Genomic DNA, 57,671 nt, shown 5'->3' with positions numbered 1-57,671 from the left:
AGCATTACAAAGGCTGGATTGAAAGCCGTGCGATTGTTCAGGAAATGGTGGTATGGGATTAATTTCCCAGAGAACTGCCTTGGCTTTTGGTCAAGGCAGTGTGTGGCAGATTTTACAGTTTCAACAACTGGCCTTTCATACTCTCAGGTACTTGATCAATAGTAACAACCTGCAGCTGGGGATTATCAGTGTTCCCTGCAATATTTTGATTCAACTGTGCAGAGGCAGATTCTGGCAGTTTCCACATCGCTCCCGTTACAGGGTCTACGATAAGCATCCCGATGATGCCGCCAATCAGAAGGTTGCCCCAGTACCAGCCATCAATTTGTGAATCTACAGTAATGACAGTCGGTTCATGACCGGGCTTCTCAAAAGTGATTGTGTATTTGGCCCCAGAAAAGAACCCACTACCGCTGTTTAAGAAAACTGTGGCAGGTGTTTGCCCACTATGTACAACGACTCCATTATCAGCAGTAACAGAAAATGTGGCGTTGGATGGTGTACTTTTCAGAGAAACCGGGTAGTTGCTTTCACTAACAATAGAGGCACAGCCAGTAATAAAGAGAGTAGAAGCAATAGCAGAAGCTAAAAACAGCTTTTTCATTGAAACATCCGTTTTGATTTTTATCAGGTGCGTTTGAGCGCCCGTGAACGGTAGCAAACTTGGTTATGGTGTTGAAGCTGCTTTACCGTTCACAAGCTGTCTGTCAACGTTTCAATATATGTTTTTTATTTCAATGAAAGCATTTTTGCAGGTTTAATCCTCATATTGCACACAGCGATCCAGCAAATAAGCCACAGAGTGATAGGGCACACCGCTGTGGTGACTTAAGCCAATCTCACAGGTACGGTTGGAAGAAACACCTTCACGACAATTCTCGGGTACCTGATCGTTGAGAGGTGCCAAGGCGCTCGCATTCAGTTCTGGCGTGGTAAATCCTTTATCCCCAGCGAAGCCGCAGCAGGTGATGTCTGTTGGTATAACCATTTGTGACGTACAGCGGCTGACAATGGCTTTGATTTTCTCTGCCCCCCCCAGCTTCTGGAGGCTGCAGGGAATATGAACCATCACAGGTTCATCACACTGCTGAATGTTCAACTCACCCAAAAGGTGTTCGTATGCAAACTCAACAATGTCATAAACTTGTAAACCTCTGGCACCGTCTTCGTTTCGTTGCTGTCCAGTGCAGCTGCTGGTGTCGGAGATAACCGGCCACTCACCATGTCTGCTGGCCTCCCAGAGTATCTGGTGTAATTCGTCAGCTTTACTTCTTGCTGCATCTGGCTGTCCTTTGGAAGCAAAAGGCTGACCACAGCAAAGACTGGAAACAGACTTTGGTATAACAACCCTGTAGCCAGCTTTTTCCAGTAAACGTTTTACGACTTTGGCCTGTGGTTCCTGTTCAAAGTCCATCCGGGAAGGTGCCATATTACGACTGGCGCAACTGGGAAAATAGACAACTGTCTTTTGCCCTTGAACTTCAGGCAAAGAATCTTCTTTCAATGGTGCCTGACTGGCTGCTTTCGGCATAGCATCGTTCCACAGTGGAATACGTTGCCCAGACAGCTTATGCACAGTGCTGCATATTCCAGCCATAGCATTTGTTCCAAGAAGGCTGTGAGCTGTATCAGCAACTCTCAGTGCTGTGCGAACGCCAGCAGTCGTTCCACCAAAATGTCCCCCCACCCATTGGGCTGTGCTGTTGAAGCCTTTGTTCTTGTCTGCTCTCAGCTTGAGGGTAAGCTTTCCGGTATTGATTCCTACTGGGCAGCGGGTGGAACACAGACCGCACGCTGCACAGGTATCGATGCCTTGCCAAGCGTATTCGCTTTCCAGTTCCTGTAAGCGCTGAAGTTCCTCCGGAGAGTGCCCTTCTCGTTTAAGTCTGCTGATTTCGCGCCACAATACGATACGTTTTCTGGGAGTCAGTGTTAAAGCCTGAGATGGGCAAACAGGTTCGCAGAAACCGCATTCGATACACTTATCTATAAGTTCATCGGCTGCCGGCAAAGGCTTTAAGTTGGTGACATGAGCGTTCTCATCGTCATTAAGAATAACACCGGGGTTCAGAAGGTTTTTTTGGTCAAACAGCTGCTTGACAGATTTCATTAACTGATAGGCGTCACTGCCCCATTCCAGCTCAACATACGGCGCCATATTACGACCGGTACCATGTTCTGCTTTCAGAGAGCCACCAAACTCCACGGCAACCAGTTTGGCAACGTCATCCATAAATTGGCGATAGCGTTCAACCTCCTCCGTAGAATTAAATGCCTGGGTAAATACAAAGTGGAGGTTGCCCTCCAGAGCATGGCCAAAGATAAGGGCTTCACTGTAATGGTACTTATCGAACAGTTGCTGAAGACGAATAACCCCTTCAGTCAGTTGTTCAACGGGAAAAGCAACATCCTCAATAATAACGGTGGTGCCTGTCTGACGTACTGCACCAACAGCGGGGAATAACCCTTTACGAATAGCCCACAATGCTGAGTATTCAGCCTCCACCTCTGTAAATGCCACACGCTCCAAAACCTCGAAGCCTGCGATGATATGCTCAATGGCCGTAACCTGCTCCTGCAGAGTGCTCTGGTTTTCGGCACGGGTTTCTACTAGCAAAGCACACGCATTAGTGCCTAATTGACAGTTGATAAACTCCGGCAATCCAGGTTTGCCTTCGACCGAGGCCATAGCTCTTCTGTCCATCAGTTCAACAGAGGATACCGGTGCAGGTTTCAGTGCTGTAACGGCCCGGCAACAGGTTGCGACATCGGGGAAAACAACCAGAGACGATGCTTTGTGTGCATGATCCGGAACCGTGTTGTAGGTTACTGAAGAAATAAAGCCAAGGGTTCCCTCAGAGCCCACCATCAGATGGGCAAGAATATCCACGGGGTCTCTGAAATCCACAAGGGCGTTGATGCTCAGCCCCGTAGTATTTTTCAGGCGGTATTTATGTCTGATTTTTTCTGTCAGTGCTGTGTTGTTTCGAACCCCTTCGGCCAGTTTGGTGAGATCTTCCAGCAGCGCTGCATGACTGTTGCGAAATGCCTCAACGTTATCGGCATTGCCCGTATCCAGTAGGGTGCCGTCGGCCATGATCATACGAATGCTGTCTAATGTATGGTAAGTGTTTTGAGCCACACCACAGCACATACCACTGGCATTGTTGGCTGCTATTCCCCCTATCCGGCATGTGTTGATAGAGGCTGGGTCCGGACCAATCTTTTTTCCCAATGGGGCGAGAATGGCGTTCGCCTCCGAACCAATGACCCCGGCCTGTAGAGTGATTTTGTTGCCACCATTTACAAGCTGATGTCCTGTCCATCCCTTACTGGCAATAACCAGCACTGAGTCTGTAATGGCCTGTCCTGATAAACTTGTACCAGCTGCCCGAAAAGTAACTGGCACCTGTCGTTGATCTGCTTCAGAAAGAATTAACTGAATGTCCTGCTCGTTCTCGGCAAGAACAACCAGCTGTGGAATAAGCCGATAAAAAGAGGCATCCGTGCCAAATGCCAGTAACCGAGACGCATCAGTTAGCAGGCGCTCCTCTGGAATCGAGTTTTTGACAGCGTTATAAAAGCCGGTGACAGCGGTGTTCATTTTTTGTTCTCTCTTCTACCTGAGCAGCAGGGCAGCAAGTTGCTTACTCGACCAGTAGGACAATGAGTTCACGTGGACCATGAGCGCCATAGGCGAGAATCCGGGCAATATCTGCAGTTTTGGATGGTCCGGAAATCAGTAAAGCATTTGTGGGCATGCCTATGGCCCAGCCTTCCTGCCTGATGACATCGGCAAGGGTATTGTAAATATCTTTTGCTTTTAGCAGGACAAAGTGGACAGGTGGAACCAATGACATGGCTCTGGGCTCATGCTCATCAGGCCAGAGAACCAGGCTTCCAGTTTCCGCAATTGCACTGCGGCAGGTGGTCAGTGTTGCCGGGATATCAAAGAACAGTTTGTCCTTTAGGCCTGGTGGGTTATCTGGCACGGTTTGCAGGGTTAACCCGGATTCAACAATGAACTCCTGAGTTGCCATGCGTTTACCGGTTTCTCTTTTGGAAGATACCAGCAGACAGTTGATGTCTTTCTCTAACAGTATCTTCACAAGAAGCTCTGGCCAAAGTTCTTCAGTTGTGCGGTGAATCTCTGTTTTTACCGCAGCCATCGCAGTAATAAAGTTCTCAGTGCGCTGGTTTTTGTCCCAATCGTAATGAGCTGTTTGTCCATAATCATCAGACAGAGAAAGACTTGGATCTTTACCTAATCCCTTGCGCAGACGATTTAAAATATTGGTTCTGGAATCAATACCTGTGCTCACAGCTCAGCACCTCCCTGCTGTTTTCTGTATTGCTTTACCAGACTGTGCAGGCTTTTCTTGGACGGTTTGGGAGATGTTCGAAAGTCAGTCCAGCCTTTCATCTTTGATGGGGTCAGGCCGCGGAAAAGTGTGGCTGACAATGCAAAGCTTCGATAAAGGGCAGGCGAGCTATACAGTTTGCTCCAGCTGAGCCAGGCAGCTTTTTCCGTATGGGTGTATTTGGTACCGTGGCCGCGAATAACCGCCTCTTCACCCTTCTTGAGTTTACGAATGCCTTCATGGCGTAGACGTCTGAGTAAATCGGGTATTGGAATACGTACCGGGCAAACTTCTGAGCAGGCACCGCACAGAGTTGAAGCACTGGGTAAGTCTTTGGTTTCTTCCAGACCCAGCAAGTGAGGAGAAAGTATGGAACCTATCGGGCCTGGGTAAGTAGTGCCATAGGCATGGCCCCCCAGGCGCGTGTAAACCGGGCAGTGATTCATGCAGGCTGCACAACGAATACACTGCAGGGTTTGACGCATTTCCTGATCGGCATAAGGGATGGTGCGACCGTTATCCAGCAGAACCAGATGCACCTCTTCCGGCCCGTCTTCGCTCCCTTTACGAGGAGAAGAAATCATATTGACATAGGTGGTTATGGGCTGACCGGTTGCTGAGTTGGTAAGCAGTGTCAGCAAGGGCGGCAGGTCATCCAGATATTCAATAACCTTTTCGATACCGGTCATGGCAACATGAACTTTTGGCACAGTGGTGGCCATGCGACCATTACCTTCATTCTCCACCAGTACCAGTGTGCCGGTTTCAGCCACCATGAAATTTACGCCGGTAAGTCCAATATCTGCTCCGTGAAAAACCTTTCGAAGTTCTTGACGGGCAGCCTGAATCAGCTCATCAACATCCTCTGTGTATTCGCACTCATCCAGATTTTTCTCGAACAGGCGGGCAATGTCTTCTTTCGTTTTGTGAATAGCAGGCATCACAATATGAGAAGGTTTGTCTTCAGCCAGCTGAAGGATATATTCCCCCATATCGGCTTCTACCGGGTTGATACCTTCCTGTTCAAGAAACGCGTTGAGTTCAGTTTCCTCGCTGACCATGGATTTGCCTTTGATCATGGTTTTAACACCATGATGTTGGGCTATATCCAGAACGATCTGGTTCGCTTGCTCGGGGGTTTCAGCCCAGTGCACACGAATACCATTTTCACGTAACTTCACTTCCATCTGCTCAAGTAAGTCCGGAAGTTTGGATAGTGCTCTTTTGCGAATGCTTGCACCAAGGTTACGCAGATCTTGTAGCTGCTGATCATCAGTAAAGCGGCTACTGCGTTTATCCATTAGGAAGTCCATAGCTTCCCGGAAGTTTGTCCGAAGTAGAGGATTATTCAGATCACGTTCAACCCGCTCATCAAAGCTCAAGTTCTGCGCTGGAATACGTTCGCTCACAAATCGTCACCTCCGATGCGCTCCCAGAGATAAGAGGCCAGATGTGTTCCTCTCATTTCTTTTTCCTGGAACTCAAAGGCACCGTTTATATTCATCAGGCAACCAAAATCCGCACTCACCAGACGATTGGCTCCGGTATCGCTAATCGCTTTTACTTTGTCGTTTACCATGGCGCCGGAAATATCCGGGTAACGTACACAGAAGGAGCCACCAAACCCACAGCACTCGAACTCGTGATCCTGGGTAATGCGGGTAACGCTGCTGAGGCTGTCAATCAAAGCCCAGCTGGTCTGATGAACATTCATTTCTCTACGTGCGGCACAGGACGTATGTACTGCTACAGTTTCCGGCTTACCTTTATCTTCCGGCTGGTAGCCCAGTACATGTACAAGAAATTCGGTGAATTCAAACACTCTGTCTGCAAACTTGAGAGCTTGCTTTTCTTCAGGGTGGCCGGCAAATAGTTTGGGGTAATGATGATGCATCATGCCACCACAGGAACCCGATAGAATCACAACAGGCCAGTCCTCTGGCATGATATTCATCTGTAAACGGGCAACCCCACGGGCTTCGTCATCATATCCTGAGGTATAGGCAGGTTGGCCGCAGCAGGTTTGCTGTTCTGCGAACTCAACCCTGATACCCTCTCTCTCTAACAGTTTTATAGCGTCAAGGCCTGCTTCGGGCTGCAACAGATCAACAAGGCAAGTCCCGTATAAATACACTGCTTCAGGCCGTGAAGGATAGGCTCTTTTTTTCTGAAGGCTGGGCGTGGGTTGCTGGTTGTTGTCGCCCATGGCGTTTACGAAAAGTTCTGACATACAGAAAACCTCGACAACCGGAGCCAGTAGGCTGGCTCCGGATTTTTGATCAGCTGGTCAGAGGGTCAGTAATGCCGAAAACAGTCAGGGCTAATGTGCCCAGAATACCGGCAAATATCACATAGTAGATAGTAGGCAGGATGGTCATTCTCAGAGTTGCGCCTTCACGCCCCAGCAAACCGACTGTAGCGGAGGCCGCCACTACATTGTGAATGGCAATCATATTGCCTGCTGCAGCTCCCACGGCCTGCATTGCAACCATCATGGCACCAGAAATACTCAAGGCTTCAGCTATACCAAACTGGAACTGAGACAGCATCATATTACTCACTGTATTGGACCCTGCGATGAAGGCGCCCAGTGCACCAACAGCCGGAGCAAATACTGTGTAAGCGCTGCCAAAGGTATCAGCCACAAAACTCGCCATAGCCACCGGCATACTACTGAGGTCTGCACCGTTCACACCAGAGTTAATCAATATACGAACCATGGGAATGGTGAACATCAGTACAAAGCCAGCTCCTAACAGCGTACGGGTAGATTCCCCGAGAGCCGATCCCATATCTTTTAGAGAAACACGGTGCAGGAAAACTGTAGCTAAAACCACTGCTACCAATATCCCTCCGGGCAGATAGAAAGGTTGAATGCTGGCACTGATGCCCGCTTCTCCCAGAATATTGCTGAAGCTGAGGGAAACAGATTTAGTGAAGGCTTTTACAGTGTCACTGGTTCGACTGAGAACCAGAAGGACTGCAACCAGTACATAAGGTATCCAGGCTTTGAATAGAGACATTTCTTTACCGGCACTTAAGCTGTCCAGCTTAATTTCCAGTTTCCCTGTCCACTCAACAGGCCACTTCTCAGCAGGGGCAAACTGCCACACTTTTTTTGGCATCAGGAACCCGGCTTTAGCTGCAGTGGTGACTACTGCCAGCCCCACCAGACCACCGAGCAGAGACGGGAACTCCGGACCAAGGAAAACGCCGGTGAACGCATAGGGAATGGTGAATGCGAGACCGGCAAAAAGGGCAAATGGCAGAACCTGTAGTCCATCTTTCCAGGATTTATTCTGACCGAAGAAACGAGTCATCATCATGACCATGAACAGTGGCATCAAAGTACCGACAACGGCATGGATGATGGCGACTTCGCTGGTAATCAGCTGCAGGAATGCGTCCCAGCTGGAACCATGAGCCACCAGCTGTTCACCAATAGTTTGTGTATCCAGACCTTTGTTTACACCGATAATGATTGGTGTACCTACAGCACCAAACGACACTGGAGTGCTCTGAATCATCATGCCAACCATAACGGCGGCCAGTGCTGGAAACCCTATAGCAACCAGAAGAGGTGCTGCGATAGCCGCTGGGGTGCCAAATCCAGATGCACCTTCGATAAAGGAGCCAAACAGCCAGGCCACGATAATGGCTTGAATGCGTTGATCCGGTGTGATGCCTACGAAGCCAGCTTTGATTGCTGTTATCGCACCGGAATGTTTAAGTGTATTCAGCAGGAAAATAGCGCCAAAAATTATCCACAGTACGGCAATTGTGATGACAAGCCCCTGCAGGGAAGACGCCATGACACGGTTGAATGAAACATCCCAGGCAAAAACTGCAATACCTGCGGTGAGGAGAAAGACTGCAGGCATTGCAGTTCTTGCTGGAAGGCGGAAACCAAGCAGCAGAACAGCAGTGACAAGAATGGGTGCAAAAGCCAGTAAGGCCTGAATGCCAGGACTCATGATGTGTTACCTCTCTTATTCTTATTTTGCGGCCAACAAAACACTTATTGAAATAATTGGTCTTACCAATTGACCAATTTTGCTGCAGGGTAATAACTCTGTATAAGTATTGTCAACGAATAAATGTTTATTTTTGTTCGATTGAACGCAGGGCTTGCATCCACTAACCGAGGCGGTTCCAATACCGGCAGGGGCTAAGAGAGAGAATAAGAAGTGCAACAACAAACCCTGGCAGACCGTATTACCGCAAAGCTGGAAACCATGATTGTGGAGGGTGTTTACAAGCCAGGAGATCGCCTGCCGCCAGAAAGAAAGCTGGCTGAGCAGCTGGAAGTTTCCCGCCCATCATTGCGCACAGCTCTTCAGACGCTGGCGGCTAAAGGAATCCTCCGATCTCGTCAGGGCGGTGGACATTACGTAACAGATACTTTGACACGTTCAGTTGCTGATCCTTTGGTAGAAATGTTGAGCAAGCACCCGGAAACTCAGGATGATGTACTGGAGTTTCGGGTGCTGCTGGAAGGCACCTGTGCATTCTATGCTGCCCAAAGAGCGACAGAAGAAGACAGGAAAAGCCTGCAGGAAGCCTTCACACTTCTGGAAGAGAGTATGGGGACTGATCAGGAAAGTCAGGCTGACCTTACATTTCACCTGACTATTGCAGAGGCTTCACACAACATTATCCTTCTGCATACCATGCGCGCTATTTTCAGTCTTCTGAAACATAATATTGCCTCTAATATCGGCGGCATTTATAACAATCAGGAAACCAGTACTCAGCTACTTCATCAGCACAGACATATCATGGAAACCATACTGGCCGGTCAGCCTGAACAAGCTCGTCTGGCAGCAGAAGAACATATGGTTTACGTGCGAGAAACCTTGTCAGGTGAAGACAGAAAGCAGATAAGACAGCTTCGAGCCAAACGGCGTACAGGTCTATTGGAGGCTATCTGATTTTCAACTGTATCAAGGGCACAGGTTATTAGTTATCTCTGTATTGCCGCCAATAGGAATCGTTGTGGATAACTGGAGCTGGATCTACGACTTGCAGGCAACATGAGCGTGTTTGTTTTTACGTAATTCAGGAATATTAATTTTCCTTTTAATTAAGGGATAGGGCAGTGAAACAATAGCAGTAATTTCTGTTTATTTATCACAATGCAAGTGCTTATCGATCTACGGTTACAACGTTATGATCGCAAGTAATGGTCTTTCCCAACTTTTTCAAGCTGTTCGTCATTATCTTTTCTAGGGGACATTCTGTCGTACCGTCTTGAGCAATGCTCACATAGTGAGTTCCTTATACGTCCCCATTCTCGAGTATGAGAATGAACTTCGCACATAATCAAATGTGATAACTGACAGACTCCCCCCAAGCTGGCAAACTTGTTACCAATAAAGTTTATATACTCTGAAGTTTTCCTTTTACGGATACCCTGATGACGGACCAGATCGTGATCGGCGACGATGGTGTCGAACGCCAGTCGCTTAAGGCCTACACAGAAATGGCCTACCTGAATTATTCCATGTACGTCATTCTGGACCGGGCACTCCCACATATTGGTGATGGTCTCAAGCCGGTTCAGCGACGCATTATTTACGCCATGAGCGAACTTGGTCTTAAGAACAGCGCCAAGCACAAGAAATCTGCCCGTACTGTGGGTGACGTGCTGGGTAAATATCATCCCCATGGTGATAGCGCCTGTTACGAAGCCATGGTGTTAATGGCCCAGCCGTTTTCTTATCGCTACCCGCTGGTGGATGGCCAGGGTAACTGGGGTTCTCCTGATGATCCCAAATCTTTTGCTGCTATGCGTTATACCGAAGCGCGCCTGGGTAAATATGCCGATGTGCTGCTGGGTGAACTTGGTCAGGGAACTGTGGAATGGACGCCAAACTTTGATGGCACTCTGGATGAACCGGTTACACTGCCAGCCCGTTTACCAAACCTGCTGCTGAACGGTACCACCGGTATTGCCGTTGGTATGGCGACGGATGTTCCGCCCCATAACCTGAAAGAGGTGGCAGCAGCCTGTGTTCACCTGCTGGAACATCCCAAGGCAACGCTGGAAGACATTTGCAGTCATATTAAGGGGCCTGATTTCCCGACAGATGCGGAGATTATTACTCCAGTTGCTGATATTCAGAAGATGTATAGCACTGGCCGTGGCAGCCTGCGAATGCGTGCAGTTTACGTCAAAGAGCAGGGCGACATTGTCATTACAGCTCTGCCCCATCAGGTGTCTGGTGCCAAGGTTCTGGAACAGATCGCGGATCAGATGCAGAAGAAAAAGCTGCCAATGGTTGCTGATCTGCGCGATGAATCGGATCACGAAAACCCAACCCGTCTGGTTATCACTCCTCGCTCCAACCGTGTAGATGTTGAACAGCTGATGAATCACCTGTTTGCCACTACCGACCTGGAGCGTACTTATCGTGTCAATATGAATATGATTGGCACCGATGGGCGTCCACAGGTGAAAGCTTTGGATGTGATGCTTAAAGAGTGGCTCACTTATCGCCAGGCAACTGTTACTCGTCGTCTTGAATTCCGCCTTGAGAAAGTTCTTGGTCGCCTGCATCTGCTGGAAGGTTTGATTACCGCATTCCTGAATATTGATGAGGTTATTGAGATTATCCGCCACGAGGATAACCCTAAAGCCGAACTGATAAATCGTTTCAGTCTCAGTGACAGACAGGCTGAAGCTGTTCTCGAACTGAAGTTGCGCCACTTGGCCCGACTGGAAGAAGAGAAACTGCGTGCAGAGCAGGATGAGCTGAACAAAGAGCGTGAGTACCTGGAGCTGACACTAAGCTCTGATCGTCGTATGAAGACGTTGATCAAGAAAGAGATTATTGCCGACGCTGAGAAGTATGGTGATGATCGCCGTTCAGCCATTACAGTTCGTCAGGAAGCACAGGCCCTCTCTGAAACAGAATTGATGACGGCTGATCCTGTGACTGTTGTTATGTCTGCCAAAGGTTGGGTTCGTGCCGCTAAAGGCCACGATATTGATCCGAACAAGCTCAGTTATAAATCTGGTGACAGCCTTGGCTTTACCGTGAAAGGGCGAAGTAATCAGCCAACTATATTTGTCGACTCCACAGGGCGAACTTATACGATTGCTACCCATACATTGCCGTCTGCACGAAGTCAGGGTGAACCGTTAACAGGTCGGGTTAATCCGCCAGCGGGTGCCACTTTCGAAGCGGCAGTTATTGATGATGAGTGCGCGCATTACCTGCTGGCCAGTGATGCGGGTTATGGATTTGTAGTGAAATTCAGTGATCTGGTTTCCCGTAATAAAGCCGGTAAAACAACACTGACTCTGCCCAAGTTCACACGGGTCATGCAACCGGTGAAGGTAGAAGATCTGGAAAATCAGGTGGTAGCGGCTATCAGTAATGAAGGCCGAATGTTGCTGTTCCCACTGAAAGACCTGCCAATGCTGGCTCGAGGTAAGGGTAACAAATTGATAAACATTCCGGCAGCTAGAGCTTCCAGCCGTGAAGAGTTTATGGTGGCGATGACAGTATTGGGTGAGCATCAGAGTCTGACAGTTTATGCCGGTAAACGGCATCTAACTCTGAAAACCACCGACCTGGATTATTACCGTGGAGAGCGTGGTCGTCGAGGTAACAAACTACCGCGTGGATTCCAGAAAGTTGATCGTGTTGAGGTAGGTTGAAACTCGTTATTGTATAGAACTAAGGGCAAGTGAATTGCCCTTGGGGGGCGTTCTCAATTAGGCATCCAACTCAGCCCACTGAGTCGTATGCTTAATTGAGGCAGGTGGAGCATCATTGGAAAGAGTCAGATCTGGTTGCCAGTTAATGGATACGTCCTTCATAGACAGATCTTCCTGTTGAAAGATCGTTGTCAGGAAATCAACATGGGGGCCATAAGCCTGCAGAGAAATAGTTTCCCTTTCAGCTGACGGGTTTTCATAATGCCTTTCTTGGCAACAAGGCCATCACCACCCTTCGACCAGGTCATTTGATAAATAACAACAGGTTTGGAGCGAGGATTCTGGGAGAGGAACTCAACAGCCTGATTACACATACCAACTGTGCAGCGCAGAAAAGGCGTTTCACCAGAAATGTATTCGCGCAGTTGCTGTTTGAAATCATCTTGGCGAATCAGATCGATTTTCAGTCCTGCCTGATCGAAGATGCGGTGAGAACTCAATGGCTGTAGTTCAGGTTGCTTGTATTTACTGCCACCAAACGGATGGTACTGTGAATGATGAAATATCCGGGCTAGTGATTTACCCGACGCAGTGTTTGTGAAGGCAACTCATTGAACAGTCTGGCATACACACCAGAAAACCGGCCGAGCTCAAAAAAACCCCAGTGCATGGCGACATCCGCCACTTTCATGGCAGCATGTCCGTGATACAAATCCCTGTGTGCACCGTTCAGCCGTACAAGATTCAGATACCGAACAGGTGTGACCCCGAATTGCTCTCGAAAACCATATTCCAGGCTGCGTTCACTTAATTGTGCGACTGAACACAACTCAGGAATACTGGGCAGTTCTCTGGCATAAGCTGTCAGATACTCGACAACACGCCGAACCCCCTTCTGCCGCCTGGTTGGTGGCGAGAGTGGCTGATAATTCTTTGAAGTCGACATCAACAGAGTCACAGCCTGATGAATAACATCCGCACTGAGCCGTCGTCGCACTTTTGTGTTGTCCAGTAACTCAGGGGATTGCTTAACCTTTCGGAATATCTGGCTCATCCACTGTTTATGGGGGTTCAATACAGCAGGATTAATGGGTTTGGAGCGACTGACAAACCATTCCGGGTCTGTATCGTGGGCTGTTAACTGCTTCGTAAATCGAGCGAGAACGGACTTATCGATAATGCAGGCGGCATAATCAATGTTTTCATGACAATACAAATCCCACTCTCCCCCCGTTGCCTGCAAAAGTGCATTTTCCTGGAATTCCCGCCCGCAAAAACGCATGTTGTTCTGTGGGCCAAGAAGGGTTCCCAGAGGCACAAAGTGCGCCGGAGGGCCGGCTTCAATGTGAAGACTGGCATTGAGCTGTTCACGTACCAGAATCACACCATCCAGTTTGATTTCTGTGAGCTGGCCTTTCAATAAACCGGGTTGAACCTGCAGGTAACGTCGATGCCTGCCAACCTCAGAGGTGGATAGCTGCTCAATATCAGTGGCTTGAATGGTGCGATAACGAAACTCCGACGTTTGCGGAAAATGCATATCGTCGTCTTCGGGAGGCTGATAATTTTCTGTACCAGAAAAACAATCAAGCGCAGACCTGAGCACGTCATCCATGAGCGTAGACATTTGTTATTTTTTTTGGGGAAATTATCCGAGTATTTTACTCGGGTAGTTCTGTATTGGTAACCCCCCCCGATAAACGCCTGGCTATTTCAACGCCACATCACGAGCAGACCCCACTCGAAGGACGCGAGAAGACCCATGAGCAATCCCGGTAATAACAAGCTCGGCAAGAACAAGCCCGGCAAGAACAAGCCTGGCAGTAAGAAGCCCAACATTCTGATGTTCATGGTTGATCAGATGCAGCTCCCTCGCTACACCGACGGAGGGTTTAATAAAGGCATCAGTGACATTTTGGGTTTCAAGCCCATTACCACCAGAGAGAGCAATCCTTATCTGGATAAATTCCCCGGCTTTATGGCGCTCCGTGAAAACGCCGTTGTCCTGGCCAATCATCGCATTGCTACGGCCGCCTGTGTTCCCAGCCGCACAGCCTTGTTTACTGGCCAGTACGGGACAAAAACGGGGTCTACCCAGACGGATGGGCTCTTCAAAAGTGGTACTGACAAAAACTTTCCATGGCTGGACCCCAAGAGTATGCCCACCATTGGCAGCTACCTGCGTAAAGGCGGCTATACAACACACTTTATGGGAAAATGGCATGTCTCAGGCGAGGGCACAACGGACCTTGAAGATTACGGCTTTTCCGATTGGGAACTGAGCTACCCGGACCCACACGGCTACCTGCCCAACAACCTTGGTTTTTATCGTGATGTGCAGTGCCGCGACACAACCACCAGCTTCCTTCGTCGGCAAGGTTTAGGACAGCCTTACAATATTGCCCACGCTCAACATAATGCGCACCTTAAAGGCGCAGAAGAGCCCAGTATTGAACCGGCACCCTGGTTCACCGTGTGCTCGTTTGCCAACCCACACGATATTGCCAGCTATCCGGGTATCCCAAGCATGGTGTGTGATCAGCGCGTACAAGACGAAAGTGGCGAAGATTGCTTATATACCCTCGCAGTCCCCCAGAAAAAAGGCAAACTCAATCGACCGGCCTACAGCAAGCCACCGGTTTCCGGCACCATGAGACTCAGCCTGAACCAGGCGGGAATGCCACAGGAAAATGCTGAGGCGGCACCGACCTGGGAGGAAAACTTACTGATCAGTAACAAGCCGGACTGTCAGCTCGATTACACCTACAAAATGGGGTTAGCCCTGGTGGCAGCCGGGGGGTTGATGAAAGCGAATGCAGAGGCGAGTGAGTCCCCGGCGGTGATGTCCCGCAAACAAAAGCTGGCCAAAGCGATCGCCTACACTCTGGACACCAGCACAATGGGTGTACCACTCCCTCTGGCACCGGATACAGAAATCGCCTGCAAGGCCTTTATGCAGTATTACGCCTACTTACTGAGTGAAGTCGACAAGCATATTCTTGCCGTGCTGGAGGCGCTGGAAGAGTCTGGTCAGGCAGACAATACCATTGTCGTATTCTGTCCGGACCATGGCGAGTACGCCGGGGCTCATTCCATGATGACCGAGAAATGGCACTCAGGCTACGACGAGGTCTTGCATGTACCGGCCGTGGTACGATTCCCTGAAGGAATGGATGTGCAATCGGATGAGACGGGTTCTGACATTCGTCGAATCACTGAGCTCACCAGTCATATCGACCTGCTGCCGACTATTCTCGGGCTGGCTGGGCTCGATGCTGATGAAATGTATACCCAAACCAAAGAAGAAGGCACTTACACCAACATTCAGAAACCCGTCGGAACCAATCTTAGTCAACTGATCAAAGAAGGTTGCACCCAATGTGTTGAAAACCGCGAGGGTATTCTGTTTATCTGCCACGACACCATTACCGAACCCCTGAATGTTGAAGAGTCTCTCGACAGTATCGGTTGCGGGGCGGTGACGTCTTTCGAAGTGTATATGGGCGCAGTAGAACAGCTGAAAGCGGCCGCAGAGGATGCAGAGGATGCAGAGGATGCAGAGGGTGCAGAGGGTGCAGAGGGTGCAGAGGGTACGGTTAATGGTCTAACGCTGACAGAGAAGCAAAGAGATGAAGTGAACGCAATCGGGACAGGTCCGGTCATCAAACCCTGTTACGTTCACTGCGTTGTTGATAAAGACAACTGGAAGTTTGTCCGTTATTTTGATTTACATAACGAAAATATTGATAACCAATACGAACTCTATGATCTGGATAACGATCTGAAGGAAGAAAATAATCTGGTGAATTACAAGAATTACTTAGAGATTTACGAAGCATCCCAGCATTCAGAAGACTACAGAAACGAGATCAGTCAGAAAGCCAAAGATCTCATGGCGTTAATGACAAAGCTGGAAGCCAACATGTTGTAGAGCTTTCAATCGCACAAGTAATAATACAATCCATAACAACAACCCATTTTAATAACAAACCAAGATAATACCGGGAGCCATAAAAAATGTTTAAATACGCTGCAATCATGATGCTGTTGATAATGAATATGTCATTCGCTCATGCCAACGACATATTCACGGTAACAAAGAAAGTCTACTTTGATATCACCGTGGATGGAAAACCAGAGGGCCGGATCGTTATGGGGCTATTTGGTGATACCGCCCCCAAAACGGTTGAGAACTTCTATGCATTAAGTACCCATGAAAAAGGATTTGGTTACAAAGGCTCCACATTTCACCGTGTACTTCAAGGTTTTATGATGCAAGGTGGTGACTTTACCAACGGTGATGGTACCGGCGGTAAGTCTATTTATGGCCCCAGCTTTCCGGATGAAAACTTTAAACTGAAACACTATGGCCCTGGCTGGTTATCCATGGCAAATGCCGGGCCGGATACGAATAACTCCCAGTTTTTTATTACCTATGAAAAAACACCCTGGCTGGATGGGCGCCATACCGTTTTCGGCAAGGTGCTTGAAGGGATGGATATCGCCAGAAAGATAGAAAAACTGGCCACAGACAGAAGAGACCGCCCCACCAAAGAAGTCAAAATAGTGAATGCCGGAGCGCTGGTCGTCAATACGCCGTTTGTTGTCGATTCTCACTAAAGATTTGTGAGAGCACGTCCTGTGTATAAGCTATTTAGTGCCTGTCCGAAAACCTAAAGCCCTTGGCAAGTATGGTCTGTAGACCATACTTGCCAGCGAAGTTTTCTGACAGGTTCCGTTTTTTCCTATGCGCCAGCCATTTGATTCACGGAAGCAACTGGGCGAAGTCGATATCTCTGCAATTCCTTCATCATCGCGCCGTTGGCAACGTCAGGCAGAGAATGAGAGTACAGGTACGACAAATACATCATACTCAGGGCGCGAAGGGGCGTAGCCTCTGAAGCAACCGCAAGCCGACAAGCGAAGCGCGCCAGTTCGATCCGGTCAATACAAAACGTTCTCTTCATACCCTTAGTGACATGATCACTAATAGGATTTTTATCGTACCTCGTCCTCGTTTTCGCATCACCTCGGAAAACTACCAAGCTGCCCGTAGCTAGCTGGGCTACCAGAATCACAATAACGGGTTAGCTATCGAGACCGGCGCTGGAGTGGGACAAACTCAAAAATGCCTTGCGCGCCCGGCGAAAGAGGCAGGCTGACGAGAATAAAGGGCACCACTGGTTGGTGGCTTATCCTGTGTCATCTACATTGAAAGGTGCCATTTACGGAGAGTTGATCGCCATGGGAAAAGAGTTGCTGCCAACAAGTCCCGCCTTGATTAATGGTCGTTTTCTTTTAAAAAACGCTCAAAAAAGACAACCGGCCGGTACCGCCAGTAACCGGTCGGAGAAAGGCAGCACTTTGTCACCGTTATAAATCACGATGCCTTTCTGGATAGCTCCTGCCTCCAGCAGCATCTCCAGAGCCGCGAACATGTTCTTTTTCACAGTCATACCGGCTTTGACTTCAATGCCCACGGCCTGATTGTGATGACCTTCAAGAATGAAATCGACTTCACGCTGGCTCCTGTCCCGGTAATGGAACAACTGTGCGTCCTGTTCACTGACAGCCATCGCTTTTAGCAACTCTGAGCCAACCCAGGTCTCCATCAAGGCGCTCATCAGGTTAGGATCTCCGGCCAGGTGGGAGGCTGTGATTCCCCGGGTCGCGCAGAGCAGGCCGGTATCAACGAAGTGGATTTTGGGTTGCTTGACGGCCCGTTTCAGCTCATTGCGGTGCCAACCGGGAATGCGTTTAACCAGGTAAAGGTTTTCCAGCGCCGACACGTATTTCTGAACCGACTTGCTGTCCATCTTGATCGCCGTTCCCAGGCTGGCGTAATTGAGGGTTTCTGATGAGAGCGTGGCCAGGATCTTGAGCAGCTGGCCCATCTCGTCGAGCTTCTGCAGCTGGAACACTTCCTTGATATCCCGACGGATAATGGCGTCGCTGTACGCCTTGTGCCAGCGACTGCGTCTGGCAGGGGGACGGGTGATGGCGTCCGGGTATCCACCCTGAAGAATCAACTCCTGAACCTGTTCATAGTCCAGAGTGCTTTCCCGGTCAGGTTGCCACTCTGATTCCCACTCTGGCCGTAGCAGCTGGGCAATGATATCAGGCACAGCAGGGTGCGCCTGCGTGTGGGCATAGCGTTCTGCCCTGCTGAAGGGATAAAGGGTAATCCATTCAGCGCGCCCGGCCAGAGAGTCTGCCAACGTTGGCAGTGTCATCAAATCAGCTGAGCCGGTGAGGAGGAACGCTCCAGGGCGACGGTTTTCATCCACCAACAGTTTGATGGTGCGAATAAGCGCCGGCGCTCTCTGGATTTCATCAATCACAATGGGACCAGGATGCCCCTGGTTGGCAGACTGCTTTTGTTGCTGAAGGTGTTGCTGCTGACGAAGAAACCCCACCGGGTCAGCTTCTGCCACAGCGAGAATATTGTCGTCATCCAGCGTGTGATAAATACCGCCCTCAAGATTTTTGAGCATTTCCTTGGCCAGAGTTGTTTTCCCCGACTGACGAGGACCGGTAATGACAACGACCGGCGTATCAGCCAGGCACTCTTTCAGTGCCGATTGAATGGCACGAGGGCAATACGCTGATCCTGAGGGGATATTCATAATTTAATGACCGGCAGAAATGGATTTTAATGCTGACAGTTATGGATTTTAACACGGGCAGAAATGGATTTCTTTGTGGGCGAAAATGGATTTCATGATGGGTGGCATGGCGGGATAGGCAGAAGAATTTTGGTTTTAAATATATTTTATGCACTACATATGTAGTGCTATATGTAGTGCGTTTGGCAGTTGAGGAATTGTTTAAATAATTTCCTTCAAAGCCTTCACAATCCGCTCAGGCGCAATCCCGGTACCCAGTTGCAACAAGGCCTGTACCACCTTGGTCTCCGAAACCTTCGAGCGGCTTACCGCATTAACCTGGGCGGTAATCTGCTTCAGGTTGGCAATATCATCCCCGTTCAGGCGAAAGCTTTTCGGGTGGCTGGAACTCTTCTTTTCCGGTACCACCCCGGTGGGTTTGGTCACTGGCTGCTGCTGGGTCAGTTTACTGCTGGCGTTGCCCAGTTTTGTACCATGTTGCGGAACAGTTCATTTTTTGTGACGTCAGCTCTGCGCCTGACTTTTCTGGTTTTGATGTCACAGTATTGCAAAGGTTTCTCAATCACTTCATAGGCGACTGGGATAGACGCTTCACCCGCATGATAAAGGGCGTTGAGCAGCTTTCACTGTACGGTTCTTGGTGTGGTCAAAGTGCCAGGTAATCAGGTCATTTTCCCTGGAATAAGGCTTCTCCTGAATGGTGTCATCAAAGATGAGGACACCGTCAGGACTTTCAACTTCTCTTACGACAGGTTTTACGAATGTCCAAAGGGTTTGGCTGGAAAAGTCGCTGGAAGAGAGCAGCCGGGAAAACTGATCATGGCTGTAGGCACCATCAAGCAAGTCAGACAACCCTGTGGCTGTGGTTTTGCCATAGGATGACAGCAAATAGTCAGAATACAGTTCGATTAGGTCATTTCTCATGGCGGTAATAATGCCAAACTTTGATGTTCAGTGAGTAACTTCAGTTATATAAAAATCTATTTAGACAAGACCTGTCGGGCTAAGGCATCATGATTTCAATAATTAAAGAAACCATGATCAAAAAACGAAACCGCTTCATAAAAATACTTCTTATTGTTCTTCCAACCCTTTTTTTGAAAGGGGATTCAATAATCCATGTTGTAGCACCACCCATCACCGCCAGCAGCTCGTTCACCCCGGCGGCTTCCCAAAAAACCTTGGTTTATTGCTTGTCCAGCAGCTCTTTTATGGCTTCCCCAAGGGCTAATCCAAGCAAAGGCGGAACAGCATTCCCTACCTGGGTGTACTGGGGCACTTCAAACCTGCGCATTTTTCCACCAGTGGTCACCTTTGAGCGGAACTGGAAGTTATCTGGGAAAGACTGTATCCGGGCCATTTCCCGCACTGTCAGGTTCCGTAGTTCACCCTCGTCATAGTGGCAGGCGTCATCAGGAATAGACAAAGCAGCAGGGGCAGGCTGTTCGGCGCATAGTGCTTTTTGGGTCTGTTTCTTGGTTGCGTGATCTGCAAGGTATGCCAAGAACTCCTGCTTGTTGCTGAAGCTAATGTATTCATCCTCGCCAATCAGGTATCTGTGGGACCTAAGGGCTTCCCAGGCTGCTCCTGAGATATCACCACCATGCCTGAGGTAGCTGGAAATCTCCTTGGCTACCCGTTTGCCACACTGCTGTATGACTTGGTAGATACGAAAACGCCGTTTCACCCTTAAGGTGTTGTTCCGCTCTTCGTGGTTCGCCTGCTTATTCGTTTTGCCCAATATCCCGGTAAAGGTGTTGTTCAGGTTCTTTACGAAACGGGACTCGATACTCTTGCTGTTGAACTTAAGATCCCCAATTGCCTTGCTGACAGAGACTTCTTCTTTATCAACAAGGTGGTGGAGGAAGCTTTTCTGGAAAAATCCAAGCTCATGGGATTTCTGGGCATCGAAGTAGGGGTAGGTGCCATAGGCTACCTCTTGCCCTTCCTTGATCTTGCAGAACAGCTTCTCTCCGTGGGAGAACATCTCTTTTTCAGTGTTGTTCAGGTTTTTCCTGATCCCTTCGTAAACATCTTCCCTGACACCAATCATAATGAAGCGGGGGCGGTTTTGGGGGACACCAGCAAGGCGGGCGTTGACGTGTAGGCATAAGGGAATATAACCCTTTCCTGCGAAAGCCTTAGCAACCTCAAACCAAGCGTAATAGCTCTCTCCTACGCTATTACCGTCTTCATCTTTTTCCTTGAACCCCCGAAGGATGCCGGTGACATTTTCTAGCATGGCAATTTTGGGACGGACCTGGTCCACGAATGTGGCGAATTCCCATGGGAGTGAATTCTTGTCGCAGTCTTTTTTACGTAGGCCTGCGAGGCTGAAGCTTTGGCAGGGTGGCCCACCGGATACAAGATCGACCCCTCCTTGGCCAAACCCATCCTTCAGTGCGTCCTTCAGTGCAAGGTTATCCCGTAGTAATTCGTTGAGCTGGATGATATTCCCTATAACTAATTTACCCTGCATGTCATCCGGGTTCACGGGGATGTCAGAAACGCCTTCACCAAAGGCAGGGTAGGCAAAGGGGTTCTCCCGCAGTCTCGGGGTAATGTCATCATGCTGGCTGCTGAGCCAATACGCATTGTTGGACTTTTTACCCTCCAAGGCACTGAGTTCTTCGCCCAGTAAGTTGAAGGCGAAGGTTTCCCCTGCCATGGGAGACAGTTCATTCGCCAGCGTCAGTTCAAATCCGGCACGTTCAAGGCCGAGGGACAGGCCACCACAACCCGCAAATAGCTCGATATGGTTCAAGGTATTTTCCAGCACCAGTTCATTCGTAATTGTTTTTATCTTAATGCGTTGCCGGGGGAATGTCCAGGAGGGTTTGCCCTGGGTTATTGACGGTTGTTTTTAATTAGGGTTAAGATAAACGACAAGGTTATAGGAGATAGCCGTCAGCCCACGCCAGAAAAGATTCCCCTCCTGAATCATCCTCCGCAGCATACATGTTTTTTCCAAGAAACCGTTCGTGCGTTTTCTTATTTGTGGGCAGTAAGTTTCGGCGCATAAGAACATTTTCATTGGAATGAAATATGCTTACGCCAAAAGAAAAGTCCCTTCAAAAGACTATTAGTCCTGCGAAAATATCTCGCCTAAGAAAATCTGCTAAAGCTTTAAAAAAGCAAAGACAAAATGCTGGAGACCCAGATTTTAGTCATGCAAAGGCTCTAGACGAGGTTTCTAGAAATAATGGTTTTCCGAACTGGAAAGCAATAACCGCAGTACAGGAAACCAAGAAACAGCCTGTCCAAATAACACTATTGGACACCCAAAAACTGCCTGTTTCATTAACACGCCCGGATAACCAGAAACCGCCATCTCAAATTATTCCTACGCCTTTGGCAAACAAGAAAATCCTGATCCAGAACGGTATTGAGTTTTCTGTTTTTGAAGCCACGGCAACTGGCCTCAAGAAATCAATTCTTGATGCCACCCAGCCTGTCAGGTCCCACTTTAATTTGGAAGGGTTCCATGATTATGAAATCCAGGGGCAAGGACCGGGTCACAAGATTATTAAGCAAGCCTACTTTGTCTCACCTAATAAGGTAGTAGCCAGTAAAGTCAGTTTGTACCGGCCTGTTACCAAGAGAGGTGACCCCCGTATGTGGTTTAGGGGTTTACCTTCTTTTATGGATGCTGGTCATCAGGCCGCGATCCTTATCAAGGATGATTGTGCGTACCTTTTTAATATTTCCCAACACGATCTTCATAACTCTCTGGTCGGCAATGATGTTATTGGGCAGCACTTAACCAAATATATTGACGGCCATGGTTCTGTTGCGAAAGAGCTTTTGGGTAAACTCCAACGGATTGCCAAGAACCCAATCCCTGCCCTTGGTAAAGGAGATACGGCCGTTGGTATGGCGATAGAAGCAGCGCTTGGTGTACCGGCTAACTCCAGCAAGCAACCTGATTATAAAGGGATTGAATTAAAGTCTGGCCGGGGCAGTAAAAACCGTTCCACCCTCTTTGCCCAAGTGGCGGACTGGACAAAAAGTGTCTGCAAGAGCAGCCGTGATATTCTGGATCAATACGGTTATGAGCGTAATGGTGACCGGAGATTGTATTGCACAATCAATGCTAAGAAACCCAATACACAAGGGCTGTCTTTCGACTACAACAGTGAAACTGATGAGCTGACGGAGAAGCATGAGTCTGGTGCCGATGTCGCCACATGGACGGGTACCCTCTTGCGGGACAGGCTTCTAGAAAAGCATAGGGAGACTTTCTGGATCCAGGCTCGCAGCGAAATGATTGGGGACATTGAGCACTTCCACCTAGAGAGTGTGATCCATACCCGCTCCCCTGTACTGACACAATTGATGCCCTTGCTGGATGATGGTGTGGTTACCATGGACCACCTCATTAAACGGAAGGGGGGAGAGACCAAGGTTTCTGAGAAGGGACCTTTGTTCAAGATCGACAAGAAGAACCTGCCGCTCCTGTTCCCAGAGCCGGTGAGGTATAAACTGGTATAAACCCTGTGCCCACCTCTATAGGGTGGGCTTTCCCTTTCCCCGGAGTTCAAGGGACGATCCCCCAACCAGTATCCAACGTACGACCTCGCCGATGAGCCAATCGAAATCCTGCTTTTCCTTACCCTGCAGGGCACATTCCCAGATCACAAGGTTTCTCCACCCACTAAGGGTGACTTGGTAGTGGTTGGCTTCGTCCCGGATTTGGTTACGGGAGATCTTGTTTTCCCAGAACTCTGTCCTTGATTTAGGCATCTTGAAAATGTGGCAGTCGTGGCCATGCCAGAAACACCCGTTAACCTGAATGATGGCACGGTACTTTGGTAAGACGATATCGGGTTTTCCGGGTAGGTTCTTGTAATGGCAGCGGTACCGGAAACCCAAGGAATAAAGGGCTTTCCTGACAAGGATTTCAGGCTTGGTGTCCTTACTGTGGATGCTGGCCATGATATGACTGCGGGTTTGTGATGAGAGGTTATCCATTACGATAGGGTAGAACCTGTGGTTTCGATATGAGTATTCTGGGCTCCCAGAAGCCAACGTCCACTTCCCGGCGCGGGGGCGCGGCTCCACACTTGCGCACTCTACTGCACTCCAGACCCTGTGGCTCCAGTCTCTCCGGTCGCTCCACCGCGCACCCGGCCTGGTATTCTGCCCACCTGCTCGTTCAGCGAGTTCGGCCAGTGTCGTTTGCCTAGTTTACGGGTTAAAGGTACAAGCGGCTTATTTCGTACAATGGTTCACGAACTCAACAACCACCGGCTAAAGCCGGTGGGTTAGTATTACGGACTAAAAGTCCGGATACGCGTCGAAGACGCGTTGATGTTAACTTTCAGCCCTGAAATAATCATCGACTCGAGGCTCAAAGTGATGCTCCAAGTACTCTTTGATCATCTCTTCTGTGAGTTCTCCCGATGTAACGCAAAAATACCCTCGAGCCCAAAAGTGCCTACCCCAGTAGCGCTTTTTTAAGTCTGGAAAACTCTCAAAAAGCTTCCTGATTACCACTATAAGTCAGCCAGCTTAAGAAGCCTCTCTGGCATCGGGCAGGTTCGGGCTGCCATGTAGCCAAGCCTTGAGATCATCGCCCCCATATCGAACCGGCGATTAAACCGATAACAGAACTCCGCAAGGTAGCGTGGCAAATGTTTCGGATTGATGCTGTGGTAGCTGCCCCTGAGAGAGTTCTTCACATTACCAATCATTGTATTGACCCATGTGAAGAGTTCATTGCTCATAGACTCGTGCCCACCACCCGTAACAACAGCTTTATGCAGATGGCCCGCATCAGCAATGCCGGTGAAAGCCCCCAATCCATCGCTGGTGACGAGATGAGTTTGCCGACTCAAATGCTTTTTAGCCCAGAGCTCCAGTTCCTTTTTCCTGAAACTGGTCACCATGCTGAATCGCATAGAGAGTGGATGGTTCTCTTCATTGGTTTCAACGGCAGCAACAAACGGGTGTTTATTCTCGGAGCCTCGTCCTGGCTTTCCTCCGTGCTTTTCACCGCCCCAATACGCATCGTCTATTTGGACGCCCCCTGTAAAGGACAACTGTCGTTGCGTTCTTTCATAACTTGCATGAGTTTGTGCTTCAGTCGCCATGTGGCGTTGCAAGAGATACCCAGTTGTCTCGATAACTCCAGAGTTGAGACCCCGATCCTTGTCTGAATCATCAGGTATATGTGTGATGTGGGGCAGCAAGCTGGCTTCTTTTATGTTGAGCTACGGTAAATCGTACAGAAGTAATACATTATGCAGATGTACCTAATGGAGGTCATCTCATGGATCTAACCTTTACAGCTCTTGAGCTGCGGCTGTTTCGTCCCATATGTAGAGAATAGAGGTTGAGATTCAAAAAGCCTGATCAACGGGCTTATAACGTACAGGTGTAACCTGTAGTTCTTTCAACTTTTCATCATTGACAGAGTGGGCCATAACTTCAATCTGAGCACCAAACTTAAACATACTGTTTTCCAGCAGCTCTTTTATCCATTCACGAACATCAGAGCTCCAGTCCCCAGTGTGTTGCGTAATGGGAATGCTTAACAAACCATCGTTTGCATCGAGGCAGGAGATATAAGCGTCATCACGATTCTTCTGTGATTCCCACAAAATCAGTGCACAGGCACGGCGATCCTGACAGATCACTAAAAACTTTACTTGCTTGAGGAGATATTCCACAAGAATCACACCTTCCCTGGAGATGCAGGGCATCTTTATCGCATCAAGATCATTGTTGCCCGAGGTACTGATACAGAAGCCATCAGAAAGGTAAGATTTATAGTTTCTTTCAAGAAAGTCTACCCGGTCCGGTAACCCGCCAGTCACCTTAAGGGGTTGCTTTACGTTGGTATAACGATTCAATTTCTGCACATACAACTCAAGGGGATGCTCCGGGTGTTCGAGATGCCAACGGATGCAGTCCAGTGCCACGCCATGACAAACACCTCCTCCTCGTGTGCGATCTGGATAACGTTGAGTCATTAACCCCTGTTCCCAACCAAGAAACATTGAAGGTGTTACTCTTTCATCTGCTGGTGGAAACGTCTGATGAAATTGCTCGATAAAGACATTTGTAAGCATCGCATCTACGGAAGCAATGGGCTGGATGGGTCGTCTGTTTCGCTGCATCTCTCCCCAAGGATACTCAAGAGTATCGGGTAATAAACCAAGGTCACATTGAAGGTTCGGCATATTATAAAGAGCTTTGTAAAAAGCTGGGTTTTTGTAGCAGAGGCAGGCGAGTTGATCCTCACTCATGCGTTTTATGAAGTTGGGGTATTCGGTCAAATGAACAGCAAATGCCGGATGTGCCTGACACAGCTCATACAATGTCTTGTCATTCACATGTTCAAGATACCCCGTTTCTAAAGCAGTTATAACATTATTCTTATGTCTTGGATGCTCTAAGCAAGAGAAAAAAAGAGGTGAACGACCCAATTCATAGAGTCTAGACAGATACACCCCTGGATCTATCATCAGGGAAAATAGGTTTTGGCTGGATAGAGATGCCAAGCGGAGTTTGTTGTCATCACAGATCTCTCCACAAGCAATGATATTGAAGCAAAGCTCAGAAGCGTAAAGTCCAGGTAAAGCAGCATCGTACCTCATATCGTCATCAGTGATTTTCATCGTTTGATATTTACCCGAGAGCTTCAATCGAAGCGCTGTAATCCATGGATACGTTGAACGCAAACGGCAGACCTGGCTTTTTTGCGCAATATCGCTCGGCTCTTGTTCCTCCTGATACCACTTAATGAACCAATGCACAGCTTCTTTGTAGGGAACATCTTTTTGACAGAAAGGGCGTTTTTTCTTCATTCTCAAAAGTGCCAGCACACTTGGATTATGAATATTTAACGACAAATCTTCTTTGTTAACTGAGGACAGTTTGTCATACCCTACAGATATGAGCGAACTAACCTTATCAGGACAGGCATCCATTTTGGCGGCCAAGTCCTCAATATCAATAGCCCGACAGCCTAAAGCAAGTATGCTTACCTGAGGGTTATGTTCTATCAAAATACCCCATAACTCGCTGGTAAGATGAGAAAGATAGTTTTCATCATTGTCATAAAATAAAAGTGGCGGATTAATCAATAGAATCTTTAAAGCCTCATTATTATTCATAATCATTTTCACATGATCATGGGTAATGACATCTTGAATATTTTTTGATGAACTTTTTGAGTACCGAGCCATGATTGTAGCCAGTATTTTTTCCACAGCACCTTGCGGGAATTGTTCGCGAATATATTTCAACAGCGCTGCTGATTCATCTGCCCAAAACTCATAGCACAGCATGAGCTCCCAGATGGCGATCAAATCCTCTGTCCACTCTTGGTGGCATCTGCTATCCGGGTTCATGTTGTCAGTAAGGCGTGCTGTTAGCTCATGACAGACTTCCTGAGCCATATTTTCATAAAAACACCCGAGCGCGGCTCGGTGGAGCTGCCCAAAATAAGGCAGCATGATATCTCCTGTAAAAATTCGTGCTGCTAGATCTCGATCTTTTCGACAAATCTTCAGTAGAGAAAACCATTCATTCTGATCTTGAAAGCATCGACCTCTCTCGACATGTCGTTTGATAAGATCAGGGTGTGAAGTATAAATTTCAGCCAGTGCTGTCGCCGGTATTCTTTCCATGAATTGATCAAATATCAGGTCCGCCACAACAGGGCGGGAGTGACTAGCCATATAAGCCAAATCAGCGCCGGAGATATACTGCCCATAGCATTCAACAATATGCTCTTTGGAATTATCCTTAATCAAAAAGCAGGACAATCGCGATATAAAAAATGAACGCTCGTTGTTTGAATGATATTCAGCCCTCATGATTTTTTTTATTATTCCATTATCAAATTCTGTAATTCCGCCTTCAGAACAATCATCGACCATTTTAAAAGGAGCAGTCACAGGACCGAAGAGGCGTGAGGATTGAGAAAGAGCCTCACTATAGACATCATGAAACCTTTCTCTAACATCTTTCTCATAGGGCACATTAACAACACTACTGGGAAGACGATTTTCATTGTAAGAATCAATAGATCTTAGTAAGCGCTGTTTTTTTGAGTTCGTATCATTATTTAATGATTGAACCTTCTCCACCGACACAGATCTTTCAGTCAGAAATGTTTGTTCAGGGCTATTAGCAGGATGCACGTTTCTTCCTATCTTCCTGTTCTCAGAATCTAAAGACCTTGATTCAGTAGAAGTGGGTGGCTCCTGCCCCTGATCTTTTCTCGTTAAATCCGCCGGAGGAGTGGTCGTCAGTAAGTGCATAACAAACCTTCTTTAAAGTCAGCATGTGATATTTTAGAAAACCATGTTTCTTATTTAATAGCCTTAAGCTTTGACCCATTGAGAATGATCGAGTTTCAGCAACCTCAAGATTCATAACAGGTTTGTTATGCTCATATCAATTTGATTATTTTTAGAATCATTACGATCTGGCAACAAGAGACGATATATGCAAGGCAAAGCCCTCAATAATGCGCCAATGCCATCAAGGTTGATCTGTTCACCTGCTGCATCGCCAGCTGCGCCAACATTGGTGGTGTGGCCAGCTCTCCGATCATCGCGGGAAAACCTGGTTCCTGTTGGTGTTCTGATGGATATGTTCGGTGCAGTAATCGGCACCGGTGGCGGCCTTTTTGTTGCCCGTCTGCTGTTTATGATGGTTTGATTAAACTCTTCCATTGAATAAAAAAGCTCTGGCTGACAAGCCGGGGCTTATAGATTTGCGAAAACAATGTCTTTCCCATACTTTGAAATAACAACAACAGGAAAATGACAATGTCGGAACATATAATCCAACAACCGACAGGAGTCTCCGCCAGCCGTTCACGACTTCTGCAGAATACCTTACTGATTAATGCTTTTTTCTCCTGTATCTGTAGTCTTTCCATGCTGATTTATTCCACAGGGATCAATGCATACATCGGTTCAAAAAGTTATTTGGCTGATGGTTACTTGATGGGCTTGGGTGGTGTTCTTGTTTTCTTCGCCGTTTCTCTGTTTATTATCGCCATGCGACCGGCTATTCATAAAGGCTTGGCACAAGCCATTATCCTGCTGGATACATTGTGGGTGATTGCCAGTATCATTCTGATTGCTCTTCAACTTTCACCACTGACTTTGGCTGGTGAATTTATAATTGCTGCCATTGCGCTTATTGTTGCAATACTGGCTTACTCTCAATGGTATGGGCTCAAACATCCCTAGCTAACAACCAGTTTGGCGCCCTTGAATAAACGACTCCATGCGTGCATCTTGTAAAAAACAGGAATGGAGTTTCTTTGTTATGCAGCCTTTTTCAGAAGGTGCTCCAGCAGAGTGTGTGTCTGATCCAACCAAGATGGTTCAATGGTGTAATGTTTCCAAGTCCCTGATCATCAACTGGAGCGAAAGTTTTGGCTACCCTTGCATACTCAAAATCCCTCATTGGCAAGGTCAGCTGGACTGGTTCAGCATTATTAATCTCGAGCATGAATCCTCGGAATTACATGTAGAGCCAGGTGTTGAACTTCTTGCTCCAACGGATGACCCGGATATTGGTTCCTGGCAGAAAACCATTCCACCTGAATTTCTCAAGCTTATTACCCCTTACTGTAAGCACCGTTTTCTTATGCTGCGCCTATCCAGTCAGTGGAAAGAAGCCAGTGATCTGTTAGTTGGAAATTCAATGCTGTTTTTGCTGTGGCTGGAGTTTTGTGTAAAGAATAAACTTGATGAGCAACAGATACGTAAAGGCTTGCAGTTAAAACAGCCTGCCATGCTTGAGCGTATGGGTTTAGTGGGAACAAAATCTGCTGTGCGGATGCTGCGCAAGGTTCAATCGGAACGTATTGATGCAACCCTTACACACAAAATTACCACTTTATGGAAAAATCAGGACGCACTGGCGAGCCTGCGACATTATCCCAATATTTCCGAGCTTCTTTTAAATCTACTTTACCGAACACCGGAGCTTCGCAACACAACCCTGTTTCACACAATTGCAGCCATCGACTGCCCCTGGCGCAGACGTGCACTAGTGAACCTTCTGGCCGATTGTCACCGCATGGGAATGAGGAATAACCCAGCCCTGATGGCCTGTACAACCGAGCAAGCTTTAAGGCGCATGCACGACCAAAGAGTCGAAGAACTCAATTTAGGAGGTAACACAGCAAGGCGATCCTGGCTTTTAGATGAAAGCGGTGAGCCTATTCTCTTTCCAGAACCTCCACATGCCGGTACAGAATACATCAGGCCAATAACAACACCAGAGGATCTGGAGAAAGAAGGAAAAGAAATGCACCATTGCGTGGGCAGTTATGTTTCAGACGTGCAGGAAGGAAAATCTTACATTTATAAAATGCTGGAGCCAGAGCGCATGACAATAAGTATTAAAATCCGGGATGGTTCTGCGATAAGCATTGGGCAAATTGCAGGGGTCTGTAATCGACCTCCCGCCGAAGAAACCAGAAAGATCGTCAATAGCTGGTTCACACAGGTTTTATCCGCTTGATATGAGGGATTTCCCATTCTGCTAACCTGAAAACAGTCATTCATTCAGGACGGCAGAATGGAAAGCAAAGGAGTAGCACCGGGGGCTGGGGGTACTCGAGTACAGCCAACCTTGCAAAGATCCAGGGTTTTTCAAACACCATGATGACCTTTATTAATGATCATCATGGAGAACCACGGGAACTTCCTCTCGAAGGGTTAGTGATTGCCGGTGGAATAGATGACGAAACATCCAGCGTTCAAAGGGCTCTATCTAACTTGCCTGGTTCCAAAGAAGTAGAAACCTTAAAAAGTATTGATGGTGCTAAAAACGTTCACCACTCCCGTATTATTTTTAGTGGTGGACATACAATCTCAGTTGATGAAATTGGTGGCAACGACCTTGATCAGGAAGACTCTCAAGTTATTCCCGCCCTCACACACAGTTTGAAGCGTGGGTCTCAAATTACACTTTGCCTGAATGCACGATCTCGGTTTTCCAAAGCAGACTTACAACTCTTCAAAGCGCTGAAGTCAACCGCTGACAATCAAGGGATCACTCACCTCTACAAAAGAGTTAACTTTTGTCTTCTTTATGCAAATGAGCGTTTTCCTGCACCTGGAGATACAACAGATCCAGATGCTTATCTCACCGATGCCATAAGCGATTACGAGAACACAATTGCGCAATATGCACAGAAGCATCTTGGGATTGATACAGCGACAGCCAAGCAACACTGGGGCGATAGTTGGGTAGTTGCTGCTGGTCGTGGAAGTAATGAGCCCGGAGGTGCAGTTAAACCAGGCTGGGAGTACAAACTCTTTCGCAAAGTCGATTAAAGAAACCACTCAAATTGAGTGGCTTCTTTGCTTCAGGCTCTGAGCTTTAGTGCTGAGTTCTCTGGCGCACAGCTTCAAACAAGCAAATGCCTGTTGCTACAGAAACATTCAGGCTGCTCACCGTACCCACCATTGGAATATGAACAAGAGCATCGCAGTGTTCACGGGTTAAACGACGCAGACCTTTCCCTTCCGCTCCCATAACAATCGCCATAGGGCCATTCAGGTCTGTGCTGTAAATATTGCTGCTGGCTTCACCGGCCGCACCAATTAACCAGATGCCACGCTCCTGCAACTCTCGCATGGTACGGGCAAGGTTGGTAACTGTGATCAATGGAACATTCTCTGCAGCACCACAGGCAACCTTACGAGCTGTGGAGTTCAGTGGTGCTGATTTATCCTTGGCAACAATCACAGCCTGTACACCCGCTGCGTCTGCAGAGCGCATGCACGCACCGAGGTTGTGAGGATCAGTGATGCTGTCCAGAATAAGCAGGAACGGAGGCTTATCCAAACCATCCAGCAAGGTAAACAGATCATTTTCCCGGTGAATTTTGGCGGCCTGAATCAAAGCAACAACACCTTGATGCACGCCATCTGCCTTGCGATTAATCCGCTCACGATCAACAAACTTAATGCGCACACCCTGCTCTGTCGCACCATCAATCAGTTTTTGTAGCCGTGCTCCGTGCAGACCTTTCTGAAACCAGATTTCAGAAATCTGGTCCGGGTGACTTTCCAGAAGTGCCTGTACGGCATGTACACCAAAGGAAATATCGTTGTCAGTCATTCACTCTCTCCAGCAGAACGCTGCAATATTTGTATGGAAACAAAACAACATTCTCTACCAGCTTATTTCGAAACATAAAGGGGATTAAATTCACACTCAGGAACTGCCTGTATAGCTAACGTATAGACGCAGCAGATACAAACAGTCCCAGCACGGGCTGTTACTTTTTAGCGGGGCGCTTACGCGGTGCACGCTTAGGTTTTGCTGTAGCAGGTTTGTCACCAGCACTTTTCTTTGCCGGTTTCTTTTTGGTTGATGCAGCCTTCCCTGAGGAACCTTTAGCTTCACCAGTCTTGCCACCACCGAGTGGACCTTTTGGTTTGCCTTTGTCTTTACGGGATTTAGAGCGACTTTTACGTTTTTTCGCCGCAGAGAGATTGCTACCGTCCTTATCCCCCCGCTCCTCGAGCAGCTTTCGGCGGTAGTCTGCGACATCAGCATCACTGACTTTTACTCCCGCATCGGCTCCTTTTGGCGTGTTAGGCTTTGGTTTACGTCCCGTTGCCCGACGAGCCTTGGCATTATCACGCTCACTGTCACGACCACGATGGGGTTTGCCGCGCCCGCTGGGGCGGCTATCCCGATCACGACCGCGATCACCACGACTTTCTTCCCGGCGACGACTTTCGTTATGAGAACTACGTCGACCACTTCGTGTGGCAACCGGAGCACCATCCAGCGAAAAGTCGATAGTCTTCTCTTCCAGGTCAACACGAGCGACCTGCACAGTCACCGGATCGCCCATCTGGAAACGACGGCCAGTTTTCTCACCCATCAACCGTTGATGAGACGACTCGTAATGGTAATAATCCCCAGGCAGATTGCTAATGTGAATCAGACCTGTCACGAAGATATCTGTCAGTTCAACAAACAGACCAAAGCCTGTCACTGTTGCAATAACACCTTCAAATGTTTCTCCCAGATGATTCTGCATGTACTCGCACTTGAGCCAGTCAGTCACATCACGGGTTGCGTCGTCTGCACGCCGCTCAGTCAGAGAACAGTGCTCACCAAGAGCGGCCATCTTCTGGTTGTCGTACGGATAAGAAGCCTTCTCCATCGGAGGAGCGCCTTCAATGCTGGTAACAGTTTTGGCCGAGTTGCGTGTACCTGTCACATAACGGAGTACTTTAGTGGTCAACTGCTCCATCGAACCATTCTCTGTGACTCGATGAACATGCCGGGAGGCCATATCTGAACGAATGACATAGCGAATAGCACGGTGCACCAGCAAATCCGGATAACGACGAATCGGCGAGGTGAAGTGGGCATAAGCTGAGTAGGCCAGACCAAAGTGGCCTTCATTCTCTGGTGTGTACACTGCCTGACTCAACGAACGCAGCATCATTATCTGGATAACATGAGCATCCGGGCGCTCCTGAATGGAGCTCAGCAACCGCTGATAATCTTTCGGATCAGGCTTGTTACGACCAGGCAGGCTCAGGCCTAGCTCGCCCATAAATTTATGAAGGGTTTCCAGCTTCTTATCGGTTGGACCTTCGTGAACCCGGTACAAGGCTGGCAGCTTGTGCTTTTCAAGGAACCTGGCCGTAGCGACATTCGCGCACAGCATGCATTCTTCAATCAGCTTGTGAGCATCGTTACGAACAGTCGGAACGATTTTATCAATCTTGCGATTGTCACCAAAGATAATGCGCGTTTCAGTGGTTTCAAAATCAATAGCACCACGATCAGAGCGCACTGTACGTAGGGCGTGATAAAGGTTATACAACTCATCCACATGAGGAACGACATCAGCATACTGCTTGCGCAGTGCTTTCCCATCTTTTTCCTCTGGGCGCTCCAGCATTGCACCAACCTTGGTGTAGGTCAGGCGGGCGTGGGACTGAATCACACCTTCATAGAAGGTATAACCACTCAGTGCACCTTTAGCACTGACGGTCATTTCGCAGATCATCGCCAAACGATCAACATGAGGATTCAGGGAACACAAACCATTGGAAAGAACTTCCGGTAACATGGGGATAACATTGCCAGGGAAGTACACTGAGTTGCCACGATTGTGTGCTTCTTTATCCAGTGCAGAGCCAGGTCTTACGTAATGAGAAACGTCTGCAATGGCAACATACAAACGCCAGCCACCTGACTTTTTCTTCTCGGCAAAAACGGCATCATCAAAATCCCGGGCATCTTCACCGTCGATAGTTACGAATGGTACTTTCCGCATATCTATGCGGTGAGCTTTATCGTCTTCAGCCACTTCCGGCTTGAAGTATTTTACTGCACGATTCACATCACGCGGCCACTCATGAGGGATTTCATGACTGCGCAGTGCGATATCAATTTCCATACCTGGAGCCATTCGGTCTCCAAGCACTTCACGAATAACACCTATCGCCATATGCCGCTTGGTGGGGTATTCCTTGATATCCACCAATACCATCTGGCCAAGTGTTGGCATCAAAGCACCAGGCTCGATAACCACATCATTGGTCATGCGACGCCCTTCTGGTGTTACAAAACCAAGACCATCTTCTTCACGGTAAGGGCCTACGACTTGTGTAACGCTGCGCTCAAGAATATCAATAATCGCGCAGTAGCGACGGCCACGGGTGTCAACATCCGTTTCCCGGACAACAACCCTGTCACCATCAAATAGTTCTTTCATCTGACGAGCGGTCAGAAACAGGTCGTCACCGCCTTCTGCAGGGATAACAAAACCAAAACCATCTCTGTGTCCTTGAACCTTACCAACGATAAGATCCATTTTATTAATAAGACCAAAGTCTCCTTTTCGGGTCTGAATCAGCTGCCCATCCCGCACCATAGCGATCAACCGGCGTCGTAATCCTTCCTGCTCATTGTCATCAAAAATGCCGAATTCTTCTAACAAAACCTCGTAGCGTGCCGGAGCACCGCGGCTTTCAAGATGCTGCTGGATAACAATGCGGCTTGGAACTGGATTCTCATATTTGCTGGCTTCGTCACCGGCATTGGGGTCATCGGACCGCCAGGATGTGGACATGTTTTTCCCTAAAAGATCATTCTGCAACCAAGTATACGCCCCACAGGGCTTTCAGGCGATGTAAAGGCTATTAGACACCTTTTAGTCGTATACGAAGAACGAATTGACTAACACTTTGTATCAGAAATGCTAGAACGACTAACAAATTAAGTAGGCGATTAGTTACACAGGAAATTATCGCCTGTTTTTATAGCCAGACGAATACTGCAGACCACCTTGGCTTTGTTGGGCTAAACCCAATGCCTGATGGTTAGTATATTCATGGAGACTGTCACTGGTTTTCCTGTGTTTGTCTTGGTGGATAACAACTGAAACCTTATGCTACGGCAGATGGCATAGTCGATATCAAAGGTCGGTTTGCAGTTCTTCGGCTTATCTACCGCTTTTTATATAAACCGATTTGTAGCCCACTAGCATTTTCCTGTTACTCTGCCGAACAGAATACTTATAAGGTGATGTATGTTTTACGATCTCTGGCCCGCTCTTATTGCACTGGTTTTACTCACTATGGCTCCGGGTGCCGATACCCTGATTGTTATGCGTAATACCAGCCGCGGTGGGCTTGCAGATGGCACGGTCACTAGCCTGGGCATCTGCTCTGGCCTGTTTATTCACGCATTGGTTTCTGCTGCAGGTATTTCCGTTATTCTTCTTCAGTCTGCCGTTGCATTCAGTTTTTTGAAGCTGGCTGGCGCCGGTTATCTTATCTGGCTGGGATTTGGAAGCCTGAAGCAAGCATGGCGGGGTAAAGCCAGTTTAGTAACCGGTCAGGTAAAAGGGCACTCTTTTTCAGCCTCACAATCGTTTCGAGAAGGTTTTCTCTCTAACATCTTAAACCCAAAAACTGTCATTTTTTATATGGCATTTCTGCCTCAGTTTATAAATCCTGAGGGTTCTGCATTAATACAGTCTCTCACTTTGGCCGGGCTTCATTTTGTCATTGCCATGATTTGGCAGACTATGATTTCTTTGATGATTAACAGGGCTAAAGAGTGGCTGGCAAAGCCATCTGTGAATCAGGCTTTTAATGGGATTACCGGAACGCTATTAGTTGGTCTTGGGGCTGGCCTGGCTATTCAGAAGTAACGGTCTGCCAACTAAAGCAGTCAGATAAAAAAGGCTCCTAAGCAGAAGCCTTTTTTACACAGCGCTGGATTCACTCAGCATCAAAGGAGTGACGCAGAGTGATCGTTTCAACACGATCCGGGCCAGTGGAAATGATATCCACAGGAGCGCCGATAATTTCTTCTACACGTTTGATATAAGCACGGGCATTAGCAGGCAGCTCTTCCAGAGTCTTCGCTCCAAAAGTCGTCTCGCTCCAACCAGGCATGTCTTCATAAACCGGAGTAATTTCTTCCCACTCTTCTGCATCGTTAGGAGTGACAATCTCTTCGCCGGTAGAGTTGGTATAGCTGGTGCAAATCTTAACTGTTTCCAGGCCATCCAGAACATCCAGTTTGGTCAAGCAGATACCGGATACACTGTTAATCTGAACAGATTGGCGTAAAGCAACAGCATCCAACCAACCGCAGCGACGTTCACGACCGGTTGTCGCGCCAAATTCATTGCCCTTGGTGCCCAAGTGTTCGCCAACGCTATCAAACAATTCTGTTGGAAATGGACCAGAACCTACACGAGTGGTGTAAGCCTTAGTGATACCCAGAACATAATCCAGATACAAAGGGCCAAAACCAGAACCAGTAGCCACGCCACCAGCAGTGGTGTTGGAAGAGGTTACAAACGGGTAGGTACCGTGGTCAATATCCAACAGAGAGCCTTGAGCCCCCTCAAACAGGATATTCTCACCATCTTTACGCAGTTCGTGCAGGTTATCGGTCACACGATCAGCCATAGGCAGAATCTGGCGACCCCACTCAAGAGCTTTTTCCAACACGTCTTCGTAGCTGACAGGCTCAGCCTTGTAGTAGTTCTCCAGAGCAAAGTTGTGATATTCCATCACCACCTTCAGCTTCTCAGCGAAACGCTCGGGATGCATCAGGTCACTCAAACGCAGACCACGGCGAGCAACTTTATCTTCATAAGCAGGCCCTATTCCACGGCCTGTTGTACCGATCTTGGCTTTACCACGGGCCGCTTCACGAGCCTGATCCAAAGCTACATGATAAGGAAGAATGAGCGGGCAGGCCGGACTCAGACGCAAGCGCTCACGAACAGGTACTCCACGCTCTTCCAGCTCTGCCATTTCTTTCAGCAGGGCATCTGGAGCCAGTACAACACCGTTACCGATGTAGCAGGTGACATTGTCACGGAGAATACCGGAAGGGATCAGGTGAAGAACTGTTTTCTCACCATTAATAACTAGCGTGTGCCCGGCGTTGTGGCCGCCCTGGAAACGCACAACAGCGGACGCTTGATCGGTCAGCAGGTCAACAATCTTGCCCTTGCCTTCATCACCCCACTGGGTGCCCAGAATGACTACGTTCTTGCCCATCACTTCATCTCGGTAAAAAAAAAACCGCCTGCCCAACCTTTCGGTTTACAGCATCCGTTTTAGCCAATTATGGCGCTGATAAATTCATTCCATCAGATTGAATCTGCTGAAATAACCTGCCAGTTTCCATCCACATGTTTCAAAATTCGTCTGTACTTCCGGCTTTCACCATCGGTATTGTCAGAAAGCTGATTGATTACACGCTCACCTTGAGCACGCAGTTGACGAACAATTTCCGGATCAACATCCAGAGGTGCCAGAATGGCCCCTGTTCGTTCCGGCTCTTCATAAGAACCGAGACGCAATAAAACCTTAAGATCTGCACTGAAGCCCGTTGCAGGACGGGAACGCCCAAATGCTGCCCCGATGCCATCATAACGACCACCTTTGGCAACAGCCTGCCCTTCACCAGGAACATACGCCGCAAAAACGACGTCGGTGTGGTAGTTGTAACCTCGGAGTTCACCCAGATCAAAGTACAGAGAAATAGCCGGATAAAGCGCACTTACACGTTCAGCAAGTGCTGCCAGGCTATTAATGGCTTCAAGCACTTCAGCTGGTGCCTGCGCCAGCTCTTTTCGTGCTATATCCAGAACTGAAATATCACCACACAGTTCTGGCAGCGCCATCAGCATTCTGCCCGCTTCGGGGACAGTGATACCAGTGATCAAAGCCTGCATTTCGCCAATATCTTTGCGCTGCAAAGCATCAAACAACTTTGCTTCACCTTCAGAACTGATTCCGGCCATTTTCACCAGCTGTCTAAAGATACCAACGTGGCCAAGATCAACAGAAGGTTGGCAGATACCAGACAATGCCAGTGTTTCCAACATCAGGGAGATAACTTCCAGATCACTTTCTAACCCGAAATGACCATAAAGCTCAGCTCCCAGTTGAATAGGGGTACGGGAAGCGGTCAGGGTTGCCGGGCGGGTGTGGAATACACTGCCTGCATAACAGAGCCGAACCGGACCATCCTGGCGTAAGGTATGAGCGTCCATTCGGGCAACTGCAGGTGTTGTGTCGGCACGCAGACCAAGGGTGCGACCGGAAAGTTGGTCCGTCACCTTAAAGGTCATCAGTTCCAGGTCACTGCCAGAACCGGCAGTCAGGGATTCGAGAAATTCTATATGAGGAGGGATAACCAGGTCGTAGCCCCAAGAGGCATATAGATCCAGCACTTCACGGCGTATATGCTCAACCTTCCGGGCTTCGGGTGGGAGCACTTCTTCAATACCATCCGGCAACAGCCAGCGATCCGCTATCGTCATTTTCCCCGTCTCTCGTTTTAGCTCTCTTAGGAGCCTTTATAACTTAAGCAAACAAGTCAGCGCACAAGGTAAAGCAGAACAGTTCCAATCAACATACTGGCCAGACCAGTTATTCTCAGACTCCGATCATCCACACGAGCCAGCTGGGCAACAAGCTGTCTCCATCTCTGGGGGTAAAGAAAAGGAATGATCCCTTCCAGTACCAACATCAGGCAGAATGCAACTGCCAATTCCTGCCAGAAGCTCATGGGCGTTCTCTATCTTGATACGCATTTGGAAACGCAAAGCATTCAAACGCTATACACGAAAAAACCGGGTCCCTCGGACCCGGTTTGCGTAATCATACCACTCGACCAGCTTGCAGTCAGCGTGTATTTCTTACTTACCAGAAGGTTCCTTCAAATATTTGAAGAAGTCACTGTCTGGTTCAAGCAACATAACGTCAGAAGCACTGTTAAAGGAGTTTCTGTAGGCCTGAAGGCTGCGGTAGAAGGAATAAAACTCAGAATCCTTTTGGTAAGCACTGGCATAGATAGATGCTGATTCGGCATCACCTTCACCGCGCAGAATTTCTGATTTCCGATAAGCTTCAGCAAGAATAACCCGACGCTCACGCTCAGCGTTCGCGCGGATAGCCTTACCCATCTCCTTACCCTTGGAACGGTATTCCTGAGCTTCTTTCTCACGCTCAGATGCCATCCGCTGGAATACAGAGTCACTCACGTCTTCCGGAAGGTCAATTTTCTTCACACGGGCATCCTTAACAGAAACACCCAGTTCCTTGAGCGCTACGGAGTTAAGGTTGGAGGTGATATCTTCCATCATCTGATCACGGCGACCGGAAACCACCTCATTGAGAGTCAAACCACCAAAGCTGTTACGCAAACGAGAATCTGCACGCTGGGTCAGCAACTGGCTGACACGATACAGTTCACCGTTTGTTGCTTTGTAGAATTTCTCAACGTCCTGAATCTGCCACTTAATGTAAGCATCAACAACTACAGCTTTCTGTTCCAGGGTCAGGAAACGCGCCTGAGGAACATCCAGAGATTGTAAACGGCCATCAAAGATCTTCACATTATCAATGAAAGGAACTTTGATATGCAGTCCGGGCTTAATGTCAGCATGAGTAATCTGACCAAAGCGCAGTTGAACACCACGTTCGCGCTCAGTCACCATATACAGGCTGTTAACCAGAACCAGGAAAACCAGACCCAGTACAATAACAGCAGACATTACTTTAGAACTCATCGTGCAGTCCTCCCTGTACGGCTGTTGCTGACACGGCGGTTGATCTCGGCAGTTACCTGATCAGCAATAGTGCCGATATCATCCTGAGACAGGGCTGTTGCTCCTGAGTTGCTTGAAGAGCCTCCGGATGCTGATCGGGATTTCTTACCATCCATCAGTTTATCCAGTGGCAGATACATCATGTTGTTTCCACCTTTCACATCAACCAGAACCTTACTGGTTGTACCCAGCAGTTCTTGCATGGTTTCCAGATAGAGACGCTCTCGGGTTACCCCTGGTGCTTTCTGATACTCGGTCAGCAGCTGGTTGAAACGAGAAGCATCACCCTTGGCACGGGAAACGACTTCGTCTTTGTAACCTTCTGCTTCTTCGCGGATACGCTGGGCATCACCTCGGGCTTCAGGAATAACCTGGTTCGCGTAAGCTTCTGCCTTGTTCTTTTCCTGCTGCTCTTCTTCCCGCGCTCGAATAACATCATCAAATGCAGTCAGCACCTGACGAGGAGGCTGGGAGCTTTCAATGTTTACCTTAATAACATTGAGGCCCGTTCCGTAGGCATTCAGGTATTCCTGCAAACGAACCTTCACTTCGTCGCCAAGAACCTCACGCCCTTCGGTCAGCACTTTATACATCTCAGAACTACCCACGACATGACGCAGGGCACTCTGGGTTGCTTCCTTCAGGCTTTGCTCAGGATTGGAATCTTTTAGTACATAATCTTCCAGACTGGTGATGTTGTACTGAACAGACATAGCTACTTCGACAATATTTTCGTCTTCAGTCAGCATGGACTGACTCAAACGATACGTATTGATCTGGGTAACCGGCCTCAAGTAGCGGGACTCAACAGGCGGGAAGTACATGCGCAGACCAGGGCCTACAGTTTCTGTGTACTTACCAAAACGCAGGATTACTGCACGTTCTTTTTCGTCGACAACGTAAACAGCGTTCCACAGGTAGGCAAGAATAGCGATAACAACAATACCAACCCAGAGACCACCACTGCCAGCTGCGCTGCCAGAGCCTCCACGGTTTCCATTGCCGCCTGTAGAGCCGCCCTTGCCACCGAAAATGCCTTTCAGTGTCTGTTGAAACTTGCGGAAGGCTTCGTCCAAATCAGGTGGACCCTGATTGTTGCCTTTGTTTCCGCCCCCCCAGGGATCCTGGTTATTACCACCCGGCTCATTCCAGGCCATAAAGTTCTCCGTCGTCAGCGTTGTCATCCACTGTCTGGTCACGCAGACAGAGTTCAGAAAGCCTGCCTGATAAATTCCTGATATGTTTTTCAGGAACTCATCCAGTACCTGCCCACTGTCAGTAATGGCCAGTCGCTATACACGCGCGCTGTTCGCTGTACACAGCCTACTGCGACCACCATGGCAAATTGTAGAGTTACTGCGGTATTAGACGCAACCTTCACTACGGCTTATACGCAGCATACATCCGAGTATTTCTCTCGACTAAACTGATAAACAGTGTTTAATCAGTCTATAAATACAGAACGGTACACAGGTTGTGTCAATCTGTCCCCCATCTTGCATCCAGAAATTCCGCTCCATCAACAATAACACTCAAATAGCTCAAACACATTTAAGCATTTCATTGATTTCTGGTTCCGAAGCTCTGGATCAAAACCTGAATACAACTCTCAATGGTGCTCTTGTGAATCAAATTCAAGGGTGTAACACAGGTTTCTTCTGTGATACCGGAAACATCTCCCGGTATCACAGAACCCCTCACTCATTCATCCAGGGTTCTTTGTCTGGAAGCTCCCACGGAACATCCATCCCTTCCTGTAACATGAGTTTCTGTAATTCCTGCCGGGGCATTCTCAGCTCCAGAACCGGCAAACCTTCTTCATTGAAGTCTTCGCTTTGAACGACACCCAGTTTGTACAGACGTGCGCGCAAACGACCTTTGTCATGGGGGACCGGAATGAACTCGTGAACCAGGTCGTCACCAAGCAGCTCTGCAATGGCCAGCTGTAAAAGATCCAGACCTTCGTTGCGCTGTGCAGAAATCCACACCCGAACCGGTTTATTGTTTTCATCCCGATCGATACGGGGTTTCATGCCCAGCAGATCAGTTTTATTGAAAACTTCCAGAGTAGGCAGTTCATTCGCTTCAATTTCTTCCAGCACATTATGAACTTGCTGGATATTGTCCTGACGTTCCGCATCTGCGCAATCAATCACATGGAGAAGCAAGTCAGCCATTGCCGACTCTTCCAGTGTTGCCCGAAATGCCTGCACCAGCTTATGAGGCAAATGGCGGATAAAGCCTACAGTGTCTGCCAGAATGATTGGGCCCAGATCCTGGATCTGCAAACGACGCAAAGTTGGATCCAGAGTAGCAAACAACTGATCTGCCGCATAAACACCGGACTCAGTGATGGCGTTGAACAGCGTAGACTTACCCGCGTTGGTATAACCCACCAGCGATACCAGCGGAATATCCGCACGCTTCCGGGAACGACGGGTTTGATCCCGTTGTTTCCGAACTTTGTCCAAACGCTTCTGGATAGTTTTTATCCGTGCACGCAGCAAGCGACGGTCTGTTTCTAATTGGGTTTCACCCGGCCCTCTCAGGCCAACACCACCTTTCTGACGCTCAAGGTGCGTCCAGCCCCGAACAAGGCGAGTACTCACATGGTCAAGCTGAGCCAGTTCCACCTGCAGCTTGCCTTCATGGGTACGGGCACGCTGGGCGAAAATATCGAGAATAAGGCCGGTACGATCTACCACGCGGCATTCGAGTTCTGCCTCAAGGTTTCGTTCCTGACTGGGGGATAAGGCGTGGTTAAACAGTACAACATCAGCATCACAGGCAATGACCTGCTGACGGATTTCTTCCAGTTTGCCGGAACCGACAAAATAGCGGGGGGAGACTTTGGGGTTGGCGACAACAACAAAGGCAACCTGTTCCACATTGGCGGAACGAACCAGCTCCTGAAATTCTCGCGGATCTTCACGCTGCTGATCGTCAAGACACTCAGGATGGACTAGTACTGCTCTTTCACCACGTTCGTGACGCTCAAAAAACAAGCAATCTGCTCCATTTCATTTTATTCAGAAGAAGGATTGTACCCTTTGATTGCCCTGAACAGGATTTTATTTCTTCAGTATTACATATTTTCAATGTTCAGAGGCTTCAATACAGATTCTACAAATACAGAATGCATAAACAAAAAGCCAGACTCCCGAAGAAATCTGGCTCTTTGAAAATTCGGGCAGCATTAATCTGCTATGCACCTTAAAACCCTGATTGCCCGACGATTGTGTTAAATCATTTCAACTCAACAACATCATAGGGACCAGGGAATCAAAACTTGCAAACACCGGACTCAGGCTAAATAGGCCAATCAGTCTTGTGGCAGCAGGTCGTCGCCTTCCTGATTAGGCATAGGCAGTCGTACAGGACGACCAGGTACAACAGTAGATACTGCATGCTTGTAAACCATCTGGCTTACAGTATTTTTCAGAAGAATCACAAATTGGTCAAAAGACTCAATCTGCCCCTGTAGCTTGATGCCGTTAACCAGATAAATGGAAACGGGAACACGCTCCTTTCTCAGGACGTTCAGGTAAGGGTCTTGTAGGGAATGCCCTTTTGACATTTCCGTACTCCTTTTATTTGTCGAATTATAAAAAGCCCGCGCTCAAAGTCCGGCTTGGAACGGCTTACAGGTTAGCAGATACAGAGAAAGCACACAGCTAATTGTTTAATCTGTATACAGCAAAAAGACAGAGAACCTTAAGCCAGCCCCAATGAGCGTTCAATAAGTAATACTAGCTAGGGGTACGAAAGAACCAAGTTTGCTTTCAATACCATGTCCCAGCTCAATTTTTTGCAGACAACCAGATTGCCTTAATTCGTTAGATTCGAAATAAAACTAAATCCTTTTGCCTTCAAGCCATTGCTGCACAAGCAGCATAGTTGAATCTGGAAGATTGGCAGACAAACTGTCTAACCAATGCAAATCCTGCCAACTACGCAACCAGGTAAACTGGCGTTTAGCCAACTGCCGGGTTGCAATGATTCCTTTATCGACCATATCATCCCGGGATAGTTCCCCGTCGAGATAACTCCACGCCTGCCGATAACCGACACAGCGGATAGAAGGAAGCCCAGGATGCAGGTCATCTCTCCCATACAAAGCTTCAACTTCATTAATAAACCCTGCGTCCATCATAATACGAAAACGCTTGGCAATACGCTCGTGAAGAACACTGCGTTCTTTGGGAGCCACTGCAAGATTTAGTACACGAAATGGTAACTGAGTTCGTTTCTGTTCCGCTACCAGTTCCGTCACAGTTCTGCCACTTACCAGAAAAACTTCCAGCGCCCGCTGCAAACGCTGTGGATCTGTTGGGTGAATACGTGCCGCTGATTCAGGGTCTACCCCATTTAACCGGTCGTGCACAGACTGCCAACCTTCCCGTTCGGCCTGATTCATAATCTCCTGCCGGACTGTTTCGTTCGCAGCTGGCAAATCTGCCAGCCCGTCTCGCAGGGCTTTGTAATACAACATGGTCCCGCCCACCAGTAGTGGAATTCTTCCCCGGGCGGTAATTTCCCGCATATGCTCCAGCGCATCTTCCCGAAACTCTGCGGCGGAATAAGCCTCTGCCGGATCACGAATATCAATCAAACGGTGGGGCGCTCTTGCCAGAAACTCCGCATCAGGCTTGGCTGTTCCGATATCCATACCTTTGTAAACCAGTGCAGAATCCACACTGATAATATCGCAGGGCAATTGTTCATGCAGCGTAACGGCCAGATCCGTTTTTCCGGATGCCGTTGGTCCCATCAGAAATATTGCGGGAGGAAGGGAGTTGGTCACCTGTCACCTGTGAGTAACGATTAAAAGGCAGGGCGGCGCATTTTATAGCATGCTCAAGGAATACGCAGTATCTGCCCGACTTTTAATATGTCACTGATACCCATGTGGTTGGAGGCCAGAAGCCTGTTCAGGCTGACATGGTGCCGGGTGGCTATGCCACTGAGAGTATCTCCACTTTTCACTTTGTAACTGACAGCTGTGGAGCTTTTACCACGGTTATTGGCAATCCAGGTTCCTGCCGGAGGGTTTTTTAGGAAAAACTCTTTCACACCAGCATGAACAGCACGGGCCAATTTACGCTGATGGGCCTTGGTAACCAGTTTTCTGGCTTCGGTAGGATTAGATATAAAACCCGTTTCAACAAGAATGGAAGGAATATCCGGGTTCTTCAAAACCGCAAAAGCGGCCTGTTCCACTTTCTTTTTGTGAAGTTTATTAATACGTCCCAGATGGGAAAGAACCCGGCTGCCAATCTTTTCGCTGCGGCTTTGGCTATCAGTCATAGATAAGTCCAATAATACGCTGGCAAGCACATCATCTTTATCATCCAGGCTTACACCATCTTCGCCACCTACAAGGTCAGAACTGTTCTCCTTGTTTGCCAGCCAGCGCGCCGTTTCTGAAGAGGCACCTCTCTGAGACAAGGTGAACACAGAAGCCCCATTGGCACTCTTGCGGCTAAACGCATCCGCATGAACAGAAATAAAAACATCAGCGTTCTTCCTTCTGGCCAGCTTTGTTCTTTCCCGCAGCGAGATATAATAATCGCCGGTTCGAACCAGTACGGGTTTAAAGCCTTTGTTCTGTTTAAACAAATAGGAAATTTCCCGAGCGATCGCTAAAACAACATCTTTCTCCCGCGCACCGCGATGGCCAACAGCGCCAGGATCTTCGCCACCGTGCCCGGCATCAATGGCGATAACAATATCTCGGTTGGTGGAAATCGGTTCAGGAACGCGTGTTGTGGTAGCAGCTGCCTTCACATCAAACAAATCAATTACAAGACGATGACCGTATGTATCGTTTGGCTTGAGTACAAAACTTCTGGGGGTAATCTTCTGTTTCAGATCCAGAACGATACGCAGATCATTATTTTTCCTGGTTGCCCAGCGCACATCTTTGATGGGCGTTTCACCCAACTCCAGTTTAGAAAGGGAGCCCGGTAAACGAGTATCTTTGATATCAATAACAAGACGGTGCGGATTGGTCAGCGGAAATATTTTGTGTTCAATACCGCTACTGAGATCGAACACTAAACGGGTTTTTTCCGGAGAGCGCCATAAGCGCACCCCTTTAATTGCGGCACTGGCAGCAAGAGCAGATGAAACGGTAGGCAGAGTTAACGAGGCAACCAGAACCGAGGCCATTTTGGTAAAACGGCGTCTGGACAGTTGTGGTCCGCCAGAACCTTTATCCTCTTCCTGCAACGAATCTAACTCCCGCCCCACACTCTACTCCGTGATCATCCCTGAAGGTTTCTACAAACAGTCTGCCCATGTTCGCTGATTGGCTCAACCTTAATAATTCGACTTTCTGGCTGATAGGCGATCTTAATAAGAATATCGGCGGGAGGAAGAAAACCCTTGCCTCGTACAGGCCACTCAACCAGACACAACGCATGAGGGCCAAAGTATTCCCGTACTCCCAAAAAATCCAACTCTTCCGGGTCACCTAAACGATACAGGTCGAAATGATAAACAGACTGATGTTCCATTTCGTAGGGCTCAACCAAAGTATATGTCGGGCTTTTGACAGCTCCTTCATGACCAAACCCTCTCAGGATGCCACGGCTCAGGGTTGTTTTCCCCGCCCCGAGGTCACCTTCCAGATAGAACACACCCCAACCTTCGCTGGCACAGGCAAGACGCCGACCGAAATCGACCATTTGGTCTTCGCCCTTAAGCTCTATTGGGAAAGTTTTGAAAACTGTTTCAGACATACTTCTGTTATCAATCTCTATTCTTCAGTCAAGCGATTCAATTGTTTTCGAACAGCTGGAATTAAATCTGTAGCTGCAATACCGATTTCACCACCAGCAGCCGCACAATCGTCTCCGGCCGTGGCATGGAGCCAAACACCGAGTTTCGCAACATCTGTCGCATAATACCCTTGAGCTAGCAATGCGCCCATAATACCGCTAAGAACATCTCCCATCCCCGCAACAGCCATACCCGGGTTACCTGCCCGACACAACCAGGTTGTATCAGACGACGCAATGAGTGTACCAGCGCCTTTGAGAATGGCCGTTCCACCACATAAAGTCTGCAACTGCCCAACGGCGGTGAATCGATCTGCCGCAACATCAGCAATGTTGAAGCTCAGTAATCGCGATGCTTCACCGGGATGGGGCGTAATAACACAGTGAGTACGAGGCAAAAACATATCAGGGTTATGGGCAATAATATTCAGTGCGTCAGCATCTATCAGCAAAGGAATATCTGTTTCCAGCACTTTTTGCAGCAGTGAACGCCCCCATTCTTTTTTCCCTAATCCTGGACCTATAGCGATCGCTGTTTTCCCCTCCAACAAAGGTTCCAGATCCTCAGCGGAGTCAACTCCCCGAACCATAACTTCTGGCCTGCGAACAAGACTGCCCATCACATGTTCGGAACGGGTCGCCAATGTAACCAGACCTGCCCCACAACGCAGGGCAGTTTCGGCGGTCATGATAGAGGCTCCACCCATGCCATGATCACCACCAATCACCAGCAAATGGCCATGACTACCTTTGTTGGCATCTCGAGCTCTTGGATGAACCAGTGCTGCCATATCCTTTCGTTTAATCAAGTGAGCCGCGGGTTGTGTTATGTCATAAACCTTTTTGGGAACACCGAGGTCGGCAAAACAAATATCGCCGCAAAAGCGGGGAGCGACACCTGTAAACAACCCTCGCTTCATACCAATAAAGGTGACGGTGACATCAGCTTTTATAACTGTTCCCAGCTCTGCACCTGTGTCAGCAGAAAGTCCCGAAGGGATATCCACCGCAAGAACAGGTTTTTCCGATTGGTTGATAAGGTTGATTGCATTAGCAAAATCACCACAAACATCGCCGCTGAGCCCGGTCCCCAGCATAGCGTCGATAATCAAGTCGCCAGTCAGTTTTATTTTTTCAGACCAGGATTCACAGCGGCCACCAAGATCACGAAACCACTCCCAGGCCTTGCGGGCATCTCCCGTTAAGCGCTCAGGCGGTTTCAGGCTGATAACCCGCACCGGAATGTATCTTTGCCGGGCCAGAGCCGCAATAATGTAGCCATCTCCGCCATTATTCCCTGCCCCGCAAAAAACCTGCAGGGAACCACCCCGCCCAACTTGTGGCCAAGTTTTCATGGCAACCTCAAAAGAGGCTTGCCCGGCTCGCTTCATCAACTCAATGCCGGGAATGCCGTGATTGTGAATTGTCTCGGCATCCAGATTGCGAGTCTGTTCTGCGGTATACAGTGAATGTGGTAAACTGCCGCCCATGGGCGATCCCCGTTAGTCTTACTGATCGATACTCTTTTGGCGCCAGTTAATAAACTACGCCTTATATTTGCATTATATCTACCTTGCCTGAATAAGTGACAGATTCACCTAACACTCAATCAATCCCAATTCGCCCAGTTCTTGATGATACAGAGCTGGAACAGCTGGCGGTTGACATAAAACGCTGGGCTCGCGAGCTTGGTTTTCAGGATGCTGGCATCACCGATATTGATCTCGGTGAACATGAGCAGCATCTGAAAAACTGGCTGGCTCGCGATTTCCATGGCGAAATGGATTACATGGCCAGCCATGGCAATATGCGATCCCGTCCAGACGAACTGGTTCCCGGAACCCTTCGTATTATCTCTGTACGCATGGATTACCTGACTGGAGACACTCAGGCGGTTCGAGTTCTGAAACAGCCGGAAAAAGCTTATATCTCCCGTTATTCTCTGGGACGCGATTATCATAAAGTCATTCGCAAACGCATCACCCAGCTTGGTAAACGCATCGAAGAAAAAGTTGGCAAGTACGGTTACAGGGCATTTGTCGACAGCGCCCCGGTTCTGGAAAAAGCTATTGCCGAAAAAGCCGGGCTGGGCTGGATTGGCAAAAATACGCTGCTGCTAAACAACAAAGCAGGCTCCTGGTTCTTTCTTGGAGAGCTGTTCACCAATTTGCCACTGCCAGTCGATAAACCACAGCGAACCAACCATTGCGGAAGCTGCTTTGCCTGTGCGGACATCTGCCCCACTAATGCCATTATTGCACCCCACCAGCTGGATGCCCGCCGCTGTATTTCTTACCTGACCATTGAACTGAAAGGCTCAATTCCCGAAGAGTTCCGCAAAGCTATCGGTAACCGGGTATTTGGCTGCGATGACTGCCAGATTATCTGTCCGTGGAATAAATTTGCCAAACACTCAGGGGAAACAGATTTCCTGCCTCGCCATAAGCTGGACTCTACCGATCTGGCAGATCTGTTTCTCTGGACAGAAGAAGAGTTTCTGGAAAGAACCGCTGGTTCACCTATTCGCAGAACTGGCTTTGAAGGCTGGTTACGAAATCTTGCCGTAGGGTTGGGTAATGCTCCCTCAACAAAGAAAGTCATTAATGCTCTAAAGGCCAGAAAAGAGCATCCATCCGACATGGTGAGAGAGCATGTCAAATGGGCACTCAAACAACATACCTGAAAATCGCGAAAGCTAAAGACTGCTACAAATGCATGTTCATCGTTTGCTGGAAGGGTATTGCCAGAAAAAAACTCTCCATTAAGTGAATCAGATCCTGAGCTATATCGAGTGTCTCATCTTTTCCACTAAGTGATCTGCACCACTCTGTTTTCACTTTCCCTGCGATTATTTTTTTTCGTTCCTGCGGAACAGGTAGAGAACGTTGAACCGGCTCCACTAATGGCAAATATCGAGTGTTGTTGGCCATGGTTTCAAAACCAGATATAGAGGCTTTGGGTTGATAACTGAGGTGCTTTGGAAGCTCTCCCGCTCCCCAACAACAAACCGACAGGAATAAATAAATAAATAATGCAAAGAGAAAACACACAACCGTAGACTTTCTTTCGCTTGCAGCACGCAGCAGCTATTTTCATCAGGCTGTAGCTCCCCTCCCCAGAACTAAAGCCTGAGCAGTTTAGCCTATAACCATGGACGTCTATCTATAACTTCCAAAAACAAAAAAGCCAGCACACACGGCCGGCTTCAAGGTACAGGTAACGAATACATCAGAGTTTGATAAAGTGTTCCCGATAAAACTTCATCTCATCGATAGACTCACGAATATCTTCAATGGCTTTGTGAGAGCCTTCCTTGTTCATGCCTTTCAGCAGCTCGGGTTTCCAGCGACGGGCCAGCTCTTTCAGGGTGCTGACATCAATATTTCGGTAGTGGAAGAAATCATGGAGGTCAGACATATAGTTGAACAGGAACCGACGATCCTGACCGATAGTATTGCCACACATAGGTGACTTCCCGGGCTCGGCATATTGCTTAAGGAAGTCGATGGTCATCTGCTCAGCTTCCGCTTCGCCAATGGTGCTTTGGCGAACCCGTTCGGTCAGGCCGGTTTTGCCATGAGTTTCTATACACCACTCATTCATTGAGTCGAGCACGGAGTCGGGTTGATGAACGGCGATCACAGGACCTTCTGCCAGAACATTCAAATCTGCATCCGTAACAATCACCGCCACTTCAAGAATGCGGTCTATTCTTGGATCCAGCCCCGTCATTTCCAGATCGAGCCAAACCAGATTTTCTGCCAGAGACTGTTTGTTTTGCGCCATAATTCAGGGAAGCTGTTACTTGTATTGATTAAGAGTACATCAGTCATCATAATCTGGCCGGATAACTTCATGCAAACCACCAGTCTTTTTCATTTCCCCCCGGTATTACGTTTTTCATGGCCAAACGCAAACTGAACCGCCGCCAAAACTGGCGTATCCAGAAAATTCAGGACGAGCGTGCTGAACGGGCCAAAAAACGGGAAACCAAGATTCAGGATCAGCTGAATACCTCAGAACTAGGCCCGGAAGAAGAAGGTCTGGTCATCGCTCACTATGGCGTTCAACTCGATATTGAGCGCCCTTCTGAGCCCGGCTCCCTGTATCGCTGCCACCTTCGAGCCAACCTTCCGGCTCTGGTGACCGGTGACCGTATTATCTGGCGCCCTGGTAAAGATGACATTGGCGTTGTCGTCGCCCAGCTTCCCAGAGTGAGTGAGCTCTGCCGGCCAGACAACCACGGAAAAATTAAACCCGTGGCGGCTAATATTGATTACATTGTTCTGGTTGTCGCCCCGGTTCCTACAGCCCACGCCAATCTGATAGATCGCTATCTTGTAGCGGCGGAAGCTGTGGATATTGAGCCTGTTCTGCTGCTGAACAAAACCGACTTAATTGATGACTCCAACCGCGATCGCCTGCTGAGCCTTATGGCAACCTATCGTGATCTTGGTTATCAAATTCTGACTGCTTCCACCAAAACAGATCACGGACTGGATGAAATCAAGGATCTCTTGAAAGACCATACCAGCGTTTTCGTGGGGCAATCTGGTGTGGGTAAATCTTCTCTGGTGAATGTGCTTTTGCCAGGTATTGAGACCAAAGTCGGAGAACTTTCCGAACAAACCGGCAAAGGCATGCATACCACCACAGCGGCCAAGTTGTTCCATTTCCCCGATGGCGGATCTTTGATCGATTCTCCGGGAATCCGGGAATTTGGCCTCTGGCACATGGAACCTGAAGACGTTATCAACGGTTTTCGGGAATTCCGGGAATTCCTCGGGTACTGCCGATTCCGGGACTGTAACCATGAGCAGGAGCCCGGCTGCGCACTACTGCAAGCTCTGGATGAAGGCAAGATTGAAGAAAAGCGGATGGATTCCTACCGCCAGATTCTGGCTTCCCTCAACGACCTGTAACAGCAGGAATCAGGACTAACGTCTAAGCTGCTCCGGAAAACTTAACCTCTCAGCTGTTGTCAAACGTGATATTGGGACGTTTGGCAGGGATGAAACTATATGTTTTCCGGACTTATTCGCTATACCGTTATTCTTACCGTGGCTTTGACAGGGCTATTGATGTTCTGCGTTCCCCTGTCCCGTGCTGATGATGGCTACCCAGTTTTGAGCATGTATATGTCCAATACCGGGGTTCAGCTGACCTTTGGCATGAGCAACTCCCCTGAACCACTGGTTGAAATATCTGAAAATACCTGGGATAACACAGAAGTGTTTGGTCATCCTCCTTCCCTTTCTTACAACGACTCTCCAATCGTATTTTTCCGGAGAGTTCTGAACGCTGCCTCTCCAGCGATTAAAAGGGAAATGAGTCGTTTGAAACTGTTTAATAGTGGCAGCAAGCCTATGCAGGTTTACGTTGCCGCTGCCGGAGCGGATGCAGCAGAACGTCTCGGTTTGCCGAACAGCGATGCTTACCGGCACCTTAGAGGTGATCAACAAACTATCTGTATGAACCCGGGCATGAGCCGTAAGGAGTTCTTCTCCTGTTTTGCCCAGCAGGAAGTTTTGCGGACGATTTACCAGAGCCGGGATATGTCCAGAGTTCGCGCAAAAGTTGAGCAGGACGCCAGCTTAATTGCGGCTATGGCTACACAACATGCCAAAAGCCTTGGGAAAGAAGCTCCCGGTCAACCATCACTGGTTATTCACACCACAACTATCAGTCACCCATATCTGGTCAGAGATGGAAAAGCTATCGGAGTAAGCGGTTGGATTCCTGCCAGCATGAGGAAATCTGGCGGCATTTATGAAATTGGCTACAACTACAGCACTCTTGCTCCAAGCCAAAGAATGTCCCTGACACCCGTTATCGCGCTGGATCCACGATCCTCAAACCACCCCAACGGTCAGGCAGGAAACATTGCCCGTTTACAACGGGGTAAAGGCTTTAATAATTTCGGCCGTCTGGTTGGAGAAACAGCCAATAGCCTGAATCGAGCCCGTATTGAAGTTAGCCTGCAAACACCGGTTGATGACGAGCTATACAGAAAGGCGATTGCTGAAGCTCTGCCTGTTGTAAACAAGGCCAGAGAGAACTTCATAGCGCTGACAACTGCTTTCTATGCGCTAACTGAACACGAGTTTACCGGTAAAGCTCCCCACATAATCATTGTTGGAGAAGAATCGGACATTCTTTTCCCAACTGCAGAATCATTTATTTCAAAAGGTTCTGCTATCGCGGCAAACTCAGAATCACTGGCGGAATTGGTTTATCCCATCATATCCGGAAAGCAGCAGCGCTTTGAAACTGCCAGCAAGACTCAAGCATGGATTAGCGAGAACTCTGGAAAATTATTCTCCGATGTAGAAACAGTATCCACATCGGAGTTTTCACGCTTCCAGCATCAGGGAGCAGTTAAACGACTGCCAATTCCTTTTCAGAGCCCAGCAGCTCCATAACGTACTTTCATAACGTCTTTAAATACTTGAACAGCTGAATTGGTGAGAGCCTGATTCAGCTGTTCACCTTTTATTAATTCAGGAATCAGAGTACCGCCAGATAATTCCGCAAAGCGTTCTTTCAATATGGGCAAACCTTCCACCGCGTCACTATAGAAACCAATAATTTTGATAACAGCAGGTTGTTCTGGCGTAGCTGTTTTCAAGTTTTGAGAAAGTGTCACCAGGGAATCCACTGTTTGAGCAACTGAAGACATCAGGACGTCCTCCTTACTGGCACTTTCCGGCTCACGAACAAGGCTTGCCAGCACACCACCGAGCTCATTACGGTTGCTTGAACCATATCTCAGGCGTACTTCATCCTGGCTGTAGTCAATACCTCGGTTTTTCCAGAACTCCCGAATCCGCATATTCAGATCATCAGATGCTTTTCGGTTTTCTCCGGAAAGAACTTCTCCACCTAAATAACCGAGATGAAAGTATCCGCCAGCAGGAATATTCTTATCCGTACGGATAGAGTCTCTGCTAACGACCACGCCATCGTTTAAACGATAACCTTCACCGTAGGTGTCGTCGTAAATCACCACGTTCTCAGACTCAGAGCCTGGTTGAAGCACAGCTCTCAGCAGCAGGCTGCCATCATGAACACCTACCAGAGTATTCAGGGTTATGTCGTTAATCCGAAACAGTTCATCAACAACATCTTCGTACTTATGTAATGCTCCTCGCCCCTGAACAGGGCTATATCCAGGAGCTTTGCCATCCACAGCATCCAAGCCCGCTATTCCATAGAGAAATGAGAAACTTGGGTAGTCCCCCAGTTTTCCATCATTCTGAAGTTTTTTTAGCTCTGGCAGCATCTGAGCCAAAAGCTCTGCAGTAAAGTAAATGGCGTTACTTTCAGCCATCACAGACGTCTTAAAGGCAATATTTCCGCTATGACCAACAAAAGCTGGATTGGTTTTCGAATCGGCAATATTATGAAGAACTGCCTTATGATCATCGCCATCCATGGGAATCAACCAGGCATCCGCCCGTGCATTCCCACTGAGTACGGCAACAAGCCATTCATTTGCAACTGCGATTCCACCAATACAGGTAAAAACAATGAGAACACAGCCCTGTAAAAGCCTCTGAAATCTCTGCATAAACCACTCACCCCATTATTATGACCAACAAAAAGCAGCCACAGTAATAGTCCATCGTCCCAATCTCTCAAGATGGTTCAGGCTTGCGAAGCGCTATCTCTGCCGTACAATGCCCTTCAGCAGACACCGTCTGCCCTGTTTCAACCCGTTATCAGCTATCGTCAGGGTCCAATAACAATGAGTAACAGTCTCCCGTCTGTAGAGCTGATCGAACCTCAGCAGCTGGCCAATCAACTTGGTGAAGAAAACCTGTTGATTATTGATGTCTGCAATCCGGCAACTTATAAGCAGGTTCATATTCCCGGCGCTGTTCATATTGCGCCCGGTGAGCTGGTATGTGGTCGGCCTCCCGCAACCGGTATGCTGCCATCACTGGAACACCTGCAAGCCCTGTTCAACCGGATTGGCTACCAGAAAGATAAACATATTGTTGTTTATGACGATGAGGGCGGCGGCTGGGCAGGCCGTTTAATCTGGACCCTGGATCTCATCGGCCACCAGAAAATGTCGTACCTTAACGGTGGTCTACACGCATGGCTTGCTGCACAACTTCCTCTGCAAAAAGATCCGGTGACAACCAAACCTTCATCGGTAGGTGTAGCAATTGTTAATCCAGCAGTCCGTGCCACTGCAGAAGAGATTATGGAAGAGCTGAGCCGGGGAGATGACAGCAATATAACTATCTGGGATGCCCGTTCACCAGAAGAGCATGCTGGTACCAAACAGTTCGCAACCCGGGCGGGTCATATTCCTGGCGCAATTAATTTTGAATGGACCAGAGGTATGGATCACCAGCACCAATACCGAATCCTTCCAGATCTTTCTTCCGTTCTGGCCAACCTGGGGCTGGGAGCGGATAAAAACATTATTACTCACTGCCAAACCCATCACCGTTCCGGGTTTACCTATATGGCCGGGCGCATTCTGGGGTATAAAAAGATCAGAGCTTACGATGGTTCCTGGTCAGAATGGGGAAACCGGGCAGATACTCCGGTTGCGACAATTACGAGCGCAACAGCTGAATAATTACGAGACCTGAGCAGAATACGATTGTGAAAAAAGAACTCTTTATTGCATTCCAGCACATTGTTCCTCATCACTTGATTTCCCGTGGTGCAGGACTGCTGGCAGAGTGCAAAGTACCGGCTATTAAAAATCCGTTTACCAACTGGTTTGTAAAACAGTACAACGTAGATATGAGTGAAGCTCTGGAAGAAAATCCAGAAGCTTATGAGTCCTTCAACGCCTTCTTCACTCGTCCACTGAAAGACGGCATGCGTCCTCTTCCGGAACATAAAGATGCGGTGGTTTGCCCTGCTGATGGCGCTATCAGCCAGATTGGTGACATCCAATACAGCCGTGTTTTTCAGGCTAAAGGCCATGATTACAGCCTGACTGAGCTTATTGGTGGTGATTCAGAACTGGCCCGTGAGTTTGAAGATGGCAAGTTCGCAACAGTTTACCTTTCACCAAAAGATTACCACCGTGTTCACATGCCAGTAACAGGTACTCTGCGCAAGATGATTCACGTTCCTGGTCGCCTGTTCTCTGTTAACCAGACAACTGCAGAAAATGTTCCCCGCCTGTTTGCCCGCAATGAACGTGCTGTGTGCATCTTCGATACAGAGAAAGGTCCAATGGCTGTGATTCTGGTCGGTGCCATGATCGTTGCCAGTATTGAAACCGTTTGGGCAGGATTGGTCACTCCCCACAAGCGCAAGGTTCAAACCTTTGACTACACGCCGGAAGGTAACCAGCCAATTACGCTGGAGCGTGGTGCTGAAATGGGTCGCTTTAAACTGGGTTCAACAGCCATCGTTCTGTTTGGCAAGGATCAGGTGACGTGGGCAGAAGAGCTGGATGAAACTGTTCCGGTTCGCATGGGGCAGTCCATGACCTAGAGCTATACAACCCCACTGGTGACATAAGCATTACTTATGTCACCAGTGAGATAAAACCTACCCCAATTCTTCCCGCAATTTATCCAGAAAACCCTGCAGGTACGCAGTGTTTTCTTCCGCCAGCTTTCTTCCCGGAACCGTTTTCATTGTTGAACCAAGGGTCAGCAGCTTGCAGTAGAAGTGATCCACGCTGAATTCGCGATCATCCAACTCACGATTTTCCGCCCAGGGATCCTTGGCATCAAACAGCTTGGAACCCATCTTGCCGCCAGTGTAAAAGCACCGGGCAAGACCAATTGCGCCGATAGCTTCCATACGGTCAGCGTCTTGAACAACTTCTGCCTCAGGTGTTTCCGTTGGAATATTTGCGGAAAAACTATGAGCTGCAACAGCGTGGGAGACACCAGAAATCAATTCTTCAGGGAAATTCAATTCTTCCAGAATCTCTTCCGTTTTCTCTGCGGCTAATTGTGATGATTTGCTGCGGTCAGGGTGATTCTTAGGAATGGTAACAATGTCGTGTAAGTAACAGGCGGCCAGAACAATCAGGTGATTCACATCCCGGGGTTCATCAGCAAGAATCTTTTGCGCTGTTCCCCATACACGCTGAAAGTGTGACAGATCGTGGGAATGATCATCAGTTTCATGATCTTCCAGATATTCAATAAAATGTGACTCCCAAAACTTCAATAGCCCCGGTTCATTAAAGTCCGTCATAGCACTCTCTTGATATTGGTCTGCGCCAATAGTAACAAAAGCGGCAGACTACGTGAGAAAAGTTAAGTGAGTATTAGGGGCGTTCTCAATTAAGCACACGACTCAGCGCTACCCGAAGGGCATTGCCGAGTTCGATGCCTAGCAGCCTGTCGGACTGGCCCGTCCATTTGAGTCCTTTTTGATCATATCGGCCTACAGAGCTCATATCTGCCTTCAGAGGTCACTTACTCAAACAGAACGCCAGCGTAACCTCATGAGACAGTGGCTGACTACAAGCCAATAAAGCACCAGAGCCAGCCATTTTTTATCATCGACTTGCTTCAGGTTGAACATTCGGCGCAGGTTGAATGTCAGGCAGACCAGATCCCACTCTTTCGAGACCACTTCCAGTCCCCGCACCAGGAATCGCCGATATCCCATTGCCTCCTTCTGTATTCCGAAGGTGGGCTCTATCGTGCATTTTCGTCGGCTGTAGATGGCTCGCCCTTCTTGTGTCTGCAAGCGCCAGCGCATCCACTCCAAAGCGCTGGCGTCATCATCCGGGACTGGCGGGTCCGGCTGGAAACGCTGCAAGGGGGGCGGGTTGTGCTCATCCCGTTTTATAGCAATGTAGGGTGTCAGTTCTTCTTTATCCACAGCGCAGACATTAGCCTCGCTGAAGTAGCCCGTGTCGGCCAGTAACCCCTCAGCTTTTCCAAGCACGGGGGCCAGTATGCGTAACTGTCTGAGTGTTGGCTCAACTTCTTTTTTGTCATTCGGTGCCTGAGTCACATGACGTGTCACGATCAGACCACTCCCGATGTCTACAGACGCCTGGGCATTGTAGGCTTGTTCGAATGCACCACCGGCAGTGGGCATAATACGAGATTCGTCGTCTGTCAGGTTGACCTGGTCTTTGTCCCCTGCACCTGGTTCCGGTGGCTTTGGCGCTTTGCCGGG

The 57,671-nt window shown here is 48.4% G+C and carries 49 protein-coding genes and 2 pseudogenes (1 of these 51 running past the window's edge); 16 read left to right on the top strand and 35 right to left on the bottom strand.

Going from position 1 to position 57,671, the window contains the following annotated elements:
- Positions 1 to 62 carry the 3' portion of an AMP-binding protein gene (locus QMA35_RS03985; protein ID WP_281645839.1) on the top strand. Its footprint begins 1,606 nt before the window's first position, so 62 of the gene's 1,668 nt are visible here — the last part of the coding sequence; its start codon lies beyond the left edge, outside the window; it ends in the stop codon at positions 60 to 62.
- Between the two features lie 50 nt (positions 63 to 112).
- On the opposite strand, the gene QMA35_RS03980 is transcribed toward QMA35_RS03985, so the two are convergent.
- The 6 genes from QMA35_RS03980 to QMA35_RS03955 form a co-directional block, all read right to left on the bottom strand.
- Positions 113 to 604, bottom strand: coding sequence for a hypothetical protein (locus QMA35_RS03980; RefSeq protein ID WP_281645838.1), 492 nt, complete (start codon positions 602 to 604; stop codon positions 113 to 115).
- Between the two features lie 153 nt (positions 605 to 757).
- Positions 758 to 3,604, bottom strand: coding sequence for an FAD-binding and (Fe-S)-binding domain-containing protein (locus QMA35_RS03975; RefSeq protein ID WP_281645837.1), 2,847 nt, complete (start codon positions 3,602 to 3,604; stop codon positions 758 to 760).
- Between the two features lie 43 nt (positions 3,605 to 3,647).
- Positions 3,648 to 4,322 carry a lactate utilization protein gene (locus QMA35_RS03970; RefSeq protein WP_281645836.1) on the bottom strand — a complete coding sequence of 225 codons (675 nt, stop codon included), beginning with the start codon at positions 4,320 to 4,322 and terminating at the stop codon, positions 3,648 to 3,650.
- The gene (locus QMA35_RS03965) at positions 4,319 to 5,770 is read right to left on the bottom strand and encodes a LutB/LldF family L-lactate oxidation iron-sulfur protein (protein ID WP_281645835.1); all 1,452 of its coding nucleotides are present in this window, start codon (positions 5,768 to 5,770) and stop codon (positions 4,319 to 4,321) included. Before QMA35_RS03965 ends, QMA35_RS03970 begins: the two co-directional genes overlap by 4 nt.
- Entirely contained in the window at positions 5,767 to 6,591 is an 825-nt protein-coding gene (locus tag QMA35_RS03960) for a (Fe-S)-binding protein (protein WP_281645834.1), read from the bottom strand. The genes QMA35_RS03965 and QMA35_RS03960 overlap by 4 nt, the downstream gene beginning before the upstream one ends.
- A gap of 49 nt (positions 6,592 to 6,640) precedes the next feature.
- The gene (locus QMA35_RS03955) at positions 6,641 to 8,335 is read right to left on the bottom strand and encodes an L-lactate permease (protein ID WP_281645833.1); all 1,695 of its coding nucleotides are present in this window, start codon (positions 8,333 to 8,335) and stop codon (positions 6,641 to 6,643) included.
- 213 nt (positions 8,336 to 8,548) lie between these two features.
- On the opposite strand from QMA35_RS03955, the gene QMA35_RS03950 reads away from it, so the two are divergent.
- Positions 8,549 to 9,292 (top strand): FCD domain-containing protein, encoded by a 744-nt coding sequence (locus QMA35_RS03950; RefSeq protein ID WP_281645832.1) that lies wholly within the window; start codon positions 8,549 to 8,551, stop codon positions 9,290 to 9,292.
- 485 nt (positions 9,293 to 9,777) lie between these two features.
- Complete coding sequence (parC, locus tag QMA35_RS03945) at positions 9,778 to 12,027, top strand: DNA topoisomerase IV subunit A (protein ID WP_281645831.1); 2,250 nt, start codon at positions 9,778 to 9,780, stop codon at positions 12,025 to 12,027.
- A 191-nt stretch (positions 12,028 to 12,218) separates the two neighbouring features.
- On the opposite strand, the gene QMA35_RS03940 is transcribed toward parC, so the two are convergent.
- Together QMA35_RS03940 and QMA35_RS03935 are read right to left on the bottom strand one after the other, a co-directional pair.
- Positions 12,219 to 12,527 carry a hypothetical protein gene (locus tag QMA35_RS03940; protein WP_281645830.1) on the bottom strand — a complete coding sequence of 103 codons (309 nt, stop codon included), beginning with the start codon at positions 12,525 to 12,527 and terminating at the stop codon, positions 12,219 to 12,221.
- Between the two features lie 71 nt (positions 12,528 to 12,598).
- The gene (locus QMA35_RS03935) at positions 12,599 to 13,654 is read right to left on the bottom strand and encodes a helix-turn-helix domain-containing protein (protein WP_281645829.1); all 1,056 of its coding nucleotides are present in this window, start codon (positions 13,652 to 13,654) and stop codon (positions 12,599 to 12,601) included.
- A gap of 135 nt (positions 13,655 to 13,789) precedes the next feature.
- Between QMA35_RS03935 and QMA35_RS03930 the strand changes: the two genes are divergently transcribed.
- Both QMA35_RS03930 and QMA35_RS03925 read left to right on the top strand, forming a co-directional pair.
- A complete protein-coding gene (locus tag QMA35_RS03930) occupies positions 13,790 to 15,958 on the top strand; it encodes a sulfatase-like hydrolase/transferase (RefSeq protein ID WP_281645828.1) in 2,169 nt (722 codons plus the stop codon).
- 86 nt (positions 15,959 to 16,044) lie between these two features.
- Positions 16,045 to 16,647: a peptidylprolyl isomerase gene (locus tag QMA35_RS03925; RefSeq protein WP_281645827.1), complete on the top strand. Its 603-nt coding sequence runs from the start codon at positions 16,045 to 16,047 to the stop codon at positions 16,645 to 16,647.
- Between the two features lie 125 nt (positions 16,648 to 16,772).
- Here QMA35_RS03925 and QMA35_RS03920 read toward each other — a convergent pair whose 3' ends face one another.
- The 6 genes from QMA35_RS03920 to QMA35_RS03895 all read right to left on the bottom strand — a co-directional run bounded on the left by QMA35_RS03920 (position 16,773) and on the right by QMA35_RS03895 (position 21,417).
- Positions 16,773 to 16,994: a hypothetical protein gene (locus QMA35_RS03920; protein WP_281645826.1), complete on the bottom strand. Its 222-nt coding sequence runs from the start codon at positions 16,992 to 16,994 to the stop codon at positions 16,773 to 16,775.
- A 342-nt stretch (positions 16,995 to 17,336) separates the two neighbouring features.
- Entirely contained in the window at positions 17,337 to 18,653 is a 1,317-nt protein-coding gene (locus tag QMA35_RS03915) for an ATP-binding protein (RefSeq protein ID WP_281645825.1), read from the bottom strand.
- A 201-nt stretch (positions 18,654 to 18,854) separates the two neighbouring features.
- The gene (locus tag QMA35_RS03910) at positions 18,855 to 19,079 is read right to left on the bottom strand and encodes a hypothetical protein (RefSeq protein ID WP_281645824.1); all 225 of its coding nucleotides are present in this window, start codon (positions 19,077 to 19,079) and stop codon (positions 18,855 to 18,857) included.
- Positions 19,080 to 19,244: 165 nt separating this feature from the next.
- The gene (locus tag QMA35_RS03905) at positions 19,245 to 19,577 is read right to left on the bottom strand and encodes a hypothetical protein (protein ID WP_281645823.1); all 333 of its coding nucleotides are present in this window, start codon (positions 19,575 to 19,577) and stop codon (positions 19,245 to 19,247) included.
- A gap of 79 nt (positions 19,578 to 19,656) precedes the next feature.
- A complete protein-coding gene (locus QMA35_RS03900) occupies positions 19,657 to 19,812 on the bottom strand; it encodes a hypothetical protein (protein ID WP_281645822.1) in 156 nt (51 codons plus the stop codon).
- Positions 19,813 to 19,839: 27 nt separating this feature from the next.
- On the bottom strand, positions 19,840 to 21,417 hold the full coding sequence (locus QMA35_RS03895; protein WP_281645821.1) for a DNA cytosine methyltransferase: 1,578 nt from the start codon (positions 21,415 to 21,417) through the stop codon (positions 19,840 to 19,842).
- A gap of 281 nt (positions 21,418 to 21,698) precedes the next feature.
- Here QMA35_RS03895 and QMA35_RS03890 point away from each other — a divergent pair, with 281 nt between their 5' ends.
- The gene (locus tag QMA35_RS03890) at positions 21,699 to 23,144 is read left to right on the top strand and encodes an MvaI/BcnI family restriction endonuclease (protein ID WP_281645820.1); all 1,446 of its coding nucleotides are present in this window, start codon (positions 21,699 to 21,701) and stop codon (positions 23,142 to 23,144) included.
- 15 nt (positions 23,145 to 23,159) lie between these two features.
- Here QMA35_RS03890 and QMA35_RS03885 read toward each other — a convergent pair whose 3' ends face one another.
- From QMA35_RS03885 to QMA35_RS03870, 4 genes and pseudogenes are all read right to left on the bottom strand, one after another.
- Positions 23,160 to 23,624, bottom strand: coding sequence for a very short patch repair endonuclease (locus tag QMA35_RS03885; protein WP_281645819.1), 465 nt, complete (start codon positions 23,622 to 23,624; stop codon positions 23,160 to 23,162).
- Positions 23,625 to 23,966: 342 nt separating this feature from the next.
- Positions 23,967 to 24,137: pseudogene (locus tag QMA35_RS03880) on the bottom strand (transposase); the annotation flags it as partial.
- Between the two features lie 11 nt (positions 24,138 to 24,148).
- A pseudogene (locus QMA35_RS03875) lies at positions 24,149 to 24,825 on the bottom strand (IS1595 family transposase); the annotation flags it as partial.
- A 169-nt stretch (positions 24,826 to 24,994) separates the two neighbouring features.
- The gene (locus QMA35_RS03870) at positions 24,995 to 27,925 is read right to left on the bottom strand and encodes a hypothetical protein (protein ID WP_281645818.1); all 2,931 of its coding nucleotides are present in this window, start codon (positions 27,923 to 27,925) and stop codon (positions 24,995 to 24,997) included.
- A gap of 187 nt (positions 27,926 to 28,112) precedes the next feature.
- Between QMA35_RS03870 and QMA35_RS03865 the strand changes: the two genes are divergently transcribed.
- The 4 genes from QMA35_RS03865 to QMA35_RS03850 all read left to right on the top strand — a co-directional run bounded on the left by QMA35_RS03865 (position 28,113) and on the right by QMA35_RS03850 (position 30,970).
- The gene (locus QMA35_RS03865) at positions 28,113 to 28,328 is read left to right on the top strand and encodes a hypothetical protein (protein WP_281645817.1); all 216 of its coding nucleotides are present in this window, start codon (positions 28,113 to 28,115) and stop codon (positions 28,326 to 28,328) included.
- A 110-nt stretch (positions 28,329 to 28,438) separates the two neighbouring features.
- Positions 28,439 to 28,867, top strand: a complete 429-nt coding sequence (locus QMA35_RS03860; protein ID WP_281645816.1) for a hypothetical protein — start codon at positions 28,439 to 28,441, stop codon at positions 28,865 to 28,867.
- Positions 28,868 to 28,946: 79 nt separating this feature from the next.
- Positions 28,947 to 30,152 carry a PcfJ domain-containing protein gene (locus QMA35_RS03855; RefSeq protein WP_281645815.1) on the top strand — a complete coding sequence of 402 codons (1,206 nt, stop codon included), beginning with the start codon at positions 28,947 to 28,949 and terminating at the stop codon, positions 30,150 to 30,152.
- A gap of 140 nt (positions 30,153 to 30,292) precedes the next feature.
- Complete coding sequence (locus QMA35_RS03850; RefSeq protein WP_281645814.1) at positions 30,293 to 30,970, top strand: hypothetical protein; 678 nt, start codon at positions 30,293 to 30,295, stop codon at positions 30,968 to 30,970.
- A 46-nt stretch (positions 30,971 to 31,016) separates the two neighbouring features.
- Here the strand turns inward: QMA35_RS03850 and rlmB are convergent, their stop codons facing one another.
- The gene (rlmB, locus tag QMA35_RS03845) at positions 31,017 to 31,760 is read right to left on the bottom strand and encodes a 23S rRNA (guanosine(2251)-2'-O)-methyltransferase RlmB (RefSeq protein ID WP_281645813.1); all 744 of its coding nucleotides are present in this window, start codon (positions 31,758 to 31,760) and stop codon (positions 31,017 to 31,019) included.
- Between the two features lie 160 nt (positions 31,761 to 31,920).
- Entirely contained in the window at positions 31,921 to 34,746 is a 2,826-nt protein-coding gene (rnr, locus tag QMA35_RS03840; RefSeq protein ID WP_281645812.1) for a ribonuclease R, read from the bottom strand.
- Positions 34,747 to 35,205: 459 nt separating this feature from the next.
- Between rnr and QMA35_RS03835 the strand changes: the two genes are divergently transcribed.
- Complete coding sequence (locus QMA35_RS03835) at positions 35,206 to 35,832, top strand: LysE family translocator (RefSeq protein WP_281645811.1); 627 nt, start codon at positions 35,206 to 35,208, stop codon at positions 35,830 to 35,832.
- Between the two features lie 70 nt (positions 35,833 to 35,902).
- Here QMA35_RS03835 and QMA35_RS03830 read toward each other — a convergent pair whose 3' ends face one another.
- From QMA35_RS03830 to QMA35_RS03780, 11 genes are all read right to left on the bottom strand, one after another.
- Positions 35,903 to 37,201 (bottom strand): adenylosuccinate synthase, encoded by a 1,299-nt coding sequence (locus tag QMA35_RS03830; RefSeq protein ID WP_281645810.1) that lies wholly within the window; start codon positions 37,199 to 37,201, stop codon positions 35,903 to 35,905.
- A gap of 92 nt (positions 37,202 to 37,293) precedes the next feature.
- Positions 37,294 to 38,472, bottom strand: coding sequence for an ATP phosphoribosyltransferase regulatory subunit (locus tag QMA35_RS03825; protein WP_281645809.1), 1,179 nt, complete (start codon positions 38,470 to 38,472; stop codon positions 37,294 to 37,296).
- A gap of 56 nt (positions 38,473 to 38,528) precedes the next feature.
- Positions 38,529 to 38,720 (bottom strand): DUF2065 domain-containing protein, encoded by a 192-nt coding sequence (locus tag QMA35_RS03820; protein WP_281645808.1) that lies wholly within the window; start codon positions 38,718 to 38,720, stop codon positions 38,529 to 38,531.
- Positions 38,721 to 38,850: 130 nt separating this feature from the next.
- Entirely contained in the window at positions 38,851 to 39,723 is an 873-nt protein-coding gene (hflC, locus tag QMA35_RS03815; protein ID WP_281645807.1) for a protease modulator HflC, read from the bottom strand.
- Positions 39,720 to 40,919, bottom strand: coding sequence for an FtsH protease activity modulator HflK (gene hflK / locus QMA35_RS03810; RefSeq protein WP_281645806.1), 1,200 nt, complete (start codon positions 40,917 to 40,919; stop codon positions 39,720 to 39,722). Before hflK ends, hflC begins: the two co-directional genes overlap by 4 nt.
- A gap of 540 nt (positions 40,920 to 41,459) precedes the next feature.
- Positions 41,460 to 42,767, bottom strand: coding sequence for a ribosome rescue GTPase HflX (gene hflX, locus QMA35_RS03805; protein ID WP_281645805.1), 1,308 nt, complete (start codon positions 42,765 to 42,767; stop codon positions 41,460 to 41,462).
- A 317-nt stretch (positions 42,768 to 43,084) separates the two neighbouring features.
- On the bottom strand, positions 43,085 to 43,339 hold the full coding sequence (gene hfq, locus QMA35_RS03800) for an RNA chaperone Hfq (RefSeq protein ID WP_281645804.1): 255 nt from the start codon (positions 43,337 to 43,339) through the stop codon (positions 43,085 to 43,087).
- 276 nt (positions 43,340 to 43,615) lie between these two features.
- Complete coding sequence (gene miaA, locus QMA35_RS03795) at positions 43,616 to 44,566, bottom strand: tRNA (adenosine(37)-N6)-dimethylallyltransferase MiaA (protein ID WP_281645803.1); 951 nt, start codon at positions 44,564 to 44,566, stop codon at positions 43,616 to 43,618.
- A 53-nt stretch (positions 44,567 to 44,619) separates the two neighbouring features.
- Positions 44,620 to 46,014: an N-acetylmuramoyl-L-alanine amidase gene (locus QMA35_RS03790; RefSeq protein WP_281645802.1), complete on the bottom strand. Its 1,395-nt coding sequence runs from the start codon at positions 46,012 to 46,014 to the stop codon at positions 44,620 to 44,622.
- A gap of 14 nt (positions 46,015 to 46,028) precedes the next feature.
- Complete coding sequence (tsaE, locus tag QMA35_RS03785) at positions 46,029 to 46,505, bottom strand: tRNA (adenosine(37)-N6)-threonylcarbamoyltransferase complex ATPase subunit type 1 TsaE (protein WP_281645801.1); 477 nt, start codon at positions 46,503 to 46,505, stop codon at positions 46,029 to 46,031.
- 17 nt (positions 46,506 to 46,522) lie between these two features.
- The gene (locus QMA35_RS03780) at positions 46,523 to 48,034 is read right to left on the bottom strand and encodes an NAD(P)H-hydrate dehydratase (protein WP_281645800.1); all 1,512 of its coding nucleotides are present in this window, start codon (positions 48,032 to 48,034) and stop codon (positions 46,523 to 46,525) included.
- A 95-nt stretch (positions 48,035 to 48,129) separates the two neighbouring features.
- Between QMA35_RS03780 and queG the strand changes: the two genes are divergently transcribed.
- Positions 48,130 to 49,227 (top strand): tRNA epoxyqueuosine(34) reductase QueG, encoded by a 1,098-nt coding sequence (gene queG / locus QMA35_RS03775; RefSeq protein WP_281645799.1) that lies wholly within the window; start codon positions 48,130 to 48,132, stop codon positions 49,225 to 49,227.
- A gap of 545 nt (positions 49,228 to 49,772) precedes the next feature.
- Here queG and orn read toward each other — a convergent pair.
- Positions 49,773 to 50,330 (bottom strand): oligoribonuclease, encoded by a 558-nt coding sequence (gene orn / locus QMA35_RS03770; protein WP_281645798.1) that lies wholly within the window; start codon positions 50,328 to 50,330, stop codon positions 49,773 to 49,775.
- A 116-nt stretch (positions 50,331 to 50,446) separates the two neighbouring features.
- Here orn and rsgA point away from each other — a divergent pair, with 116 nt between their 5' ends.
- The gene (gene rsgA, locus QMA35_RS03765; RefSeq protein WP_281645797.1) at positions 50,447 to 51,466 is read left to right on the top strand and encodes a small ribosomal subunit biogenesis GTPase RsgA; all 1,020 of its coding nucleotides are present in this window, start codon (positions 50,447 to 50,449) and stop codon (positions 51,464 to 51,466) included.
- A gap of 99 nt (positions 51,467 to 51,565) precedes the next feature.
- Complete coding sequence (locus QMA35_RS03760; RefSeq protein WP_281645796.1) at positions 51,566 to 52,966, top strand: hypothetical protein; 1,401 nt, start codon at positions 51,566 to 51,568, stop codon at positions 52,964 to 52,966.
- Here QMA35_RS03760 and QMA35_RS03755 read toward each other — a convergent pair.
- Positions 52,945 to 54,114 (bottom strand): hypothetical protein, encoded by a 1,170-nt coding sequence (locus QMA35_RS03755; protein WP_281645795.1) that lies wholly within the window; start codon positions 54,112 to 54,114, stop codon positions 52,945 to 52,947. The genes QMA35_RS03760 and QMA35_RS03755 overlap by 22 nt on opposite strands.
- A gap of 177 nt (positions 54,115 to 54,291) precedes the next feature.
- On the opposite strand from QMA35_RS03755, the gene QMA35_RS03750 reads away from it, so the two are divergent.
- Complete coding sequence (locus QMA35_RS03750; protein ID WP_281645794.1) at positions 54,292 to 55,140, top strand: rhodanese-like domain-containing protein; 849 nt, start codon at positions 54,292 to 54,294, stop codon at positions 55,138 to 55,140.
- 23 nt (positions 55,141 to 55,163) lie between these two features.
- Complete coding sequence (gene asd, locus QMA35_RS03745; protein WP_281645865.1) at positions 55,164 to 56,015, top strand: archaetidylserine decarboxylase; 852 nt, start codon at positions 55,164 to 55,166, stop codon at positions 56,013 to 56,015.
- 57 nt (positions 56,016 to 56,072) lie between these two features.
- On the opposite strand, the gene QMA35_RS03740 is transcribed toward asd, so the two are convergent.
- Both QMA35_RS03740 and QMA35_RS03735 read right to left on the bottom strand, forming a co-directional pair.
- A complete protein-coding gene (locus tag QMA35_RS03740) occupies positions 56,073 to 56,732 on the bottom strand; it encodes an HD domain-containing protein (RefSeq protein ID WP_281645793.1) in 660 nt (219 codons plus the stop codon).
- Positions 56,733 to 56,960: 228 nt separating this feature from the next.
- A partial coding sequence (locus tag QMA35_RS03735) for a transposase (RefSeq protein WP_281645792.1) occupies positions 56,961 to 57,671 on the bottom strand: 711 nt, incomplete at its 5' end.

It is taken from the genome of Parendozoicomonas sp. Alg238-R29, assembly GCF_947331445.1.
In the GTDB taxonomy this organism is placed as follows: domain Bacteria; phylum Pseudomonadota; class Gammaproteobacteria; order Pseudomonadales; family Endozoicomonadaceae; genus Sansalvadorimonas.
The sequence above is the reverse complement of the archived record's forward strand: the minus strand, read 5'-3'. Positions and strand labels throughout refer to the sequence as shown.

What these genes read in the sequence shown, in the direction of transcription:
- QMA35_RS03980 (WP_281645838.1), bottom strand. Translation starts at nt 604, where the DNA reads ATGAAAAAGCTGTTTTTAGCTTCTGCTATTGCTTCTACTCTCTTTATT.
- QMA35_RS03975 (WP_281645837.1), bottom strand. Translation starts at nt 3,604, where the DNA reads ATGAACACCGCTGTCACCGGCTTTTATAACGCTGTCAAAAACTCGATT.
- QMA35_RS03960 (WP_281645834.1), bottom strand. Translation starts at nt 6,591, where the DNA reads ATGTCAGAACTTTTCGTAAACGCCATGGGCGACAACAACCAGCAACCC.
- QMA35_RS03955 (WP_281645833.1), bottom strand. Translation starts at nt 8,335, where the DNA reads ATGAGTCCTGGCATTCAGGCCTTACTGGCTTTTGCACCCATTCTTGTC.
- parC (WP_281645831.1), top strand. Translation starts at nt 9,778, where the DNA reads ATGACGGACCAGATCGTGATCGGCGACGATGGTGTCGAACGCCAGTCG.
- QMA35_RS03935 (WP_281645829.1), bottom strand. Translation starts at nt 13,654, where the DNA reads ATGTCTACGCTCATGGATGACGTGCTCAGGTCTGCGCTTGATTGTTTT.
- QMA35_RS03930 (WP_281645828.1), top strand. Translation starts at nt 13,790, where the DNA reads ATGAGCAATCCCGGTAATAACAAGCTCGGCAAGAACAAGCCCGGCAAG.
- QMA35_RS03925 (WP_281645827.1), top strand. Translation starts at nt 16,045, where the DNA reads ATGTTTAAATACGCTGCAATCATGATGCTGTTGATAATGAATATGTCA.
- QMA35_RS03920 (WP_281645826.1), bottom strand. Translation starts at nt 16,994, where the DNA reads ATGAAGAGAACGTTTTGTATTGACCGGATCGAACTGGCGCGCTTCGCT.
- QMA35_RS03915 (WP_281645825.1), bottom strand. Translation starts at nt 18,653, where the DNA reads ATGAATATCCCCTCAGGATCAGCGTATTGCCCTCGTGCCATTCAATCG.
- QMA35_RS03905 (WP_281645823.1), bottom strand. Translation starts at nt 19,577, where the DNA reads ATGAGAAATGACCTAATCGAACTGTATTCTGACTATTTGCTGTCATCC.
- QMA35_RS03890 (WP_281645820.1), top strand. Translation starts at nt 21,699, where the DNA reads ATGCTTACGCCAAAAGAAAAGTCCCTTCAAAAGACTATTAGTCCTGCG.
- QMA35_RS03885 (WP_281645819.1), bottom strand. Translation starts at nt 23,624, where the DNA reads ATGGATAACCTCTCATCACAAACCCGCAGTCATATCATGGCCAGCATC.
- QMA35_RS03870 (WP_281645818.1), bottom strand. Translation starts at nt 27,925, where the DNA reads ATGCACTTACTGACGACCACTCCTCCGGCGGATTTAACGAGAAAAGAT.
- QMA35_RS03865 (WP_281645817.1), top strand. Translation starts at nt 28,113, where the DNA reads ATGCAAGGCAAAGCCCTCAATAATGCGCCAATGCCATCAAGGTTGATC.
- QMA35_RS03860 (WP_281645816.1), top strand. Translation starts at nt 28,439, where the DNA reads ATGTCGGAACATATAATCCAACAACCGACAGGAGTCTCCGCCAGCCGT.
- QMA35_RS03855 (WP_281645815.1), top strand. Translation starts at nt 28,947, where the DNA reads ATGCAGCCTTTTTCAGAAGGTGCTCCAGCAGAGTGTGTGTCTGATCCA.
- QMA35_RS03850 (WP_281645814.1), top strand. Translation starts at nt 30,293, where the DNA reads ATGATGACCTTTATTAATGATCATCATGGAGAACCACGGGAACTTCCT.
- rlmB (WP_281645813.1), bottom strand. Translation starts at nt 31,760, where the DNA reads ATGACTGACAACGATATTTCCTTTGGTGTACATGCCGTACAGGCACTT.
- rnr (WP_281645812.1), bottom strand. Translation starts at nt 34,746, where the DNA reads ATGTCCACATCCTGGCGGTCCGATGACCCCAATGCCGGTGACGAAGCC.
- QMA35_RS03835 (WP_281645811.1), top strand. Translation starts at nt 35,206, where the DNA reads ATGTTTTACGATCTCTGGCCCGCTCTTATTGCACTGGTTTTACTCACT.
- QMA35_RS03830 (WP_281645810.1), bottom strand. Translation starts at nt 37,201, where the DNA reads ATGGGCAAGAACGTAGTCATTCTGGGCACCCAGTGGGGTGATGAAGGC.
- QMA35_RS03825 (WP_281645809.1), bottom strand. Translation starts at nt 38,472, where the DNA reads ATGACGATAGCGGATCGCTGGCTGTTGCCGGATGGTATTGAAGAAGTG.
- QMA35_RS03820 (WP_281645808.1), bottom strand. Translation starts at nt 38,720, where the DNA reads ATGAGCTTCTGGCAGGAATTGGCAGTTGCATTCTGCCTGATGTTGGTA.
- hflC (WP_281645807.1), bottom strand. Translation starts at nt 39,723, where the DNA reads ATGAGTTCTAAAGTAATGTCTGCTGTTATTGTACTGGGTCTGGTTTTC.
- hflK (WP_281645806.1), bottom strand. Translation starts at nt 40,919, where the DNA reads ATGGCCTGGAATGAGCCGGGTGGTAATAACCAGGATCCCTGGGGGGGC.
- hfq (WP_281645804.1), bottom strand. Translation starts at nt 43,339, where the DNA reads ATGTCAAAAGGGCATTCCCTACAAGACCCTTACCTGAACGTCCTGAGA.
- tsaE (WP_281645801.1), bottom strand. Translation starts at nt 46,505, where the DNA reads ATGTCTGAAACAGTTTTCAAAACTTTCCCAATAGAGCTTAAGGGCGAA.
- QMA35_RS03780 (WP_281645800.1), bottom strand. Translation starts at nt 48,034, where the DNA reads ATGGGCGGCAGTTTACCACATTCACTGTATACCGCAGAACAGACTCGC.
- orn (WP_281645798.1), bottom strand. Translation starts at nt 50,330, where the DNA reads ATGGCGCAAAACAAACAGTCTCTGGCAGAAAATCTGGTTTGGCTCGAT.
- rsgA (WP_281645797.1), top strand. Translation starts at nt 50,447, where the DNA reads ATGGCCAAACGCAAACTGAACCGCCGCCAAAACTGGCGTATCCAGAAA.
- QMA35_RS03760 (WP_281645796.1), top strand. Translation starts at nt 51,566, where the DNA reads ATGTTTTCCGGACTTATTCGCTATACCGTTATTCTTACCGTGGCTTTG.
- QMA35_RS03755 (WP_281645795.1), bottom strand. Translation starts at nt 54,114, where the DNA reads ATGCAGAGATTTCAGAGGCTTTTACAGGGCTGTGTTCTCATTGTTTTT.
- QMA35_RS03750 (WP_281645794.1), top strand. Translation starts at nt 54,292, where the DNA reads ATGAGTAACAGTCTCCCGTCTGTAGAGCTGATCGAACCTCAGCAGCTG.
- QMA35_RS03740 (WP_281645793.1), bottom strand. Translation starts at nt 56,732, where the DNA reads ATGACGGACTTTAATGAACCGGGGCTATTGAAGTTTTGGGAGTCACAT.